This window comes from Gemmatimonadota bacterium (assembly GCA_040882465.1).
Classification (GTDB): Bacteria; Gemmatimonadota; Gemmatimonadetes; order Longimicrobiales; family Gaopeijiaceae; genus JBBEBG01.
Genome location: JBBEBG010000040.1, coordinates 97,061 through 152,947, shown reverse-complemented (window position 1 = coordinate 152,947; position 55,887 = coordinate 97,061). Strand labels below are relative to the sequence as shown.

The following is a 55,887-nucleotide window of genomic DNA, read 5'->3' as shown; positions in this document are numbered from 1 at the left end:
CAGCACGGAAAGCGGCACCAGGGCGTAGCCGAGGAAGAGTCCCCACGCGAGGACCGCGGCGATCGGTCGCCGCACCCTCTCGATGCGGGGGTTTTCGATTCCCGCCGTCGCGAAAGCGCTCCAAATCCCGTGGTAGAGGTGGACGCAGAGCGCACCCACCGCGATCAGGTAAAAAGCGGCCACAGGATAGGACTGGAAGCCGATGACGAGGTTGTTGTACGCCGATCCCGCGACAAAATCCGGATGGACCGTCCCCGTCGTCATGTGAAGCAGGTGATAACCGACGAAGGCGAGAACGATCACCCCTCCGAAGCGCATCGTGCGAGACGCGTACGAGAAGGTCTGCGGCTGGAGCTTCGTGTACCCATGCGTGCGCGCGCCCTTGCTCTGGCGCCAGAGCTGGGTCGCGGCCACCACATGAACGGTTACGGCGGCGAGGAGCGCCAGGCGGAGCGTCCAGAGGAGCCCGTAATGCGGGAGGAGGGGGTACCCCACCTCACGGATGAACTCGGCGTATGCGTCGAAAGCCTCTCTCCCGTGAAAGGCCTTCAGATTCCCGAGCATGTGCAGGAGGGTGAAGCCAAACAGGAAGACTCCGGTCACGGCCATCCAGAGCTTCTTTCCGACCGATGAACCGTAGAGGGCGATCACCCGGTGCATCGCTTCCTCTTTCCCGAACTCTAGGCGCCGGATCCAGGTTTGCGACTCGTTCCCCGCGCAGAATCCCTCATCCCAGGGCGGCCATCGTGGACCGGACGGACTCCGCGCTCTTCTCCAGCTCGAAGCGCTCCTGGTCCGTCAACTCCACCTCGATCACTCCCTGGAGGCCGCCCTCGCCCAGCTTGCAGGGCACCCCGAGAAAAATCCCCTTCTGGCCGTATTCCCCCTCGAGGTAGGCGGCGCAGGGAAGAATCCGGCGCTTGTCCTTCGCGATCGCTTCCGCCATCTGCACAGCGGCCGAGGAGGGAGCGTAATATGCGCTCCCGGTCTTCAGAAAGCTCACGATTTCAGCGCCCCCATTCCGGGTCCGCTCGATGAGAGCTTCGATCCGGTCCTTCGGGAGGAGTTGGGCCAAGGGAATTCCGCTGACCGATGTGTAGCTCACGAGCGGGACCATCGTGTCGCCGTGGCCGCCGAGCACCAGCGCCTGGATATCTTCGACACTCACGTCCAACTCCATCGCGATGAAGGAGCGAAACCGTGCGGTGTCCAGGACGCCGGCCATGCCGAGAACGCGCTTCCGGGGGAAGCCGGTAGTCTCCATGGCCACGTAAGACATGACGTCGAGAGGATTCGACACCATGATGATGATCGAGTCCGGGGCAACGCGTGCAATTTCGGTCGAGACCGCTCGAACGATTCCCGCGTTTGTCTTGAGGAGGTCGTCCCGGCTCATCCCTGGCTTGCGGGCGACACCCGCCGTGACGATGACGATTTCCGATCCTGCAGCGGCCCCGTAATCCGTTGCGCCCGTGACCCGGGTGTCGAATCCCTCCACTGGGGCGCTCTCCCACTGATCGAGGGCCTTTCCCTGCGGGATCCCTTCCACCACGTCGATCAGAACGACCTCTCGCGCGAGCTCCATCTCCGCCAACCGCTGCGCGCTCGTGGCGCCGACGTGCCCGGCGCCCACGACGGTGATCTTCCGCATTCCTGCCTCTTTCGGATTCGTCGGGGAAAAAGTCCGCCGGAAGCTACCCGGGGGCCCCAAGGGTGTCAACGGCGAGGCGCGGTCCGGATCACCCCCCAGAAACCGTGTTGCACGAACGACTCAATGGGGCGAACCAGCGGGCCGGAAATCCTTCAGGGGCGCGGGATTTCCGGAGCTTCGGGGAGCCCGCGCCCGCCACGGGAGAATCGTGCGACGGCGTCGCGGTTCCCGACCGACTGGATGAGGTCTCCGAACTGATCTCGAACGATTTGCAGGAGGAGAACCTGGGATGGCTCGAGGATGTCGAGGAGACGCTCCTCCTCCCGAACGAGAAGTTGCTCCTCCAGGTTACGGAGAGCCCGTCCCTCCTCGATCAAGGCCAATGACTGGACGGGATCATCGGTGTCCGCCTCGAGGATGGCGGCAACCCGGTCCATGAAGGCACCACGCATGTCGCCGAGCTCCCGGCGCGCCGCTCCGAACTCGGAGAGAATCCCGGGAAGCTCGGCCCTCTGCTCGTCGGAAAGGACCAGTTCACGCGCGATCTGCTCCTCGAACTCGCGCTGAATCCTCTGGAGGAGCTCCTGGCGGGTCATCTGATCCGGGCCGGGTTGGGCCGCGACCGGAGAAGCGCCCGCTGCAAGAAGGGCCAGGAGGAGCGATGCTGTGCCGAGTGCGTGTTTCATGGATCGAGCTCCTCGAGCACTTCCCGCAAGACCTCGTCCGAGAGGGCGTGGAGCATGGGCGCCCCGGCTACCATCCAGTTTTCGCCGAGCCACTCGGCAGGAGCTTCGGGTTGAAGTGCGAGGGACCAGATCTCTTCGTTTGATGGGCGTTGATTGAGGACGGTGCCCAGACCGAGAGCGAGCGCGATGACGGCAGCCACAGCGGGGACACCCCACCCCCAGATCTTCCCGAAACTCCGACGGCCTTTCGCGAGCGAGCCCACGATTTGGCGATGGAGCCCCGGCGGGGGTTCGCTCCGCGCACTCTGGAGCCGTGTGAGGAAAATCCCCTCGTCCCTGCACTCCTTACAGGACTGGAGGTGGGCCTCCACGAGGCGCGCCTCTTCCGAGGGAAGAACGCGGAGAAGGCTCAGCGGAAGAAGATCCCGGACCGAGCCGCAATCCATGTCTTCGCTCGAACGGAACCGGTCGTTCATAAGGTCCCCCTCATCGCGGTTCGTCATGTAGCCACTCCCGCAATCGTCCGATGCCATAGTGGTAGTTCACCCGAGCTGCACCCTCGGTGGATCCGATGATCTCGGCCACCTCTCGAAAGCTCAGCCCGTCGAACAGCCTCAGGGCGACGCTCAGGCGCTGCTTCTCGGGGAGTCGGTCCAGGGCGCCCCGAATCCGCCGCAGCTCCTCCTCCCGGACGGCCCTCTGGTCCGGAGCCAACTCTCCGTCCGCGAGACCCTCCGCGTCGGTGAGCGCTTCCTCTTTCCGCCGCGAGTGGCTCCGAATCGTGCCCAAGGCCTCGTTTCGCGCGATCGCCAGGAGCCACGTCCGGAAGCTCGATTCGCCCCGAAACCCCCCGAGGCGGTCAAGTGCCTTGAGAAAGGTGTCCTGAGTCGCGTCCGCGGCTCTGTCTTCGTCCTTCAAAAAGCCGAGGAGGAACCGATACACCACCCCTTGATGGCGGTCCACCAGCCTTTCCAAGGCCTTCTGGTCGCCCTCCCGAGCCTGGCGCACAAGCTCCGTGTCATCCGGATCCTGCGGGCTCCTCGGAAGGGTCACCGATCGTTGGACGCTGAGGGTGGGAGCGGCGTTAAGGGGGGAAGGGGTCGATGGCCCCAAAGAAGCCTCCTCCCCGCGCTGAAAAACGGCCTCACGGCGTCCCTCTGGGACCCCGCCGCCGGCACCCCAAGATCTCTTGGACGGATCGCCGCGGGCCGCTTAACCCCGGCGCGATACGGCCTTGGCGGAGACTCGGCTCCTCAGTTGCTTCGACGGCTTGAAGACCGGCACATGTCGCGAGGGGACCTTCACCGAGTCTCCGGTCCGCGGGTTCCGCGCCTTCCGCGCCCTCCGCTCCCGCACCTTGAAGGTGCCGAATCCCCGGATTTCGATGTTCTCGCCCTGCGCGAGCGCCAGCTTTACCGCGTTCAGAAAGCCGTCCACGACGAGGGCACAATCTTTCTTCGTGACGCCGGGCCCGATTGCCTCGGCCACCTGCTCCACCAGGTCCGCTTTCGTCATTCTTTCCTCCCAACCAGGATCAGGCCTGGTGAGCCGGTTTTCTACATGCGGTGCAATGAGTTCCGACGTCGTGGGGCCCGCCGCCCGAGAGGCGCTAGGGTAACGTGCGCGGGAGGAAGGCGTCAACCCCGAGCGCGACCCTTCCCGGAGCCCGCCGCGCGGCACTCCTCCATGAGACGAGTGAAGCGATCGAACAGGTAGCGCGAGTCGTGCGGCCCGGGAGCCGCCTCGGGGTGGTACTGGACGGAAAAGACGGGGAGCGACGTGTGTTCCATGCCCTCGAGGGTCCCGTCGTAGAGATTCAGGTGCGTGGGGCGTAGGTCGGGGGCCCCCGGGATCGTCCCGTCCTCCGCGACTTCGACCGCGAAGCCATGATTCTGCGACGTGATCTCGACGCGGTCCCGGTCCACTGCGCGCACCGGATGATTGGCGCCATGATGTCCGAACGGAAGCTTGTAGGTCTCGGCGCCGAACGCGCGCGCGATGAGCTGGTGGCCGAGGCAGATTCCGAACACGGGGATCCCCGCCCCCGCAAGCTGAAGGATGGATTCCGCAGCCGTTTTCACCGCGGACGGATCGCCGGGCCCATTTGAAACGAAGAGGCCGTCCGGGTTCTCGGCCATCACCTCTTCCACGGGGGTGTCGGACGGAATGATGGTGACGCGGCAACCCCGTTCCGCGAGAAGCTTGGGCGAATGCGCCTTCACCCCGAAATCGTAGGCGAGGACGTGGAACCGCTCCTCCCCGACGGCGGGAACCTCGTATCGCTCGGTCGTGGAGACCCCGCACGCGAGGTCCAGTCCTTCCATCATGGGATGCGCCTGGATTTTCCGTTGGAGCTCTTCTTCGGGGAGATCTACGGGGGCGATTCCACCCCGCATCGCTCCTCGATCACGGAGGTGCCTGGTCAGGGCCCGCGTGTCCAGGTCGGTGATCCCCACGATTCCGTGCTGGGAGAGGTAGTCCGTCAGGCCGCCGGTGGCGCGCCAGGACGAAAACATCCGGGACGCCTCGCGGACGATGAAGCCGGCCACCGTCGGCGCCTCCGACTCGCGATCCTCGTCGTTCACCCCGTAGTTCCCGATGAGCGGGTAGGTCATCGTCACCAGCTGTCCGGTATAAGAGGGGTCGGTCAGGACTTCCTGGTAGCCGGTCATCGCAGTGTTGAAAACGACCTCGCCGAGCGCAACTCCCGGGGCGCCGAGGGAGGCACCCTCGAAGCGGCGTCCATCCTCCAGGAGGAGGTACGTCGGTGAGCGCTCGCCGGCTCTGGACACGGGAATCACCATCGATTGTGCGGGGAAAGGCTCCGTCGGCCGTTGAATGTAGATTCGAGGGAAGACGCGTCAAGGTGAAGCACGCCTTCCACGAATGATGGGGGTCGGGTACCTTCATCCCCTCGCGTTTGCCTTCGAACTCCACTCCGAGTCCCGCGATGAGCCCGACGGCCCCGCCTTCGAATTCCGGCGCGCAGGCGCCCCTCGAAACCGACGTGATCGTACACGCGGACGAATCGTGCCTGGGAAACCAGTTCGTGGGGCGCGACAATCCAGGCGGCGCGGCGGGACTCGTCGAGGTGCGCTCCGGCGAGCGTTGGATCCCGAAGGATTTCTGGATCTCCGAACGCGCCACGACCAACAACCGGATGGCCCTCCGCAGCGCGATCGCCAGCCTTCGCGAGCTCGACCGTCCATCTCGCGTTCGCTTCGTCTCCGATTCGGAATACCTCGTGAAGGGAATGCGTGAGTGGCTTCCCGGATGGAAGGCGCGGGGGTGGCGCCGGAAAGGCGGCAGAATCGAGAACCTCGAACTCTGGCAGGAACTCGACGCGGTCGCGCAGCGTCATTCGGTTTCATGGGAGTGGGTCCGTGGACACGCGGGTCATCCCAGGAACGAATACGCAAACGAACTCGCGACCCGCGCCGCTGCCGATCAGACGACCTCCGACGGATTCGTGGAGAGCGGGTTCTCCGCCTGGCTCGAAAAAACGTCACGCGCCAATCGCTGAGGGCGTCCGCTAGGCTTCGTCCTCGGTGTCGTGGAGGTCGCGTTCGAAGACCTCGGCGAATCGCTCCGCCGTTCGACTCGCCGCCTCGTCCGCGGAGAGGGGGCGCCCCAGGATCGCTTCCAGCGATGTGACCGGCTCGCCTGGAATCCCGCACGGCACGATCGTCCCGAAGTAGGCGAGGTCCGTGGAGACGTTCAACGCGAACCCGTGCGAGGTGATCCACCCGGACGAGACCCGCACTCCGATCGCGGCAATTTTTCCGCCGGACGTCCAGACTCCGGTTTTTCCCCTCACCCGCCCCGACTCGATGCCGTACCCGGCCAGGAGTCGAATGAGGACTTCTTCGAGATCGCGAAGGTACCGGTGGACGTCCCTGCGGTCCGGATTCAGATCGAGGATCGGATAACCGACGAGCTGGCCGGGTCCGTGGTAGGTGACATCCCCGCCGCGCCCCGTGTGCGCGAGGGTGATGCCGAGCTCTTCCCTACGGACGGAATCCGCGAGAACGTGTTCGGCGAGCGCGCCCGAACCCAGGGTGATGACGTGCGGGTGCTCGAGAAGGAGGAGCTGGTCCGGAATCTCGTCCGCGCGCCGGCGCCGAACGAACTCGTCCTGAAGCGCGAGTGCCCGGTCGTAAGGAACGACGCCCAGCTTTCGGACCTCGAGGGGCCGTCCGCTCATCGCCCCGGCCCCGTCAGGCGTCTTCCGGAAAGTCCTCCATCAGCCCCTTCAGGCCGGCGAGGAAGCGTGCCGCGTCCGCGCCGTCCACGATCCGGTGATCGTATCCGAGGGCAAATAGCGACCGCTTCCGGATCGCAATGGAGTCCTCGCCGGTGACCGGGTCCCGCACCACGACCACCCGCTTTTCGATCGCTCCCGTCCCGAGGATGCCTGAAGTCCCCTTCGGGATGATGGGCATCCCGACAAGAGTGCCGAGGACTCCGGGATTGGTAATGGAGAAGGTAGCTCCCTGAATCTCGTCCGGCCCGAGCTTTCGGCTGCGCGCGCGTTCGGCCAGATCCACGATCTTGTTCCCGATCCCCACGAGCGAAAGGTGGTCCGCGTCGCGGATGACGGGAACGATGAGCCCCGGATCGAGATCCACCGCGATCCCGATGTTCACGCTCCCTCGGTGGATGACGTTGTTCCCTGACGCGGTCGCGTTCAGCATGGGGAAGTCGCGCAGGACACGCGAAACCGCCCATGCGACGAAGGCCGTGAAACTCACCTTCGCGCCCTGCTCCTTCCACTTCGGGCCACGATCCTTCCGGACGCGGTCCACCTGCGTGAAGTCGATCTCGATGAAGGAGTGGACGTGCGGCGCGACCCGTTTCGCGAGCACCATGTGTTCCGCGGTGAGACGTCGAACTTTGTCCATCGTCTCGACTTCGTCCCCTTCGCGGACGGGGAATTCCGGGTGCTGCACCTGCCCGTAGAAGGTCTTCCAGAACTCTGAGGGTGCCGCCGAAACACCCGCCGAAGGAGGGGCGGATGGTGCCGCGGATGGTGCCCGTGCCGCGGCAGGCTGCGAGGCCGTCGGTGCGGCCGCCGGACGGAAGGGGGCCGTGGGCATCGCCGGCTCCGCTTCGCGCGGCTTTTCCTGCCCGTCCTCGGTCCCGAGGAACTCGAGGAGGTCCTGCTTGGTCACACGCCCGCCGACGCCGGTGCCCCTTCCCTCGAGCTGGGCGAGGTCCACCCCATGCTCCTCGGCAATGCGACGGACCAGTGGTGTGGAGCGCTGGCGGAGACGGTCTTCGGCGGTCTCGGTCGCGGTCACGCGGGCCGGCTCCGCCGCCGCCGGAGGGACCTCCATCTCGGGCTCCCGGGCAATCGCCCGTTCCGGGACCCGGGGTTTATCTCCTTCGACCGGCGCCGCAACCGTTTCCCGCGCGGGAGGAGGGGCGCTCACCCCCGCAGAAGGCCGAGTGGCAGCGGGATCGGTGTCAATGAAGGCGACGACGGTTCCGACCTCCACCGTTTCGCCCTCCTGCACCATCACTTCGACGAGCGTCCCCGACTGCGGCGCTGGGATCTCCGCGTCTACCTTGTCCGTGGAGATTTCGAGGAGCGGTTCATCCCGCTCGATCGTGTCACCGACCTTCTTCAGCCACTTGGAAACAGTTCCCTCTGCGATGGACTCACCCATCTGGGGCATGGGAACTTCGATTCGCGCCACCGTTGGTCTCTCCGGACTTCGATGCGGGCATGTCGCCGGCCATCCCGGCGACTCTTCGCGCTGGGGACCCTGAGTTTAACCGGACGGGAGACCTTGGCAAGGTGAAGCGCGACCGCCAATGGCGGCCCCGGTGAGGCTCGAGCCGAGTTTCGCGTGAGACGCCGAATTCCGGCCTCCCCGCGGAGGATCAGGGAAGTGTGGTCGGTGCTTCCCCACCCGTTTCCGGAGCGGATTCGGCGGGCGCGGGCTGGATGCCGGGGACCACGGGAGAAGGCACGGTCGTGGGCTCGAGTCCGCCTTCGAGGATCGAGGTCGGCTGCTGCCCGCGCGACGAAACGATCGCGAGCACGAGCGAGAGGACCATGAAGGCCGAACCCGCGACCCAGCTCGCCCGGGTGAGGAAGGTCGCCGCCTGGCGGCCTCCAAGTACCCCTTCCGCCGCCGTCACTCCGCCCCCCATGGCCGCGAGCCCCCCGCCCTTACCGGATTGCAGGAGGATCACCAGGATCAGGAAGATCCCGTCGAGAACGAGGAAGGTGAGGAGAAAACCGTACATGACTCTAGGCGAGTTTGGGTCTTGGGCCAGCGGAAAAAGGTCGCCGGGGAGGCTTGGGGTGTCAACTCTCCGCGCCGGCCCGGACGATGCTCAGAAAGGAATCCGGCTCGAGGGACGCCCCTCCGACGAGTACGCCGTCCACGTCCTGCGCCGACAACAGCTCCAGCGCATTTCCCGGATTGACCGAGCCGCCGTAGAGGATGGGCACCCGGCGGCCTCGTTCGGCGCCCACGAGCTCTCCGAGTCGCTCTCGGAGGAAGCCCTGCGCCTCCGAGGCGTCTCCGGGAGAGGCCGTCTCCCCCGTTCCGATCGCCCAGACCGGCTCGTAGGCGAGAATCAGGGCATCCCCGGCCGTGATCCGCTCGAGCTCCGCGGGATTCCCGATTCCTCCTTTCAGCTGCCTCGCGAGAACCTTCTCCAGTTTTCCGGCACGGCGCTCTTCCACTGTTTCTCCGACACAGAGCACCGGAGTCATCCCCACACGTCGCGTGGCCTCCACTTGTATCGCGGTCTCGGCTTCGGTCTCATGGAAGAGATGCCGCCTCTCGGAGTGCCCGATGAGGGCGTATCTCGCCCCAGCTTCCGCGGCCATTTCGGCGGACAGCTCTCCCGTGAATGCCCCCGAAGAGGCGCCGTGGATGTGCTGAATCCCGAAGCGGACCCGCGTGTTGTTCCCGAGGGCCGCACGAGCCGTCGTGAGCGAAATCGCAGGCGGGAAGAGGATCACGGTGACCCCGGAGACCTCCTCCGCCCCCTGAAAGGATTCGAGGTACGCGCGGGTCGCGGCCAGCCCGTGATTCATCTTCCAATTGCCGGCCACGACCTTGCTCATCGAGTCGCTCCTCCCTCACCGACAGCCGCCGCTTCGCTCTCCACTCTGTCGAGGACCGCCACTCCCGGGAGCTCCCGTCCGGCGAGGAGGTCCAGCGACGCGCCCCCTCCAGTCGAGATGTGCGTCATCCGGTCGGCCACTCCCGCCGCCGCCGCCGCCGCGGCCGAATCTCCTCCGCCGACGACGATCGTCGCACCCCGGTCCGCCGCCTCCGCCAGAACGCGGGCGAGCTCGAAGGTCCCACCGTCGAAGGGGGGCGTTTCGAAGACCCCCATCGGACCATTCCAGAGGACGGTCGCGGCGCCACGGGCCTCGGCCGCGAAGATCTCGCGGGAGTCGAGCCCGATGTCGCCGATCCGATCCGCCGGACCGACCGCCGTCCGGTCCACGTTTCGGGCCGGCGCGCCCGCCTCGATCTGGTTCGCGACCGTGCAGTCCACGGGGAGGAGCAGTTTGTCGCCGGCCTCGTCGAGGAGCTCCGCGGCCATCGCGACCCGGTCATCTTCCACGAGCGAAGCCCCAGTGTCCAGCCCGAGCGCGCGAAAAAAGGTGTTCGCCATCGCGCCGCCCACGAGGAGTCGGTCAACGCGGGGAAGGATCGCTCGGATGAGGTCGATCTTCCCGGAGATCTTCGCGCCGCCGAGGATGGCGATGAAGGGCCTGGCGGGCTCTCGCAGGGCCTCCTGGAGGTAATGCAGCTCGCGCGCCATGAGGAGGCCGGCCACAGCCGGCCCCGCGCGTTCCCGGATGATCCGGGCCGCCCCCACGTTCGAGGCATGGGCACGGTGCGCCGCCCCGAACGCGTCCCCTACGAATCCTTCGGCAAGCCCCGCAAAGGCCCGGGCGAGCGCGGGATCGTTCTTGGTTTCACCAGGGTGGAAGCGGACGTTCTCGAGGAGAAGACATTCGCCCGAGACGAGCCGATCCACGGCGCTCCGGACCGCCTCGCTTCCGGGTTCGCCATCCACGAGGCGCACCTCGGTGCCGAGACGCTCGGAGAGGAGGCGGGCCACGGGTGCGAGCGAGGCGGAGGGATCGCGGGTGCCGTCGGGGCGTCCCAGATGCGAGGCCAGGATCGTACGCGCCCCCCTGGTTCGAAGGAGGGCGAGCGTCGGGAGTGTGGCGTCCACGCGGCTCGGATCCGCGATTTCTCCCGAATCCTTCAGAGGAACATTGTAGTCGGCACGGACCAGGACGCGCCTTCCCCGAAGCTCTCCCTCCGCGAGATCGGCGAGTGTCCGGGTGCGCGACACGGGGCGCTTACCCCTTGGCGACCGACGGAAGTCGTTTTCCCACATAGCGCACCACGTCGCGCACGCGGCAGGAGTACCCCCACTCGTTGTCGTACCACGAGAGAACCTTCACGAGCCGGTTTTCGATGACCGCGGTGGAGAGAAGATCCACCACGGACGAGGCCGAGCTCCCCGTGAAGTCCACCGAGACGAGCGGCCCTTCCACCACCTCGAGGATTCCCTTGAGCGGACCGGCGGATGCCTCCCGGAACACATCATTCACCTCGTCCACCGAAGTGTCGCGGGAGACGACCGCGGTCAGGTCCACGAGGGAGACATCGGGGGTCGGAACGCGGATCGCCATCCCGTCCAACTTCCCTTTCACTTCGGGAAGGACCAGCGAAGTCGCACGCGCCGCCCCCGTGGTCGTCGGAATCATGGACATCGCGGCCGCGCGCGCGCGGCGAAGGTCCTTGTGGGGCGTGTCGAGGATGGCCTGGTCGTTCGTGTAAGAGTGGATGGTCGTCATAAGGCCGCGCTCGAAGCCGAGGCCGTCCACGAGGACTTTCACCACCGGCGCGAGGCAGTTCGTCGTGCACGACGCGTTCGAGATGATGTCGTGCCGCTCGGGATCGTATTTCCCTTCATTCACTCCGAGGACGATCGTGATGTCCTCTTCTTTCGCCGGAGCGGAGATGAGGACTTTTCGCGCACCCGCTTCGAGGTGCTTCGCCGCGTCGTTCCGCTTCGTAAAGCGCCCCGTCGCCTCGACGACGACATCCACACCGAGGTCGCCCCAAGGAAGCTTCGCGGGGTCTTTTTCCGCGAAGACCAGGATTTCCTTTCCGTCCACCCGAATCCCCTTCCCGGTCGGCTCGACCGATCCGGGATAGGTCCGGTGGACCGAGTCGTACTTGAAGAGGTGGGCCAGCGTGGCGTTGTCCGTGAGGTCGTTCACCGCGACGAAGTCGAGATCGTCGCTCCCTTCGCCGAGGGACGACCTGAGGACGAGCCGGCCGATTCGTCCGAACCCGTTGATGGCCACGCGAATGGACATCCGATTGTCTCCTTCCGCCGCGCCCCGCGCGTCCGAAGCCGGGTCGGGCGGGCGCGTGATTTCGAAGTTCAGCCCGGAAGCGCCCGGGCAAAGGTGAGAAGAGTGACGCTTCGCGCGCCCCCGGCGCCCAGCGTCTCCGCCGCGGCTACGGCAGTCGCGCCCGTCGTGAGGACGTCGTCCACGAGGAGGATGTCCCGGCCCCGGATTTCCGCGGCCGACGAGTCCCGCAGGAGAAACGCTCCCTTGACGTTAGCCCGGCGTTCGTCGGGGTGCAAGGCGACCTGGCTCTCTCCACCTTCCATGCGGGAGAGGGCTTCCAGGAGGATTCCCCCGGTCGCCCGAGCGACTGTCGCGGCCAGGACGCCGGCCTGATTGTACCCGCGATCACGGAGCCGCCGGAGCGTGGTCGGCACGGGAACGATGGGGACCCCAGCGAGGTCGGGCAGACCAGGGAGCGGCACGTGCGCCATGCGTCTCGCGAGCTCCTCTCCCAACTCGGGCCACCCCCCGTACTTGAGGGCGTGGACCAGGGCGTCCGCCGGATCGACGAGCAGGGCGACCGAACGCGCCGACCTGAGAATGGGGGGCCAATCCCGACACTCGGTGCAGGGGCGATCCTCCGGCAGTCCGGTGCCCCGCGGCGCGGCGCACCGGGGGCATTGCGGGTGGGGAGGTGCCCGCAGACGGGTCAGGCACCGCGGACAGATCCGGGGCCTTTCGCGGCCCCCGCCGCTGGAATCCCGCGGCCCCGGCGCGGCCGCCAGCGTGTTTCGACACCCCGCGCAGGCCGGCGGGAGGAGGAAGTCGAGGAGAGGTTCTCCCCACTCGGCGAGGACTCCCAAGGTCAACCGCCCGCAGCCCCGGCGCCGGCGGTCCTGGACCCCGCCATCGCCTCCTGCATGACCTGGAGGGGAGCAGGGTGGCCCCACCAGAGCCGGAATGCTTCCGCCCCTTGCCTCACAAGCATCTCTCCACCGTCCGCGGCGGGGATTCCGAGCGTGCGGGCGAATCGAACGAGCGGCGTCTCCGCCGGACGATACACGAGATCGAGGAGGGCGCCCGGCTCCGCGACCTCCGAAAGGTCGATCGGAAGCGAATCCGAATCCCGGAGCCCGAGCGATGTCGCGTTCACGATGAGGTCGAGGGGCTCCCCCGCCATCGCACCGAGAGAGTCGAGCGCCGAAACACGGGGGTCATTCGCGACTGCGACGAGAGCCCGCGCACGATCGGGGGTGCGATTCCAGACCCACGCCTCCCCCACGCCGTCGGCGAGAAGTCCCTCGAGGGCCCCGCGCGCGGACCCGCCCGCGCCGAGAAGCAGGACCCGAAGTCCCTTCGCCGAACGCCCGATCAGCGCCTCGACCGCTCCGCGAAATCCGGCCACGTCGGTGTTCTCCCCGTGCACGAGACCGTTCTCGAGCCAGAAGGTGTTGCACGCCCCGGTACGCCGCACGAGCTCGCTCGGGTGGTCCACCGTGCGAGCCGCGATCTCCTTGTGCGGGAGGGTGATGTTTCCGGCGCCCCCGGCCCGCGCGATTCCGCGCACGAGCCCGGGGACGTCGGATTCTTCACAGCGGAGTGCGACGTACACCCCATCAACCGAGAGCGCACGGAAGGCCGCATTCTGGATTCGAGGCGACAGGGAATGGGACACGGGATTCCCGAGGAGCGCCACCAGGCGTGTGGACGCGCCAATCATGGGGCCACGAGCGGAGCGAGTTTCGTTAGCGCGTGGTCCACAAGCCCCTCGATCTCGATGAGCGTCTCTTCGTATAGGGCATCGTCTCCGCCGTGCGGATCGACGACGCCGATCCCCCGCCCCTCCGCGTCGCCGCCGACGAAGTCTGTGATGACGGAGGCGCGCTCCTCTCCTCCGTACGCACTGACGGCGAGGAGGTGCGAAGCGGACATCGTGAGGATGAGGTCTGCCCAGGCCACGAGCTCCTCGGTCACCTGCACGCTTCGGTGCGTTGAAAGGTCGAGCCCGTGCCGCGCCCCCGCCCGAAGTGACCCCTCACTCGCCGGAGCGCCCACGGTGGCTAAGACTCCGGCGGAGCGCACTTCGACTTGCCTCCACCCGAGCCGGACCAGCGCGCGTTGGGTCAGCGCCTCCGCGAGAGGACTCCGGCACGTGTTTCCCGTGCAGACGAAGAGGAGTCGAAAAGCCTCACCCGCCTCCCCTTGGTGTGAAGGTGGCCTCTTCGGGTCCGGGTGGGGCCGATCCGCGTCTTTCATCGGTCGAGTTCGGGAACGCGTCGGAAGAGCTCCGCGAAGGTCAGGGCGCCCTCCCGAAGGACGCGGGGGCGTGGAAGGGTGAAGTCCACGACGGTCGATGGGAGGGATGCCGTCAACATTCCCGCGTCCACGATCCAGAGCTCCTCCGACATTGGAAGACCCTCGAAGGCCGCCACGATCTCCCTGGCGGAGCGGGTTGGCTGGGAACCCGACCGATTCGCGCTCGTCGAGATGAGGGGACGGTCCCAGAGCGCCATGAGTGCCTCGACGAAGGGGTGCGAGCTCACCCGCACGGCGACCCCTGCTGACGCGCTGCGGATCCCCGGGGGAAAACGTGCCTCCCGGTCGAAAAGTACCATCGTGAGCGGTCCTGGCCAAAGGCCCGCGGCGGCATTTCGGGCGGCGTCGGGAAGGGCGAGACCCCACCGTTTGGGAGCATCCACGGGATCGCCCCCGCTGGGGAGAAGGACGAGAAAGGGTGCGTCTGCCGCCCGCCCCTTCAGTCGTCGAACTGCTTCGACCCCGCCCTCGGTCGCGGCCGCTCCGAGCCCGTAAGAGGTCTCCGTCGGGTACGCGAGGAGGCCGCCGCCGGCGAGGTGGTCCCCGATCCGCTCGACCTCGCTCGATTCCGCGCCTCTTCCCGCGACCGGCCAGGACCGAAGCAGAGGCTTGTTCACCTTGCCGCCGGGCCGCCCGGAGGTCATGGACCTTCCCGCCCGGGATCGCGCCGCGCGAGAAGAACTCTTGCGATCTCGAGGTCCTCCGGCACGGTAACCTTCAAGTTCCATCTCGATCCCTCCACCATCCGCACGCGGCCGCCGGCCCGCGCGAAAAGGGCAGCGTCATCGGTCGCCTCCGCACCCTCCCGTCGAGCACCCCTGTAGGCGTCGAGGAGGGGCCTCTTCGGGAATCCCTGCGGGGTTTGCGCGTGCCAAAATCCACTTCGGTCCGGAGTCCCCGTAATCCAATCGCCTTCCTCCACTTCCTCCACTTCCTTCAACGTGTCGCTCACCCGAACTCCGACGACCGCACCCACCCCTTCTCCGACCCCGCGAATGCACCGATCCACGAGGTCCCGCGTGACGAGCGGGCGAGCCGCATCATGCACCAGCACGATCTCGACCTCTTCCGGGAGCGCCTCGAGCGCAGCGAATACGGACTCGGTGCGCGTCGCCCCTCCCGCGACCACGCGGACTCGCGGCTCGAGTTCTCGAAGCCAGAGCGGGGGGGCGTCGGCGTCCTCGCGCGCGAGCGCGACGACCAAGCATGCAACGTCAGGATGCGCGAGGAAGGGGCGAAGCGCATGCAGGAGGAGCGGGGCACCGTCCAATTCGAGGAAGGGTTTCCGGGCGCCGCCCATCCGCTCCCCCGACCCCGCGGCGGGAAGGCAGACTCCGACCATGGGACGCCCTCCCCCCACGCCCGCCGTGCCCCCTCGCCCCCCCTCCCCGCTCAGAAGGGCACGTCCTCGGGCCCGCCCCGGCTTCCGCCCCCGACCGCGGCGCCCGCCTCGGGGGAATCCTCCGTCAGCTCGTCGAAGCGCGTGTAGGTGTGGTGGAAATAAAGGTCCACGGTGCCAGTGGGTCCGTTCCTCTGCTTCCCGACGATGAGCTCGGCCTTCCCGAGGATCGACTTCCCCTCATCATCGGTCGCGGACGAACTGTAGTACTCGGGGCGGTACAGGAACATGACGATATCGGCATCCTGCTCGATGGACCCGGAGTCGCGCAGGTCCGAAAGCTGGGGGCGATGCTCGGTCCTCTGCTCCGGGCCGCGCGAAAGTTGGGAGAGAGCGAGGACCGGCACCTCCAACTCCCGCGCGAGCGACTTGAGCCCGCGCGAGATCTGACTGACCTCCTGCTGGCGGCTTTCGACCCTCCCCGATCCCGCCATGAGCTGGAGGTAGTCCACGACGAGCATCCCGAGCCCGGCGTCGGCCTTGAGCCTCCGTGCCTTCGCGCGCATGTCTAGGACCGTCCCTCCGGGCGAATCGTCGATCCAGATCGGTGCGGTGTTGAGCTTCGCACCCGCCGTTCCGATTCGCTGGTAATCCGACGGGGAGAGTCGCCCGGTGCGGAGCTTCTGCGCGTCCACGCGCGCCTCCGAACAGAGGAGGCGTTGGACGAGTTGTTCCTTCGACATCTCGAGCGAAAAAATCGCGACGGGGACCTGGTGATCGATCGCCGCGTTCTGGGCGACGTTCAACACCCAGGAGGTCTTTCCCATCGAGGGGCGCCCCGCCACGATGACGAGGTCGCCCCTCTGGAACCCCGTCGTCATGTAGTCGAGCCGCGGGAATCCGGAGGGGACGCCGGTCAGGCCACCCTTGTTCGCCTGGAGCCGCTCGATGTTTTCGAAAGCATCCCAGAGCAGATCCTTGATCCAGACGAATCCACCCCGGTCGTGGCTCTCCGCGACCTGGAAGATGCGGCGCTCCGACTCGTCCACGACCTCGTCCACAGAGCGGTCTCCCGGCTCGTAGACGTCCTGGATGATCCGAGTCGAGGCGTCCACGAGGCGCCGCAGAAGCGCCTTGTCGCGGACGATTCGCGCGTGGTACTGGATGTTCGCCGCCGTGGGGACGGCGTCCAGGAGCTCGGCCAGAAACTCCATCCCGCCGGCGCGGTCGAGCTCACCCGAGCTCCGGAGGAGGTCTCCCACCGTGACGACGTCGATCGCGGTCCGACGCTCCTGGAGCTGGCGCATCACCCGGAAAAGGATGCGGTGCTGCTCGCGAAAGAACATCGAGTCGTCGAGTAGGTCCTGGACCTTCGCGATGGATTCGGCGTCGATGAGCAGCCCTCCCAGCACCGACACCTCCGCTTCCATCGAATAGGGCGGATCCCGGTCGTACCGGGGCGGTGCGCGGGGCTCGGAGGCCGGAGGAGAGGTAGTCGGGTTCACGTCGGCCGGGACGTCGGCGTCGAGTCGAGGAGTTTACAAAGGAGCTGAAAGTCGTCCCAAGTCGGGCGGATCCACCCGGAGTTCCGGAGGAGCGCCGCGGGGTGGTAAGTCACCACGACCGGGATTCCCTCGTAACTGTACACCTCCCCGCGGAGCTTTCCCAGAGGACGATCGGATCCGGAAAGGAGCTGCCCCGCGAAGGTGCCCACCGCAAGGATCGCCTCCGGCTTCACCAACTCGATCTGGCGGCGGAGGTAGGGTGCGCAGGCGTCAATCTCGTCGGGCCTCGGATTCCGGTTCTCCGGCGGCCGGCACTTGATCACGTTGCAGATATAGACCGAGGCTTCCCGCGAAAGGCCGATCGTCGCGAGGAGAAGGTCGAGGAGCTTTCCCGCCGGACCGACGAAGGGAAGCCCCGTCCGATCCTCCTGGGCCCCCGGCGCTTCGCCGACGACCATGAGGCGTCCCTCGGGATTTCCGTCGGAAAAGACGACCTGCGTCCTTCCAGGTGCGAGTCGGCACCGGGTGCAAGCGAGAGCCGCCGCCTTCAGCTCGTCATAGCCCTCCGGCACGTCGGTGCCGGTGACCGGAAGGGGCGCCCGCACACTCCCCCGGTCGCTCGGACGCGGCGTGGCGGCCGCCGACCTCCTTCGCGTCGAGGCAAGAGCCTCCTCCCGCGTCATTCCCTGGAGGACGAGCGGTCCGGCTCCGAGCTCCTCTCGTTGCCGGATGAGCCTTGCGACTTCCGCGGGATCCGGGGCACCCCGGCTCACGTCCGCGATCCTGCGCCGCGGTGCCCTTCCCTTCTGGCGATGCGCTCTCGCACTCGGTCGAGGACGCGCAGGGCCACCTCGTCCTTGGACAGAAGTGGAAGGGCCTCTTCTCCGCCCTCGCGATCGAGAATGGTCGCACGGTTGGTCGCCACCTCGAATCCGGCGCCCTCCTCCTCGGGGTCGTTTGCGACGATGAGGTCGAAGTCCTTCGCCTGGAGCTTCGCCTGTGCACGCTCGACCAGTTTGCCCGTTTCGAGGGCGAATCCGACAGCGATCGCTCCTTTTCGCCGCAGGGGGAGCGTTTCGAGCGCCACGTCCGGGTTTTCGGCGAGGGAGATCGTGGGAGTCGGTCCCGCCTCGGACCGTTTCCACTTCTCGGCCGAGCGAGTGCTCGGCCGGAAGTCGGCGACCGCTGCGGCGAAGATCAGGACGTCCGCCGTCGGGACCGCCGCCCGCGCCTCTTCGAGCATCTCCGCGGCGCTCTCGACGCGGAGGGTCCGGACACCGGCCGGGTCGGGGAGTTGGCTCGGCCCGGACACGAGCGTGACCTGGGCCCCACGGAGCCAGGCCTCGCGCGCGAGTGCGAACCCCATCCGCCCCGAGGAACGATTCCCGACGTACCGCACCGGATCGATCGCTTCCCGCGTGGGCCCCGCCGTGACCATCACGTGACGAGCGGCGAAAAGCGGATCGTTCCCGAGGACCCGGCCGGCGAAGTCCACGATCTCCTCGGGTTCCAGCATTCTGCCCGGTCCTTCCCCTTCTCCCACGGCGAGAGCGCCCACCGCTGGACCGGCGATCCCATAACCAAGGACGTCCCGGCAGTGTGCGACGTTTCGCTGGGTCTGCGGATGGGAGTACATCCGGTCGTTCATCGCGGGAGCGAGCAGAACCGGGGCCCTTGTGGCGAGAAGGACCGAAGCGAGGAGGTCGTTCGCGCGCCCTTGTGCGGCCCGGGCGATGAGGTCCGCGGTCGCGGGGGCGACGAGAACCAGGTCGGCCTCTGCGGCAATCCGGAGATGGAGGGCGGCCCCGCTTCCGGAAAGGAGGTCGGTGTGAACCTCGCGGCCCGTCACCCCGGAGAAGCTGAGTGGCCCGACGAAGGAGCGGGCCGAGTGAGAGAGGACGGTGTCCACGGCCGCGCCCAAGCGCGTCAGGTCCCGGGCCACCTGCACTGCCTTGTACGCCGCGATCCCTCCGGTCACTCCGAGAACGACCTTCCGTCCCGCCCAGGGAGGGCGGGGACTCAGGGACCGGCTTGCCACACGACTACTCCTCGACGCGGCGCCGTCCCACGAGGCGGAACTCGATCTGCCCGGAAGTGAGGGCTCCGAGCGACCGGGTCGAAAGCTTCTCCTCTTCGCCGAGGGGCTTGAGATCGCGCGGAAGCGAGTTGAGCTCCCGGGCATATTTCGCGGCCACGAGCACGCCGAGGTATTTACTTCCGGTGTGTTCGGCCATCTGGTCGGGCGTGAAGACGATCATCGTTCGTGCGCTCCTCTTCTCGTAATTTCCACAACATTGGTTCGTGTACCCGCAACGGAGCGCCGCGCTCCGCGGTGTCGTTCAGGCGTCCGCCAGGATCCGCTCGATGTCGTCACGGATCCGTGCCACTTCTCCCTCGAGACCCAACATCCTCGAAACCCTGTGCCCTTCCGAGGTGACGATCTCCCGCACCCGCGCCACCGCGCTCTCGAGCGTCTCGTTCACCACGATATAATCGAAGCGAACGACCTCCTCCATCTCGCGATGGGCCGTCTGTAGCCGACGCCGCACTTCGGCCGGATCCTCCGTGCCCCTCCTCGTCAGCCGGCTCCGCAACACTTCTCCCGAAGGAGGAAAGACGAAGACGAGGACGGCCTCCGGAATCCGCTCCTTGATCTGCCGAGCTCCCTGGACATCGATGTCGAGGACCGGATGTTTTCCTCGGTCCCTCGCCTCTTCCACGACGCGCCGCCGCGTCCCGTAGAGGTTTCCGTGGACTTCCGCCCACTCGACGAGCTCCCCGCCTTCGGCCAGACGCAGAAATGTTTCCCGGCCCACGAACTCGTAGTCTACCCCGTCCCTCTCCCCTTTCCGCGCCGGACGTGTCGTGACCGAGATCGAGAAGACGAAATCCACCGAGCCCTCGACGAGGGCGTGCGCGATCGTGGTCTTCCCGGTTCCACTCGGGGCCGCCAGCACCAGCGGCGCCGGCCGTGCCGGGAGACCCGTCGTCACTCCACGTTCTCCAGTTGCTCTCTGAGCCGCTCGATCTCCTCCTTCAGCACGACCACCCGCTCCGCGATCTCCGCGTCGTTCGCCTTGGAGCCCATCGTGTTCGCCTCGCGGAGAATCTCCTGCGCGATGAACCCGAGCCTCTTCCCGATCCCGGCGGGGTCTCCCGTCCGGATCGTATCGCGAAACATCGCGAGGTGAGCCCGAAAGCGGACGATCTCCTCGTGGATGTCCCAGCGCTCGGCGAGATGCGCGACCTCACGAGCGATTCTCTCTTCGTCCACCTGTAGGTCGGCCCCGAGAAGCTCCTGAATCGCCCCGCGCAGGCGATCGCGCTCCGTGACGAGGCGCGTCGGTGCCCGCTCCGCAATGCGCACGACCACACCCTCCATCGCGTCGAGGCGCGCCTCGAGATCCTCCGCGAGACGAGCACCCTCCGCTTCCCGCATTTCCGCGGCCCGCGCCGCTGCCTCGGAAAGTGCCGCCACGAGCTCCGCCTCGGCGACTTCTTCGACGGCGTCTATTCCCTCCGCCTCCCGAAAGACGTCCCGGAACCAGGGAAGGAGTCCGACTTCGATCCGACCCTCCAGCCCAAGTTCCTCCTGCAGGCCGCGAAGCGCCTGCACATAACCGCGCGCCCGCTCCACGTCCACCGCGACCGCCACCCCGCTCGACCCCGGCCGCTCCAGCCCGATGCTCACGTTCACGTGTCCGCGCACGAAACGGTCCCGAAGAGCCCGCTCGAGCGCGGCCTGGTGGCGCTCCATCCCTGGAGGCGTTCGGAACTGAACGTTCAGGAACCGGTGGTTCACGGAGCGGACCTGGACCGAGAGCCTGGTGCCCGAAAGGTCCCGTTCCGACTCCCCAAAGCCGGTCATGCTGCGAAGAGGCGCCCGGCGCATAGAAAAGGAAAGCTAACCGGGCCGACCCTTCAGTTCCACAAGGTCCATCGGACTCCGTAAAGCGCCCGGGTGGGGGGGAGGAGCCGGCCCGGGAAGTCCTGGTTGCTCTCCCGCAGGGTGAAGTTGTCCCAGAGGACGAAGATGCGGGCGGAGGCGATCCGGATCTGCAGCCGGCCGAACCAGCTCTGGGCGAAGGGGACTTCGGCGAGGATCCCGGGAGGCCCGGCCTCCTCGAAGGGAACGAACATCGGGTCTCGCCCCCGCACCCCCACGTCCAGCCAGACCTCGAGGTTTTCCGACTCGAGGAAGACGTCGTGGAAGCGAAGCCGACCTTCGTAGATTCGCCGCGGGAGGTACCGCCAGCTTTCCGTGTCGTCCCAGATCTGTACGCTCCCGGCAAGCGCGAGCCCGTCGAGGAGGGGGGTGAGGGGGAGCTCTCCCGCGACCTCGAATCCGGTCCGCTCTCCGCCGGCAAGGACGAGTCCCTCCCGGTCCGCTTCCGTCCCCATCGGGTGGAGCGAGTCCGCCTCGATCCGCATGGCCGCCCCTCCGAGGAAGATCCCGTTCCATCGGAACTCGGCGCCCCCGCGGACCCCTCGCCATTCGGTAAAGGAGAGCGGCGACGGTGCCACCGGCGGTTCTTCTCCGACCGGGTTGTCCTCCATCGGATCTTCCTCCCCGGGCATCTCCTCGAGCTCCGGGGGCATCCAGCGGGGAATCCCCCGACGCCCGTCCTCCACTTCGCCGAAAAATGAAAACCCCAGGAGGGGCTCCGTCCAGCCACGGGCGTGCGTTGTCGTCGCCGCCTCGTCGTCCCGCCAACTCTCCCGATCGAACGAAACCTCCGCGCCCACCCAGCCCGGGATCCGCCCGCCGAGCCGTCCGGAGAGGCCGTTCGCGATCCACCCGTGTCCCCACCCGGCGAAGCCTCCCGCCTCTCCCCACCACCACTCGCGCTCCACCGCGACACGAAGTCCGGCCTGCGTCCGCGGGTCCTCGTTCACCTCCGGAACCTCGGGAGGTGTCGCGCCCCGACCGTAGTCCGCACCCAGAGAGGAGCGTTGTGCGAATGCAGCCAGGACCAGTCCTGGAGAGGGCTCGAAGCGCCCATGCAGGGCCAGGTCTGTCCGGTTGACACCCCGCGGAGACCAGAGCGCCTCGGGACGGCGGGAAGTCATCCGTCTGAGCTCCCAGGCGAGTCCTCCCCTTTCCCCGACGTGGATCGTGTGGCGGAGGTGGGCCCCGAAGGAGGCGCCCGGCTCCAGCGCCTGTGGTCCCTCCGTATCCACACGGTCGAGACTGATCATCACGCTCCCCCCGAGGGCGTCCGGGTGCGCGAAGGTCCCTCGGAAGAGGTTCGTGTTCAGGTCTCCCGTCCCGACCTCGAGCAAGGAGTACGGACGCGGATCCGAAAGGTGAAGGGGATAGAGCTCGATCCTGAGCTCTCCCGGTCTCCGTTCCACCCGCACCCGGTCGATCCCTCCGAGCCCCATCCTCGAGAGGTCCACGATGCCGCCCTGGAGAGGAGGGAGCTCGATTCCGTCGAGGAAGACGCGGAGGCGTCCCCCGCCCACGCCGAACGCCGTCGCGGACGAAGGCTGGCCGAAGTCTCCCCCGCGGAGCGCGATCACACCGGTGATCTCTTCGAGGAGCTCGAGGAGGGTGAGAGCCCGCGTGGATTGGAGCCCTTCCCGGTCCCACTCCCAGATCCCGGTGCTCCACCCGGCGGGGGCGAGGCTCCCGGCGAAAGGAAGATTTCTGACCTCGAGGACCTCGTCGGCGGCGAGGGAGTCCGGTGGAGCGGCGGCCGGAGGGACGGGTTCCTGCGCAGCCGCACCTCGCGCCGCCATGGTAGCCAGGAGAAGGGCCGCCGGGAGGAACGCGCCTAGGACTCGGTGGATTCGGGAGAGCACCTGCCTCACCCCGCCCGCGCGTGTAACCACTCTAGGAGGAGCCGGGTGGGACGCCCGAACCCGCCCTTCCGGTGGTAAGGAGCGTGAACGTCCCCGTACGCGGTGCCGGCGATGTCGAGGTGCGCCCACGGTGTCTCCCCCACGAACTCGGCGAGAAACCAGGCAGCCGTAATCGTGCCAGCAGCCCGCCCGCCGACGTTTTTCAGGTCCGCGACGGTGCTCTCGAGCTGCTTTCGATACTCCTTCCAGAGGGGAAGGGGCCAGCACCGCTCTCCGGCCCGCGCTCCAGCCTCCCTGAGCTCCGCGATGACGCCCTCGTCGTTGCCGAGAACCGCGGAAGCGTGGTTTCCGAGGGCGATGAGGCAGGCTCCCGTCAATGTCGCGCAGTCCACGACGACTTTCGGCGCGTAGTGCTCGATCACGTACGAAAGAGCGTCGGCGAGGACGAGCCGTCCTTCCGCGTCCGTATTGATGATTTCGATCGTCTTTCCGCTGCGGGCGCGCACGATGTCGCCCGGTTTGGTGGCCCTTCCCGAGAGGAGGTTCTCCGCCGACGGCACGACCGCGACGACGTTCAGCGGAAGCCGGAGCGCGCCGATCGCCTGCATCGCGCCGAGAACGGCCGCGGCGCCGGACATGTCGAACTTCATTTCCTCCATCCCGAGTCCGGGCTTGATGGAGATTCCGCCGGAATCGAAGGTGATCCCCTTCCCCACCAGCGCGAGCGGCGGGTCCCCCTTTTCCCCGCCGTGGTGCTCCAGAACGATCAGCCTCGGCTCTTCTTCCGAGCCGGCGGAGACCGCGAGGAGCGCCCTCATCCCTTCGTCTTCCAGCTCTTTTTTTCCCAGCACATGCGAGGTGAACCCGTATTCGCGCGCGACGCCGAGGGCCACTTCCGCGAGGTGCGACGGCGTGGCGACGTTTCCCGGACGGTTCTGGAGGAGGCGCGCCAGATTTTCTCCCTCCGCGAACGCCACTCCGATGCTCAGGGCCCGCTCCGACCCCTTGCGCTCGGCAGATGTGGAGAGGACAAGCGCGTCCACGAGGGGGTGGCGGGGGTCCTCCGAGACCGGATCCTCCTCCCCGAGACCGGAGCGGAGTTCTCGGTAGTCCCACGCCGCGAGAATCCCACCCTCGGCGGCCACCTGCACGGCGAGCACGGGTCTCGCCGGCAGCTCCGAGGGAAGGTGGAGGACGAGGCTCGTCAGCGACCTGGACTCCGCCCCCCGAACGGCCCGCCCCGCGAGCTGGCGCACCCCTTCGGCATCCAACTCGTCCCGCTCACCGACGCCCACGAAGAGAAAGCGCCCGGGCCCGCCCTGCGCGGATTCCGCGCCGTAAAAAAGAAGGGAGTCGCCCGGGTCGCCACGGAAGTCGCCCGCGCCGCGCGCACGGGAGAACGCCCCCCCGAGTCGCCGATCCGCCGCGGCAGCCGCGCCCGTGAGCGCGTGTTCGCCCTTAAAAACGGGGAGGACGAGGAGCGGGGTCTCGAGACCGAGAGGTTCGTCGAAGTTGAGTGTCACCCGCATGAAATCCGCCCCATCCCAGTTTGGCTCGCCTCTTCGTAACGCCGCATCGCCGCACGCGGGCGCACGCGGGAGAATCCCCGCGGCGCGAGGGCAAGCACCTTACATGTGCCGGACTGTCGCCTCGCCGAATCCGAAGGTCCCGACCTTCGTCGCGCCCTTCATCTGGCGCTCGAGGTCGTAGGTGACGGTCTTCGCCTTCACCGCGCCCTCGAGTCCCTTGTTGATGAGCCGTGCCGCTTCATCCCACGCCATGTGCTCGAGCATCATGACCGCCGAGAGGATGACGGATCCTGGATTGACCATATCCTTCCCCGCGTATTTCGGTGCGGTTCCGTGTGTGGCTTCGAAAACCGCGACCTCGTCCCCGACGTTCGCCCCCGGCGCCATCCCAAGCCCACCGACCTGAGCCGCGCACGCATCGGAGAGATAGTCGCCATTCAGGTTTGGAGTCACGAGCACGTCGTACTCGTCGGGGCGGAGCAAAACCTGCTGGAACATCGCGTCCGCGATCCGGTCGCCGATGACGACGCGGCCCGCCGGATCCTCTCCGCTCCACACCGCGGACTCTGGAACGGTCCGGTCCGAAAATTCCTCGCGGGCAACTTCGTATCCCCAGTCCGAGAAGGCCCCCTCGGTGAACTTCATGATGTTCCCCTTGTGGACGAGGGTCAGCCGTGGGCGCTTGCGATCGAGTGCGTACCGGATCGCGGCGGCAACGTGACGCTTCGTCCCGAAGGGGGAGATCGGCTTGATCCCGATCCCGCTCCCTTCGCGGATCTGGGCACCCATCTCGTGGACGAGGAAGCGCCGCACTTTTTCGGCCTCGGCACTCCCCGATTCCCACTCGATCCCGGCGTACACGTCTTCCGTATTTTCCCGAAAGATCACGACATCGAGCTTGCCCGGTTCCTTCATCGGAGAGGGAACGCCCTCGATCCATCGCACCGGGCGGATGCAGGAGTAGAGGTCGAGGACTTTTCGCAGGGTGACGTTGAGGGAGCGAATCCCCCCACCCACCGGGGTCGTCAGGGGTCCCTTGATCCCGACCTTGAAGTCGCGGAGCGCCTGGAAGGTCTCCTCGGGAAGCCATTCCCCCGTCTTCCCCAACGCCTTCTCGCCCGCATAGATCTCCATCCATGCGATCTGTCGCTCTCCGCCATACGCCTTTTCCACGGCCGCGTCCACGACGTGGCGGGTCGCCCGCCAGATGTCCGCACCGATCCCGTCTCCTTCGATGAAGGGGAGGATGGGCCGGTCCGGAACGCGGATCTTCCCGCCCTCGATGGTGATGGGATCGCCCGAGTCGGGGACGCGGGCGTGTTCGTAGTCGCTCATCTTCCTGTGTTCCGTGAGAGTGCGGAGAGCGCGGGGGCGGGGGAGGCGCCCGCACGGAGAAAGCCACCGAACTTAGTCGGGCGCGGACCGGAGGGGCAAGGCGGATCCCGAGCCCTCCGGCACCCCCGTGCGGGGCCAGGGTATCGCACGACGCGAGGGCGCGAAAAGCGGCGCTCCCCACCGACCTGGCACGCACCGCGATCCGACGGAAGAGAGCCCGCGAGATGCATTCGAACCGACCCCGGCGCACCGTCCTCGTCACCGGAGGGGCGGGACACCTCGGCCGCTACGTCGTGCGGCGCTTTCTCGCGGAGGGGACCAGTGTCCATGTCCCCCTCTTCGAAGGCGAGGACGAAACCGCCTTAGCGCAATTTCTCGGCGATCGACTTGACGCCGTGCGCCTCCACCGGGAGGTGAACCTCGCGGATCCGGAGGGAGCGGACCGGGTTGTCGCCGCGCTTCGGGAGGACGAAGGGTCCGGCCCCGACGTCCTCCTGAATCTCGCGGGAGGCTTCGCGTCGAGTCCGATCGAGGACACCGAGCCCGCAGGCTGGCAGAGGATGTGGGAGATCAACGCGAGCTCGGCATTCCTCACCTCCCGCGCCGTCTTCCCAGGGATGAAAAATGCCGGCTGGGGCCGAATCGTGAACGTCTCCGCATTCCCGGCGATCGACCGCGGAAAGTCCGGGCTCTCCGCTTACGGAGCCGCCAAAGCCGCTGTTTTGAACCTCACCCAGACCCTTGCAAGAGAAGGGCTCGGGCACGGGATCACGGTGAACGCGGTCCTCCCTTCGATCATCGACACTCCCCCGAACCGATCCTCGATGCCGGATGCGGACCGCTCGACCTGGCTTCCGCCCGAGGAGATCGCATCCGTCCTTGCATTCCTGGCCTCGGACGAGGCGCGCATCGTGAACGGCGCGGCGATCACACTCACGTTGGGTTGAGGCGAGCGAGACTCTTTCGCTGGACTTCGGCCATGGGATGGTTGAGATTAGTTCTCAACTAACGGACCAGGGCTGACATGATCTCGTTCCGCGGCCAAACCTTCGATGCCCCCTCGAGCGCCTTGCTCGGATTCGTCTTGGCGCTCACTCTCGCCGTCTCCGGCTGCGCGGGCGACGGATCCGAGGTCGTGAACGTCTATACGCATCGCCACTACGATACGGATCAGACCCTCTTCGACCGCTTCACGGAAGTCACGGGGATTCGGGTCCAGGTCGTCACGGCGTCCGCCGACGAGCTCATCGCCCGGCTCGAGAGGGAGGGAGAGGCATCGCCCGCGGACGTCCTGATCACCGTGGACGCCGGACGGCTCTACCGCGCGAAGGAGCTCGGCCTCCTCCAGCCCGTTTCCTCTGAAGTCCTCGAGGCCGAGATTCCGGCCCACCTGCGGGACGCCGAAGGGTACTGGTTCGGTCTCACGCAACGGGCCCGCATCCTCGCGTACGCACGAGACCGCGTGGATCCGTCCGAGCTCTCCACCTATGAGACGCTCGCCGAGCCGCAGTGGGCGGGACGCGTCCTCACCCGCAGCTCGGAGAACATTTACAACGTCTCTCTCCTCGCCTCGATCATCGCCGCGAGCGGAGTGGATGCCGCGGAGGCCTGGGCGCGCGGCATCGTCGCGAATCTGGCCCGACCCCCGCAGGGGAACGACACCGATCAGATCCTCGACGTGGCGGCCGGAGTCGGCGACGTCGCGCTCGTGAACACCTATTACGTCGGTCGCCTCCTCCACGACGAGGATCCCGCCTCCCGGGAGCTGGCGGAGCAGGTGGGCGTCTTTTTCCCGAATCAGTTCGGACGAGGCACACATATCAACGTCAGCGGCGCGGGAGTCACCGCCCACGCGCCGAATCCGGCGAACGCAATTCTCCTTCTCGAGTTTTTCGTGGGCGAGGAGGCGCAGAGGGCCTTCGCGGAGGCGAACTTCGAGTATCCTGTCCGCCCGGGAATCCCCTGGGCCGAGACACTCGCCGACTGGGGGCCGTACCGCGCGGACACCCTTTCCCTCGATCGCCTGGGTGAGCTGAACGCGGAGGCCGTCCAGATCTTCGATCGGGCGGGATGGCGGTAGAGTCCCTCGAAGAACGACGCGCGCGCGGGCCCGACCTTCCCAGGCGGAGTCGCAACCGACCTGCCCTTCGGGTCTCGTTGACTCCCTGGACGATCGCGACGCTTCTCACGGTCGCTCTCGTCCTCCTCCCGCTCGTTTCGATCTTCCTCGGAGTCCTGGGCGAGTCGAGCGATACTTGGCGCCACCTCGCCTCGACCGTCCTCGCGGATTATGTCCGGAACTCCGCCCTCCTCGTCGTCGGCGTCGCACTGATGACCGTGGTCATCGGCGTCGGCACCGCCTGGCTCGTCACGACGTGCGCATTTCCGGGTCGGCGCCTCTTCGAGTGGGCGTTGATCCTCCCTCTCGCCATCCCGACGTACATCATGGCTTACACGTACGCGGGAATTCTCTCGCATACGGGGCCGATCCAGGGCACCCTCCAACTGGTCCTCGACCCCTCCTCTACCGCGGGAATCCGGACGAGGCTCATGACCCTCCCCGGGGTCGGCCTGATCCTGGCGCTCGCGCTTTACCCCTATGTGTACCTCATCACGCGGACCTCCTTCCTGAAGCAGTCGGGGGGAATCCTCGAGACTTCACGAATTCTCGGGCGGTCCTCCTGGGCCACCTTTTCACGGGTGGCGCTCCCGATGGCGCGCCCGGCGATTGTGGCCGGAGTCACGCTCGTCCTCATGGAGGTGCTCAACGAGTACGGAGCGGTGCGCTACTTCGGGGTGACGACGTTCACGACGGGGATCTTCCGCGCATGGTTCGCCCTCGGGGATCCGCCGGCGGCTCTCCGGCTCGCCGCCCTCCTCCTGATTTTCGTCTTTGCGCTGATCCTCGTGGAGCGCTGGCAGCGTGGACGAGCTCGCTTCGACGACGTCACCGGGCGGGCGCGGCCGGTCGCGCGCTTCGGCCTCCGGGGATGGAGAGGGTGGGGGGCGACCGCGGCGTGCGCGATTCCCGTCGCCTTCGGGTTCGCTTTTCCAGTACTCCAGCTCACGGCGTGGGCGGCACGGTCCGCGCCCGGCTACGTGGACGATCGGTTCCTTCGCCTGACGCTGAACTCCTTCGTGCTCGCGATCGGCGCATCGGGAATCACCATCGTCGCCGCGCTCCTCATCGTCTATTCCGTCCGGCTCGCGCCGACGCGGCTCCTCCGGCTCGCGGCCCGGACATCCTCCTTGGGTTATTCGATTCCCGGCGCCGTGATTGCCGTCGGCGTCCTCATCCCTTTCATCTGGCTGGACCGGCGCATCGCGGCGGTCGTGGCTGGGCTGGGCGGCGGCCCAACGGGGCTCCTGATCACGGGGACGGTCGGGGCGCTCCTCTTCGCTTACCTCGTGCGATTCCTCGCGGTGGCGCTGAATCCGATCGAATCGGGGTTCGAACGGAGCTGCGCGCACCTGGACGAGAGCTCCCGCTCGCTGGGCGCTTCTCCCTTTCGGACGCTGACGAGGGTGGACGTGCCCCTCCTGCGGGGCACCCTCCTGGCGGCGGCACTTCTCGTTTTCGTGGACGTCCTGAAGGAGCTTCCCCTGACTCTCATCCTTCGCCCCTTCAACTTCGACACGCTTGCGACCCGTGCGTTTCAACTCGCAATGGATGAACAGCTTGCGCGCGCTGCCCTCCCATCGCTTCTCATTATCGCGACGGGGCTTGCGCCGGTCATTCTCCTGTCGAAGCTGATCGGCCGGGGGAGAAGCTGAGCCGGCCTTAGTGTAGTGGAGCAGAAGTCCTGTGGCATTCGAGCGCCGCTGCATCCGCTCTGGGTGCGTTGCACCTCGCTCGCAATAGCTCTGCTATTCCTCGTCGGTGCGCCTTGCCAGAGCGGCGCATCAGCGCTCTCGGTGCTGAACAGGACTTCTGCTCCACCACACTAGTGCGCGAGCATTCGCCCGGTCTGGCCAGGCGATTCGGGAAGTGTGGAGGGAGGGGTCGTGGGCTCTTCGGGACTCGTGTCCTCCGTGGAGGCATCGTCGGCCCGACCCGCCAACTCCTCCCTGACCCGCTTGAGGACGTCCGAAGGATCGAAGGGACGCTGGAGCATGGGGAATCCTTCGATGGACTGGGGCTCCCCTTCCGCGTCGGGAGTCGCGCGGCGATCGAGCACGACCGCGCGCAGCTCGGGGGACTCCCTCCGCCACCTCCGGACCAGGTCGAGCCCGGAGCGTCCCCCGGCGAGCTCGCGCTCCACGATGACGAGATCGAGCCCGCCTTCGAGCCGGTGCCAGCGGCGTTCCGCCTCGGCGGCCCCGCCCGCCAATTCGGTGCGGTACCCGTTCCGGGCAAGAATCTGCTCGATGAGGCGTGCGAGCAGTGGCTCGTCTTCGAGGATGAGGACGGTCGCGGGCCCCACGGGAGTGGCCACGGCCTTCGGTGCTTCGGGGGCGGCTACGGGCGCTGTCACCACTGCCGCAGGGGCCCCGGAAATGGGGAGGAAGAGATCCACCACGGTTCCCTCGCCCGGTCGTGACCCGATCTCTAGCCATCCGCCGTGACCCTCTATGATCGCCCGCACCACCGCGAGTCCGAGTCCACGGCGCTCTCCCTCCTCGCCCGTCAGGGAGTGGTAGGGCTCGAGGACCCACGGAAGCTGTTCCGGTGGCATCCCCTCGCCACGGTCCTCCACCCGGATCCGGACGAGCCCCGTTTCGGCCGGGGCCCCGCTCCCGCTTGCGTAAACGCGCCCCCAGGAGAGGCGCACGTCGGTTCCATCGGGCGCCGCCTCACGAGAGTTGCGCACGAGGTGTAGGAGCGCGTGCTCGAGGAGTGAGGGGTCCGCGTTCACGGGAATCGGATCGGCGCCAGGGGCGACCCGCAGGCGCACCTTGTCACCCGCTTCCTCCGCGAGAGATGCGATCATGGTGGACAGCACCACATTGAGCTCGACCCGATCGGCGCTTCCGACCCCTCTCCGAAGGTGGACCAGGAAGTCTTTCAGGGCGGACTCGACCCGATGCGCCGCTTCTTTCGCCTGCATCAAGATGTCGAGCTCGCCTTCGCGTCCGGCAAGAGAGTCCTCGAGAAGGCGAAAGCTTCCCCGCTGGACCTCCAGAATCCGGAGGAGCTCAGGAACGGATTCACTGGCGAGGAGCGCGGCGCTCTCGAGCCGCGAAAGTCGTCGAGGCTCGGACCGCCGGTCGGGCCCCACATTACCGCGCGGGGCCGCCTCGCCTGTCTCGGCCGGAGCGGGATCGCGGGTCGTCCCCGCTCGCGCGAGCTCCGGGGCTTGCACGATTTTTTCCGCTTCGTGGGTCGGGACTTCGTGCCACGCGGGTTCGGGCCCCTCGGGTTCGGCCCGAACGTTTCGGGGGAGCTGGGGCCCTTCGGGTTCGATCGCGTGGAGACGTAAGCTGTCGGTGGCGTGAGAAGCGAGCCCGGTGGTCGAGACCGAGGACGACACGCCCTCGGGCATCGGAGCCTCCGTCCGCATGCGCTGCGGCGGCGCAGGCGCTCCGGAGGCGATCTCTGTCGCGGAAGGCTCACCAAGGTCGGCCGGCCGGCTTGGCCCGGCGGACCGCTCGACGCGGACGGGCCTTTCCGGTTCCCTCATCGCGGCTCCGATCTGACCGGCGAGAGATACGGCGAGCTCCCGCGCATGAGGCGTCCACCGTCGGGGACCTCGGTCCTCCTCGAAGGTCACGAATCCGACGAGCTCCTCCTGGACGCGTAGGGGCTCGGCGATGAAGGCGCGAATGCCTTCTTCGGCGATCCAACCGCGAAGGGCTTCCGGTCCATTGCGGGGGGAGTCTTCGGAGGTGAGTGTGCCCTCTTCCCGAAGGGACTCGCCAAAGGCCCGCGCCACCTCGTCGGGCTGAACGCCCGGCCTGGAGATCGTCCCCTCACGGCGATGGTGCCGCAGAAGACAGCGGAGCGCTCCCTCGGCTCCACTTTGGGTCCAGACCGCCACCCGGTCCACGCGAAGGATGCGCGCCGCTTCCTTTGCGATCTCTTCGATGTGGTCCACTCCGTCCCCGTTTCCTCGTTCGGCAGGAGGAGGAGGGGCCATCGCCTCTTCGGATGCCGGGGCGACGGACGGTACGCCTAAACGACGCGGTGTAGGCTCCGTCCTCCTGGGCGCCCCCACCCCGCTCAACCCCTCCACGAAGACCGGGGCCATCGGCCCGGCCATCGCACCCGCGCTCCACCCTCGGTTCATCACCGGAATCGGTCGCCTGAAATTCTTGGGATTCAACCGCCTCGTGCGCTCTCCACATCGAATAGGGAGCAAGTTCCGTACCCGCCTCGGACGGTTTCGAATCCCCGAAGCTATGCACGTTCGGGGAAGGTGAACAAGGATCACCCTTGACCCGGGAACTGACCGGGGTCAATCTAATCTCATGGCGACTCGCTCTTCCCCACACCGCGCGCGCGACAAGCCCCGGGAGATTCGGGAGCGCCTCCTCCAGATTTCCCTCCGCCACTTCCGGCAGCGGGGCTTCGACGCGGTTCCGGTGGCCGAGATCACGCGTGAAGCGGGGATCGCCAAGGGGAGTTTTTTCAATCACTTCCCGACGAAGGACCATGTGCTGACGGAAGTTATCAGCAGAATGGTGGATCGAAGCATCGAGGAGGTGGGAGAACGGCGGCTCGCGGGCGGGGAAGCCGTTCTCGCCTTCGCTCTCGGCCTTTCGGGCCAGGTGACACGGGACCGAAACCTGGCCCTCGCCCTCGTTCCGCGCCTCTTCATGCTCCCTCCCACCGATCCCGAGGAGCTCACCCAGGAGGAGAGGATCCGGCAATGGATCCAGGAGCGGCTCGGGGAGGCGCTCCCGCTGCGGGTCCCCCTGCACCAGATCGACTATGGGGCGCTCGCCTCGGTCGTGACCTGGACCCTTCGAGGAACGCTCGAGGACTGGGTGCGCGGGGAAGCCCGCGGGAAGGGGCTCCGGAGTACGCTCGAGGCCCAGCTCGCCTTCCTCCTCGAATCCGCCGGCTTCCCGGTCGTTTCTTCTTCGGATTGAGTGATCCTGAGGGGCTGAGCCACCTCTGATGCGCCGGGGCACTCCCCGGCTCGACGCTCCTTCCCGATTTTCCTTGTCGCCCCTCCATCTTCGGTTTATATTCGGTTTTCGGCCTATCTTCGGTTTCCCCTGGCTCCACCCCGCGCTCCCGGTCCATGCTCCCCCCTCCATCTTCCCGCGCCTCCTCCCTCACCTCCGTCTGCCTCTGGCTTCCGACCTTCGAGCTTCGCCTGGAATTGGTCCGCACCCCGGAGCTGGATGCGACTTCGGTGGCGCTCCTCGCCCCCGGGAGCTCCGGGGGACGGGGAGAGATCCGGCAGCTCTCGGAGCGGGCGGCCGAGGCGGGAGCCCGCGCCGGGATGCGGGTCTCGCAGGCCATCTCCCTCTGTCCTTCCCTCACCCTCCTCGAACCCGATCCGGCCCACTACCAGGCCGCCACACAGGGGATCCTGGAGATTCTCGAAGGGGTGAGCCCGGTGGTCGAGTCCACCGAGCCGGGCGTCTTCCATGTGGGAGTGGACGGGCTCGAACGCCTCTACGGCCCTCCCCGCGTCCAGATGGACCGGATCCTCTACGCCCTCCTGGAGGTCCTTCCCCGCCCCCTCGTGGCCGCGATCCGGATGGGGCGAGCCCCGGGGTGTTTCGGGGCTCGGGTCGCCGCCGCCGCCGCCCGCACGGGGGCCCCGGTCCTTGTGGAAGAGGGGTCTCTCGCTTCCTTCCTCGCTCCCTCTCCGATTTCCGTTCTCCCCGTCCCCGAAGAGATGCTGGAGCGACTGAAGCGGCTGGACGTCCGGACTCTCGGAGAGTTGGGAGAGCTCCCCCTTTCGGCGCTTCTGCGCCACTTCGGACCCCCCGGGAGAGAGGCCCGGGAGCTGGCCCGGGGAGAACGGCTCGACCCGGTGCGTCCGGTTCACCGCCCCCGGCCGATCCGGGTCTCCCTCGACTTCCCCGCCCCGGTGGGAGATCGAGAGGCGCTCCACCGGGGCGTGGATCGGCTCCTGGAGAGGGGGCTCGCCCGGCCGGAGCGGAAGGACCGGAGCGTCCGGGGAATCCGGGCGGGAGGAATTCTCGAAGGAGGTGGCTCCTGGGAGGTGTCGGCGACGCTCCGCGAGCCCGCGGCGAAGCGGGAGGCGCTCGCCTTCCCTCTTCGTCAGCGCATCCTCCTCTCCCCTCCCCCCCGCGCGGTGGAGACCCTTTTCGTGGAGTTCTTCGACTTCGGGACTCCGGTCCTCCAGCGCGACCTCTTCCGGCGCCAGGAAGAGGGTGGGAGGGCCACGCGGGACTCCCCCCTCACGGCGGGCGGAATTTCCCAAACGCTGAGGGAAGCGGTACGGGAGCTCACCTTGAAGCTCGGGCACTCGCCCCTCTATCGGGTGGTCGAGGTGGACCCCTGGTCCCGGATCCCGGAGCGGCGTCACGCCCTCCTGGAGATCGAGCCGTAGTGTCTCCTCGCGCGAAGCCTCTTCCATGGAGTCCGACGCACGCCTGAAGCCGCTCGACGCCCCCTTCCCCGTTCGGGTGCGGACGGACCGTGAAGGACGGCCCGTCGAAATTTTGCGAGGCACGCGGGAGGGCCGAGGGGTCCGGGGCTCGGTGCGAGCCGGAAGGGTCGTGGCGATCCGCGAGATCTGGCGGATCGACGACGAATGGTGGAGACGCCCGATCGCGCGCCTCTACCACGAAGTGGTCCTCGAAAACGGGAGGATCCTGACCCTCTATCTCGATCTCATCGAGGGAGGATGGTGGGTGCAGTGAGGAAACGTCCCTTGCAGCACCGAGGGCGCGGATGGAAGCTGGATTGCTAGGCGCGACGAGGAGTCGTAGCAACGCTACAGCGACGATGAGCAACGACGCAGGACGGCTTCCAGTCGCGGCCGAGCCGAGCGACCGGTCCGGTTCTCGAAGACCCGCACGGTCCCCGCGAGACAACGGCGCATCGCGCCGGTAATGCCAAGGGACTTCGGAGGCGAACCACTAGAGACGCCCGCCGGGGCCGTGACCCTCCTCAGCTCAGGTGGATCTCCTCGGCGGCACGGAGCCCTGAGGACAGGGCCCCCTGCATCCAACCCCGGTCGTCGGACGTGTGCTCCCCGGAAAAGTGCATCCTCCCCTCGGGCTGGCGAATTGCGGTCCCGTAGGCGGCGAGCTGAGCACCTGTGGGGGCCGCCCAGGCACGGCCGGACCATGGGTCCTCCTGCCAGGAGTGGACGGTCGAGGCTTCAGCATCTGCGTTCACTCCCGGAAAGATCCCCTCCCAATGGTCGAGGACGGCTTGCACCTTTTCCGGCCCGACCAGTGCATCGATCTCCAGCGCGCGCGCCCCCCGAACGTACGAAAGGAGCACGCCGCGCCCCCCGGCCAGATCCCAGGTGGGATGCCAGAGCTCCTCCGGCCAGTCCGTGGTGGCCCACCCGTTTAATCCTTCGCCTTCCCAGAAGCGAGAGGAGAACTGCACGAACACGCGCGTCGACGGCATATACTGGAATCCACCATCGGCGGCGGCACCCTTCGCCGACGAGAGCTCGGGAAGGAATTGAATGCGGTGCAGGACCGGAAGGGGCACCGTGCATAACACCCGGTCGGCCTCAAGCTCCTCACCACCGTCGCCGCTCACAACCACTTCCGAGCCGCGCTGTTCGATCCGGATCACCGGAAAGGAAAGCCGGATCCGGGATCCGAGCGACCCGGAGAATGCCAGCGGAAGTCGCTCCGTCCCGCCGCGGATTTTGACGTACGACGGCCGTGAAGAGAGGAAGTCGTCCGGCGACACGATCGAACGCATCCCCTGCGCATAGTCCACGAAGCTCCCGGTTCCCGGGTAAAACGGATCCACCGTGAGACCGAAGTGCTCCGCATACCCCAACGTGAGGTCATGGCTCGGGGGAATCCGAGCCGCCCCCGCTTCCGCGAAGAGCCCATCCGAGAATGGGGCCCGAATCGTCAGCGCGCGCCCGCCGACCCGGTCCCGCGCCTCGAGGATCGTGACGTCGTGCCCCAACTGGTCAAGCTCGAATCCGGCCACCAGTCCCGAGAGGCCGGCCCCGATGATTACCACGCGTTTCGGAGCTTGGCCACCGGTCTCGCCGGGTCCAAAGAGGTCCCAACACCCACCCAGCCCCACTCCCCCCAGGGCAAGACCCGCTGCCCGAAGGAAGTCGCGCCGGGAATGCGACCAACGCCCTTCTCCCATCCGCGCCCCCATTTGGTCCCCGCCCCTCTTTCATGCCGGACAGCCAACGTAGAGCCCGCCCTCCTTCACGGACACCTGAACCCGCCCGGTCCCCGATGCGCGATGAGGCAGTCTCCTATGCGCGGTGAGGAAGGGTGGCGACATCTTGCTTGGGCCCCGGCCCAAGGCGAGCTTGAGGTCGAATTTACCGAGCGTGACGCCCCGGAAGGAAAAGGGCGAGCGAAATGATCTTCCTTAAGAACACGCATAACTCGGGAGGTGAGCTGTGAAGCGTTCATTCGCAGCGGTCATCGGTCTGCTCACGGGCGCGCTCCTGGCGACTGCGCCGTCGGCCGATGCCCAGGAGGTAACCCGTTACGTCCGCTACGAGGTCGGCGGAGCGGCTTCGTGGGGTGAGCTGGAGGGAGAGACGATTCATCAGCTCACCTCCGCTCCTTACTTGGAGGGGAGCCGACGCACCGGACAGACGGCGGCCATGGCATCGGTCGCGCTGCTCGCTCCCGCGGAGCCGACGCTCGTCGTCATGACGGCGCTCAACTTCCTGAGCCACCTCGGGGGCCAGCAACCTTCCGACTATCCGGGCCTCTTCCTGGTTCCGCCGCAGTCCGTGGCCGCACCCGGCTCACCGATGTTCATTTACAACGATTCGAACGCCCTCAACTACGAGGCCGAGGCCGTGATCATGATCGGTCGCCGCGCGAAAAACGTCCCTCTCGAAGATGCGCACGAATACATCTTCGGCGTCACCGCGGGGAACGACGGGAGCGAGCGGGGATGGCAACTTCGCGAAGACGAGGGCCAGTGGTCGCGCGGAAAGGGCGCGGACACCTTCAACCCGATCGGGCCGGTCCTCGTCCGCGGCGTGGACCCGAACAACGTGACGATCATCGGCCGAATGAACGGGGAGGAGCGGCAGAGGGAGAACACCTCCGACATGATCTTCAACTTCGACTATATGGTCAGCTACGTCTCGCACTTCTTCACCCTCGAGCCGGGCGACCTGATCTGGTCGGGCACCCCGGGATCCACCCAGGCGATGAGCCCCGGCGACGTTTACGAAGTCGAGATCGAAGGCGTGACCGTCCTGCGCACCCCCATCGCCGCGGCTCCGGCGCCCTGACCCAGCGGAGGAAATCCAAAGTGAATCGCAGAACGATGCTGCGGGGTGCGCTCCTCGTCGCCGCGCTGCTCGCGGCCGGCGCCCCCTCTCTCGACGCCCAAGTCACGCGGTACGTCCGCTTCCAGGACGGGATGGCCGACGCGTGGGGCGTGCTCGAAGGCGAGACGATTCAGCGGCTCAGCGCCGCACCGTACGCAGGCGGGACGCGGACAGGTCAGTCCGTCGCGCTTTCGTCCGTCGCCTTGCTCGCTCCCGCGACGCCGAAGACGACGATCGTCCTGAACGTGAATTATCCGAGTGGCGTGACCGGGCAGCCGCGCGAGCGGCCCACGCTTGTCACGATTCCGCCCCGGGCGCTCACGGGACACGGCTCTCCAATCCTTCGGCCGGTGGAGGCGGAGAATGTTCGGGCCGAGGCGACACTCGCGATCGTGATCGGGAGCATCGCTCGAAATGTCTCACCAGAACAAGCGGGGCAACATATCCTCGGCGTGGCCCCGGCGGTGGACGTCACCGCGATGGATTGGCGGACGGGCCAGTGGGCCCGCGCCAAGGGGACGGATACCTTCAAGCCGATGGGGCCCGCGGTAGTGAGCGGCGTGGACTACGACAACCTCACGATCACCGGACGGCACAACGGCACGGCCCTTCAGCCGGTCCGCACGTCGGAGATGATCTGGAGTCCGAACGAGGTGGTCAGCTACATCTCGCGGTACATGACGCTGAATCCCGGCGACGTCGTATTCGCCGGCACCGCCGGAGCGGAATTCACCGTGGCGCTCCAGCCGGGGGACAACTTCGAGGTCGAGGTATCGGGAGTCGGAACGCTCAGGAATTCTGTCGCCGCGGCTCCGCCGGTGGCCTTGACGCTTCCGCCACCCCACACGCCCTGAGGGCGGGCGCGGGATCCCTCACCGCTGGTCCGCGGTCCAGACGACGATCGCGCCGCACCGTGCCAGGTATCCCGTCGTTGAGGCCGGCCAGAGAGCCCACTTGCGCGGACCGAACATGATCTCGTCCGGGACGTCCCGCGGCGAGAGGTAGACCTCGAGCCCACGGATCGTCCCTGCAGCGACTTCGCTCCCGAGCCGGTTGAGCAGGCCAGTCCGAGGAAGCGGCGTGTTCGCCCTCCTCGTCGGGGAGGCGAGCGCCGAGCCGGCCGCGTACTGGGCCCCGATCCGAGAGGCCGGGCCCCCGGGATTGAACGAGATGATCGGCTCGATGTCGTGGTTGAGAAAGATCAGCAGGCACCCGGCGCCGGCGAGGCGCCGAAATCCACCGGTGGCCGGATCCAGCACCACCGTCGGTATGCCTCGGAGGAGGTCGGTGGCCACAACCGGCTCCCGGAGCGCGATGGCCACGAGGTCGAGGCAGATTCCACTTCCCTCCTTGCACCCTCGGGCGAACTGTTCCCGCCCTGCATCCATCCGGCGTCGCGCGACGATGGTCAGAGGAGCGAGGAGGAGCGGGGCACTACTTTTTGTTTCTCGCCCCACGCCACGCTCCCCGCAACGGGTCATTTCGTTCACCTGCGTGCCAGGACCCGAGCTCTCCCTCCCGGGTAGCCGACCCCATGGACCTTCTCTCACGCCACTGCACGTCCCTGCCCAAGGGGACGCCGCCCCTCGAGGGCGACGCACTCGACCCATACCTCGCGGCGATCTCTGATCGGTGGTCGGTCGTGGACGACCACCACATCGAGGGAAAGTTCGAGTTCGACGACTTCATGGGTGCCCTGGCTTTCGCGAACCGGGCGGGAGGTGCGGCCGAAGCCGAGGGTCACCACCCGGACATCGCGATCACCTGGGGGGCCGCCAGGGTGACGATCTGGACGCATTCGATCGGCGGACTCAGCGAGAACGACTTCATCCTCGCCGCGCGGCTCGATACCCTGGCCTGACGCCCGCGTGGATCCGCTCCGGATCGTTTTCCTCGACTCCTGGCATCCTTCCGCGCACGAGGGGTCGGGAACGGCCGTCGGGATCTCGACGCTCGGGCGGGGGCTCCGCGACCTCGGGCACCATGTGGAGGTGCTTCGGCCCCAGGCCGGCCCTCCGACCCTTCGCTCCCGGGCCGCCTTCAATCTTCGGCTCCCCTCCCTCCTGCGGGGTCGGCCGTCGGACGATCTCGTCGTCGGCTTCGACCTGGACGGTTGGCGATGGTCCGCCTCCCGTCCCGCGGCTTCCCGCTACCTGGTCTCGCTCAAAGGAGTCGCGGCGGACGAGGCCCGGTTTTCCCGGTCGGGAGCCGAGCGGCTGCTCCTCTCCACGCTTGCCGCCTTCGAGCGGCGGAACGCGGAGTCGGCGGACCGCGTCCTCGTGCCCAGCGATTATTCGGCGCGATTCATCGAAGGGAGGTACGGAATCCCGAGGGAACGGATCCGCATCGTGCCCGAGCCGATCGAAATGACGGCGTGGGACGAGTTGCGCGGATCGGCGCCCCTCCCCCCCCGCCGCCCGACCATCCTGTCGGTGGCCCGGCAGTATCCCAGAAAAGACACGGCCACCCTCCTGCGTGCCTTCCCCATGGTGCGCAGAGCCGTCCCGGCGGTCCACCTCCGGGTCATCGGCGGCGGGCCCGAGCTTCCCCGCCTCAGGGCGGTCGCGCGTGAGCTTCGGATTGAAGATGCCGTGACTTTTCAGGGTGCGATTCCAGAGGATGAGGCTGTCCACCGGAGCTACTTCGAAGCCCACGTCTTCTGCCTTCCTTCGAAGCAGGAGGGCTTCGGCATCGCCTTCTTGGAAGCGATGGCCGCAGGACTTCCGATCGTCGCCTCCCGGGCGGGCGCGGTCCCGGAAGTCGTCCCCGATGGCGGGGCCGGGCTCCTCGTTCCGGAAGGTGAACCGGGCCCGCTCGCCGAGGCGCTGATTTTCCTCCTGAGAGACGGCGCCGCCCGCGAGCGGATGGGAGCCGCCGGCATCCGGCGAGCCCGAGAGTTCGACCTCCCGAAAGTTGCGACCAATTTTCTCGAAGCCACACTCCCGGCGACAGTGGGACACGCCCGATGAAGTTGGCGATCCTCTCCGACTCGCATGGACTGCTTCGGCCGGAGCTTTTTCCCCTCCTCGAGGGCATGGATCAGATCGTCCACGCGGGCGACATCGGTCCCGCCTCCCTCCTCGTCCAGCTCGAAGCGGTCGCCCCGCTCACCGCGGTATGGGGGAACACGGACGGCTTCGACGTCCGGGGCCGCCTCCCCGAAATCGCGCGTCGCAACTGGGAAGGGCGCTCTATCGTGGTCGTGCATGGGCACCAGTTCGGCGTGCCGGCTCCGGAGGCGCTCGCCGAGGCCTACGCCGACGCATCCCTCGTCGTCTTCGGACACACGCATGTCCCGACGATCAAGCGGGTGGGAACCGTCCTCGCGGTGAATCCGGGGTGTTGCGGGGACAGGCTGAAGGGATTTCCGCCCTCGATCGTGTACGCGACGCTCACGGCGCGGGGGATCGCGACAGAGGTGGTGGAGCTCGGAAAGGAGTGAAGACGGGGCGCCAAAACGCATGAACCCCCGGAGCCAGTGTCCTGGTCCCGGGGGCCCGGAACTCGAACCGGCATCAGGGGGAATGCCGGACGAGGTCCTGATTCTTCCTACAGCGGGATCTCCACGATGTTCCCCGCGGCGGACCGATCCTACCGGACCCAGACGGTCTTCACGTTCACGAACTCGCGAATCCCGAAGGTCCCGAGCTCCCGCCCATAGCCGGAATCCTTGATCCCGCCGAAAGGGAGCCGAGGATCGGATCGCACGAAGTCGTTCACGGCCACGAATCCCGCCTCGAGCTCGGCGCCCGCGATTCGCTCTCCTCGAGCCACGTCCGAGGTGAAGACCCCTCCCCCGAGTCCGAAGTCCGAATCGTTCGCGACCCGAATGGCTTCCGCCTCGTCTCGGACCGGTACGATCGCCACGACCGGGCCGAAGAGCTCCTCCTCGTACGCGGGCATCCCGGGCCCCACCTCCGTCAGGAGTGTCGGTGGATAGAACCATCCCGGGCCCTCCGGAATCTCGCCTCCCAGGAGAAGCCGCGCTCCGGATTCCACGCTCTCCGCGACCTGTCGATGGAGCGCCCGCCGAAGGTCTTCGCGCGCCAGGGGACCCACCTGGGTCCCGGGCGTGCGCGGGTCACCGACCTTCACGCTCCGGAGCGCCTCCAGCACGCGCGCCTCGAGCTCCTCCTTCCGCGCGTCCACGACGATGAGGCGCTTCGCCGCGATGCAGCTCTGGCCGGCGTTGTTCATCCGGCTCACGACGCAGGCGCTCGCGGTTAGGTCAAGATCGGCGTCCGCGAGGATGAGATATGGATCGCTCCCGCCCAGCTCGAGGACCGTCTTCTTCAGTGCCGCTCCCGCCCTGGAGGCCACCGCCCGCCCCGCGCGTGTGCTTCCGGTGAGGGTGACGGCGCGAATCTCCCGGCGGTCGATGAGCGCTTCGGCCGCGTCGTCGTCGAGAAAGACGCCCTGAAGAAGCCCTTCCGGCGCGCCCGCCTCCTCAAAGAGACGGACGACCGCCTCCGCGCACCCCGGGACGTTCCGCGCATGTTTGAGGACGACCGCGTTTCCGGCCATCAGCGCGGGCGCCGCGAACCGGAAGACCTGCCAGAAGGGGAAGTTCCAGGGCATGATCGCGAGGACGACACCCAGCGGCTCGAAACGGATGGTGCTACTGGTCGCGTCCGTCTCGACGAGCTCGGGCGCGAGCGCCTTCGGGCCCTCCTCGGCGTAATGTTCGCAGACCCAGGCGCACTTCTCGGCTTCGGACCGTCCCTGCGGGAGCGGCTTCCCCATCTCCTCCGCCATGAGGCCGGCCCAGGCGTCAACGCGTCTCCGGACGAGTGCGGCCGCTCTCTCCAGGAGCGCGGTACGTTCGGAAAATTCCGACCTTCGCCATCTGCGAAACGCCGTATCCGCGGAAGAGAGGATGCGGGACACCGCCTCCGGCGACGTCTCGGGAATTTCCCGGAGGGTCGCTCCGGTGCTCGGGTCTATGACGGGAAACGGCATGGGAGAGGGAGAAAAAAAAACGGGCCTCCCGGGGAGCTCCCCGGGAGGCCCGTTTTCGAAGTCAGTCGTCGTCGATCACGCTCGCGAGCCTTCGCTGGGCTTCCCGCTCGGCGAGAAGCTGCTCGTAAGACGCGTCGTCGAGATACGTCATCCCGACCCAGGCGTGGGACATTTCATCCACACCGCGCTGTCCGAAAGTGACCCACTGATCGGGATCCGGATTGATAGGATTGTTGGTCGTGTTGTCGAAGACCGTCGTGAAGAGGAGGACAGTCCCCCGAGGGAGAATCGGCCGGGATTGCTCCGCGTACTGGTAGGCGAGCTGCCAAAAGTGATCGTACCGGTCTACCTTGCTCAGCATCTCCCGGCGTCCGTCCGGATAAATCGCCTCCATGGACATTTCCTTCCCCCGCATGTGCGCGTGCGGGCGGAACGAATGGAGGACGGTCGGCTGCTGAAGGACGTGGACGCCCTGGAGCGTCTGGTACCCGTGGGGCGGGATGATGATGTCCACCCCGCGCGGCCGTTCCTCGGAGCGGTCCACGAGGATCATCACTTCGCCGCGCGTCTCGCGCGTCGGAGGCGCGTCCGTGGGATAGAACCAGAGCCCCGCCTCCACGACATCGTCTTCCACCCGTACCCCGGTGGGCCAGTAGTGGAGGTCCCAGCTGATCGTGCCGCCCCCCGGAGCGATCCGCATCCCGACGTCTTCGGGAAAGATCTCCCAGGTCTTTCCGACGCCGTACCGGGCGACGCCCCGAGTGCCCTGACCCTCCTGCACGAGGTTAGCGTGGCCGTGGTGGACGACTTTCTGCCCGAGCGGAAAGGCCGGCTTGAACTCGGCGGCCATGATCCACTTCTCTTCGTCGAATCCCTCGAACGCGACGCGCGGACGCCACCACTGGTCCATCCCGTTCGCCTCGAGCGTGAAGGGATCGGAGCGGATGATGAGGTCCGGCGGCCGCCCGAGGCGCGCCTGGAGCTGCCAGGCTCCCCCCGGCACGATCGCCGCGACCGGCGGCGGGAGGTCCGCGGGGTCGCCCTCTGGAGCCCCACCGTCCACCCAGCGCGCGACGAGATCGATCTGCTCATCGGTGAGCGACGGATCGTTCTCGTACTCCTGAACGCCGACCGTCCGGTCCAGGTGCCAGGGCGGCATCTCGCGGTTCACCACGCGCTCCTTGATGACCGGAGCCCACGGGCGAACCTCGTCGAAAGTGACGAGCGACATCGGGGCCATTCCAGTCTCCTGATGGCATTGCTGGCAGGAGGCCTGGAGGATGGGGGCGATGTCCTTCGAGAAAGTCGGAATGTCGGCGGGCGGGTCGTCCGCCGACGCGGGCACAGCCGCGAAGAAGAGGGCCATAACGGCGAAGGGGACACCCATCAGGAGTCCCCTGGAGCCCCGCCGTTGACCCATGGTCTTCCCTACGCTCATGGACGCGCTCCTCGCGAATGGATTCTTCCACACACCAGTAGGGCTACTGCTCCACAGTAACTTCCAGATATCCGTTCGTCCAGCAACAATAAAAGTCGAAAGAGCCCAGACTGTTCACGGCCTGAACACGAATTACGTAAGTTCCTGGGGCACTGAAGGTTGCCATCGTGGTGCCCTTTCCGTCTGCCTCGCCCACCCGAAACTCATGCGCGCTGAAGGCGACGTCGCCCGGGCCCGTGTGTTTCGCCCAGAGGAGCCAGCTCCCCGGGAGGGGATGCTCGACCTGGACGTCGATCTGGAGCGGTACGCCCACGCGGGCCGAGACGGGGCCGACCCAAACACCGGTCCTTCCCTCCGCCGAAGGTCCGTCGGACCCGAAGCGCAGGACCGGCGCGAAATCGCCCCTCCCGGGAGAGGCGAAGTTGTCGAGTTCGTACGCGGCGCCGACGTGCCCCGGCGCGGTCAGGGGGCTCCCCCGGCTCTGGAGCGTCCAGCGGATCCGGTCCTCGTCGCCGAAGCCCTCGGGCCAGGTGATTGTAAAGACACAATAGTCGCGGCGGTAGTTTCGCGGCGGGACGGGCCGGAAATGTGTCGGCTGCACCCCGTCGAATGAAGCGGGCTCGATGAAGTTCTGCGGACCCATCGGAATCTCGAGCGATTCCTCCGTGTTCGCGTTCAGGTAACCAAAACAGAGGCGCTTCGTCCCATCCTCTTCTTCGTACCATCCTTCGTAGACCGGAACGACCGGCTGTCCTTGCTCCCTCAGGACTTGTTCGTTGAAGGGACGGTCCTGAAGCTCGATCGCTTGGGGCGCGGCCGGGACCGCGACCCCGAGCACCGCGAGGGCCAGAGCGCATTCGCGCAACGGGAAGGTCCGCCTTGCCATCTCGTGATCTCACTCCGAGTGGATTCCAATGCGGGGTGCGCGCCCGCCTCATATCGCCCAGGAAAAGATACTTCGGAGCTCGACTCGCTCGCCACCCCGTCACTCGCACGTCCGAATCCCGAGCGCGGGACCTTCGGCATGGCGTCCGCGGTCGCCCTTCGGTAACCTTCAATTGAGCAGTTGCCGCCAGGGGTACCCCTCACCGCGGGGTTGAGAAAGTCCCTCGGAACCTGATCCGGCTCATACCGGCGGAGGAAGCGCGGCCCACGAGACCTTCGGTCTCAATCCTCCGCTTGTTTTGGTCTCGGGTCGGATTCCACGGAGAAACCGACCAGAGGCCAGCCATGATCCGTCCGACCACGAACGGACGCCCGTCCGACTCCGCTCCCGACTACGGCAGCGCCTTCCCCAACTCCAGCAAAGTCCATGTCGAGGGCTCGCGGGGGATTCGCGTCCCCATGCGCGAAATCGCGCTCTCGGGAGGTGAATCCCCCCTTCGGGTGCCGGATACGAGCGGCCCCCGCGGGTCCGATGTCCGAGAAGGGCTTCCCGCCGTTCGGGAGGAGTGGATCCGACAGAGGTCCGTGAGCGAAGCGGTGCGCTCGATCGCGCTCCCCTTCGACGGCGATCACGCAGCCGGCTCCGAGACGAGCACAGCGACGATCCCCCTGGGCCTTCGCCGCCCGACCTTCCGCGGCGCCGGGTGCGTCACGCAGATGCACTATGCGAAGCGCCGAGAGATCACCGAGGAGATGGAGTTCGTCGCGATCCGCGAAGGGATGGATCCCGAGTTCGTACGGAGCGAAGTGGCGCGCGGCCGCGCCATCATCCCCGCGAACATCAATCACCCGGAGCTCGAGCCCACGATCATCGGGCGCGCCTTCCGGGTGAAGATCAACGCGAATATTGGAAACTCTGCGGTCCGGAGCTCGATCGAGGACGAAGTCGAAAAGCTGCGCTGGGCCACCCTCTGGGGCGCGGACACGGTGATGGACCTTTCCACCGGGAAGGACATTCACGCGACGCGGGAGTGGATCCTCCGCAATTCCCCGGTCCCCATCGGGACCGTTCCGATTTACCAGGCGCTCGAAAAGGTGGGGGGGGCCCCCGAGGAGCTCACCTGGGAGATTTACCGGGACACTCTCGTCGAGCAGGCCGAGCAAGGGGTGGATTATTTCACCGTCCACGCCGGCGTCCTCCTCCGCTACATCCCTCTCACCGCGAACCGGATGACGGGGATCGTCTCGCGCGGGGGGAGCATCATGGCGAAGTGGTGCCTCGCGCACCACGAAGAGAGCTTCCTCTACACCCGTTTCGGCGAGATCTGCGAGATCATGCGGGCCTACGACGTCTCCTTCTCCCTCGGGGACGGGCTCCGCCCGGGCTCGATCGCCGACGCGAACGACGAGGCTCAGTTCGCCGAGCTCCGGACCCAGGGTGAGCTCACGAAGTTCGCCTGGGAAATGGAGGTGCAGACAATGAACGAGGGGCCCGGGCACGTCCCGATGCACCTCATCGCGGAGAACATGGAGAAGCAGCTCGACTGGTGCCGAGAGGCGCCCTTCTACACACTCGGGCCGCTGACGACCGACATCGCCCCCGGCTACGATCACATCACGAGCGCGATCGGCGCCGCGCAGATCGGATGGTACGGGACGGCGATGCTCTGTTACGTGACGCCGAAGGAGCACCTGGGACTCCCGAACCGCGAGGACGTGAAGCAGGGGGTGATCGCCTACCGGATCGCGGCGCACGCCGCCGACCTCGCCAAAGGGCACCCGCGCGCCCGCGAGTGGGACAACGCCCTCTCCAAGGCGCGCTTCGAGTTCCGCTGGCGCGATCAGTTCAATCTCTCCCTCGATCCCGAGACCGCCCTCGCCTACCACGACGAGACGCTTCCCGCGGAAGGCGCGAAAGTCGCCCACTTCTGCTCGATGTGCGGCCCGAAGTTCTGCAGCATGAAGATCACGCAGGACGTCCGGGATTACGCGGCGTCGCTGGGAATCGAAACGGGCGAGGCGGTCCAGGAGGGGATGCGGGAGAAGGCGGAGGAGTTCATGCGAAGGGGCGGCGCCGTTTACCTCCCCGGCCCGGGCCGCGGGTCCGCAACGCCCCAATAGTGCGCGAGCTGTAGGGCGAGAAGATACGACTGCACTCCGGCGGCTCTTCCCGTACGGATCCCCAGTTCGAGTTGGAGGCGGGAGGATAGGGCGCGGCTGACCGAAGCCCCGACCGCGAATCCCACCTTTCGCGATCGGTCGGTGGGAGACTGGAGTCCCTCGTAGTCGTAGAAGACCGGCCCCCCTCCCAACTGGAGCGACCCCGCTCCGAAGGGAAATTCCGCGAGGGCCAAGACGTACAGCGTGCGAAAGTCGCGGACGTTCTCCCGTTCACCGGACGCATGGAAGGCCTGGTAGTCCGCGATCAGCCAGAGCGGCACAGGGCCGACCTGGGCGCCGAAACGAGCCCCGAGCACCGGCCCGATCCGCCAGTCCTCCCCATGCCGCGGGAGATGGAAGTGGGTCGAAGCCGCACCGATACCCGCCCCGACTCCGAACGCCAGCCCGTCTCCCAACGCGAGCCCTCCTCCCCGACCCGAATCCTGAGCGGCGGTTTCGCCCGCGGCCGCGAGGAGGATGGACGTGAGCCAGGCTCCGGCGAAAAGAGCCACGCGCGCAGGCCGGCCCCGTCCCCTCGCTACGAGCCCCTTGGATCCCCCTTGACCCTTCCCTAACGTCATGGCTTACCCTGAGGGCGCGGAGGAATGGCGATGCGCGACTACACCGTCCGAACGTTGGCCCGCATGGCCGGGATCACCGTCCGAACGCTCCATCACTACGATAGAATCGGCCTTCTCGTTCCGTCCAGGCGGACGGCGGCGGGATATCGGAAGTACGGTGAGGAGGATCTTCTGCGGCTCCAGCAGATCCTATTCTTCAGGGAGCTCGATTTCACCCTGGCTCAGATCGGAGAGGTCCTGGACGACCCGACCTTCGATCGTGTCGAGGCGCTCCGGAATCATGGAAGGTTGATCGAGCAGAGGATCGAACGGCTTCGCCACCTCCGCACGACCGTGGATCGAACGATTCAAAGACTGGAGGAGGACGGGATGACATCGGAAGACAGAAGTCTCGTGGCCGACGAAGAACTTTACGCGGGATTCGCGTCGAAGGAGGAGGGGCGCGCGCTCGAACGGGAAGCGGCCGAGAAGTACGGAGAGGAGCTCGTCGCCGAGTCGAACCGGAAGGTACGGAAGATGACGAAGGGCGAGTGGACGCTGGTGCAGGCGGAGGGCGACCGGATCTATGCCGACTTTTCGGCGCTTGCCGGGCGGGACGCCACAGATCCCGAGGTGCAGGGGGTGGTGGCACGCCACTGGCGTCACATCGAACACTTCTTTCCGGTCACCGGAGAGGTTTACCGGGGGCTCGCGGCGTTGTATCTAGAGGACGCTCGATTCCGCGCCTTCTTCGAGCGCAATCGTCCCGGCCTCGCGGAATTCGTCTCTGCGGCCATGAAATTTTACGCGGGGGAAGAATGAAGTCGCTACTCAAGGTGCTGGGGCTTCTCGTGGGACTTGTGCTCGTCCTGGCCGTCGGCGCCTACCTGTGGGCGAGCTACGCAACGAACCAGGCGCTCACACGCACCTACGAGACACATCGGGTGGACTTCGCGGTCCCCTTCCCCCTCACCCAGGAGGAGCTTGCCCAGCTTGAGATCATGGAGGATCCGGGGGGTGCCATCGCGCTGGAGCGAGCCCGAGAGCGGGGTGAGCATCTGATTCATGCGAGGCATGCGTGCGCGGATTGCCATGGCGCCGACCTGTCCGGTGGCGTGATGATTGACGCCTTTCCGATGGGGACCCTGCTCGGCCCGAACCTGACGGCCGGGGCGGGCGGAAAAACGGCGGCGTACTCGCCCGCGGACTGGGACCGTGCCGTGCGGCACGGCGTCCTCCCGGACGGACGCCCCTCGATGATGCCGGCCGGGGACTTCCTCCTGATGACGGATCGGGAGCTTTCCGATATGGTGGCATTCATCGAGTCGGTCCCGCCGGTGGACAACGAGGTGGCGCCGCCATCGTTCGGGCCACTCGGCCGGATCCTCATCGCGACCGGCCAGCTCCCCGCGGCCGCCGCGATGATTGAAGACCACAACGCCCCGCATGAACTCGTCCCCCCCCCGGCGGAGGTCTCGGTCGAGTTCGGCCGGCACCTCGCCGGCACCTGCACGGGGTGCCACGGGACGAGTCTCGCGGGCGGGCCCATCGCGGGAGGCGATCCGAGCTGGCCGCCGGCCCGGAATCTGACGCCCCACACGGACGGCCTGGCGGGCTGGAGCTACGACGACTTCCTGGCGGCCATGCGGGAGGCGGTTCGCCCGGACGGAACGCCGCTCGTCGCGCCGATGACCTTCGTCACGCCGGCCGCCAATGTCATGACCGACATCGAGCTCCGGGCGCTCTGGACCTACCTCCAGTCGCTGCCGCCGACCCCGACGCCGACTCCCTGAGAGGAGGGGCCCGGCCGAGTCGAGCGGCCCGGCCCCCTGAAGCGCGACCGTCGCCCGCTCAGGGCACGAGGCGGGGGATGAATTTCGTGATTCCCTGGATCGGTCCGACCTCACCCACGTAGAGGTTGCCCTCCGCGTCCGCCGTGATTCCCTCGCCCATCGCCCCGAATCCGCCCATCCCGGATGGGCGATCGGAGACATGTTCGGGAATGAAATACCAGACTTCGCCGGTGGCGGCGCTTCCCACGCGAACACCCTTCCGCCACCCCGGGTTGTAGTTCGGATCGGACTCCGAGTCCACCGCGTAGAGCACGTCGTTCGCGTCGATGGAAAGGCCGCTGATCCGGCTGAACTGCATCCAGACGTCGAGCAGGTTGCCCTCCTGGTCGAAGATCTGGATCCGGTTATTCCCCCGGTCGGAGACGAAGAGCCTACCCTGAGAATCCATCGCGAGCGCGTGGGGTCCCCGGAACTGCCCCGGCTCGAAGCCGAAGGTCCCCCAGCTCCGAATGAAGGTCCCGTCCGCCGAGAACTTGGAGATCCGGCCGACCGCGCCCGCCTGGGCCGGGTCGCTGATGAACTGCGCGTTGTGGGCTTCCGAAACGAAGATGTCACCGTTCGGGGCCGTGATCACGTCGTTCGGCTCGAAAAAACCAGTGGGAGGTTCACCGGGGGACCCGCCCGTTCCCAGCGTGAGGAGGACTTCTCCGGTGGGACTGAACTTGACCACTCTGTGTCCGAGGCCGGCCGCGTCGGGGAAGCGCTCCAGCTCGCCGGCATTCGCGGCGCGGGCGTCCACGATCCAGACGTTCCCTTCGCGGTCCACGTGCATCCCGTGCGGCCAGATCAAGAGCCCCGCACCGAAGCTCGTCACCACGTTCCCCGCCCCGTCGAGCTTCACGATCGGGTCCACGGCGGAACCCGCGCAGGAGTTCGTGCCGCAGCGGTCGGCCGCCCAGATATGCACACCGTCGATATCCACATGGATGCCGCTCACGGACCCCCAGCTGCGGCCGCCGGGGAGGGTGCCCCAGTTCCGGACCGTTTCGTAGGGGTTCGGAAGGTTGTTGATGGGAGCGACCTCGCCGGCCCCCATCTGGGCTCCTTGGCCAAAGGCCTGCGGCGGAGCCGCCAAGAGGACCAGCGCGACGGCGGCTCCCGACATCGCCGCGGAGAACACCGAGAATCGCATCCGAAATCCTGACATCGCGTTCCTCCTTTCGCTCGAGTGCTCGCCATCCTTCAGGAAGTCACCTTAGCACGACGCATGCGGGTCGGGCCAGGAAACACGCAATGGCGCGTCTGCCGGCGCTGTGCTACCCTGCGGAAAAGCCGTCTTTCACGTTCCATCATCGGAGATGTCAGGATGCCGACTCCCTCGCCGACCGCCGTCCTGCGAACGCTCGTCGTCATCCTGCTTATCGCCTCCCCCCTCGGCGCCGCCGCGCAGGACGCGCGCCCCCGCATACTCGTGACGAACGACGACGGGATCGGCTCGACTGGGATCGCGGCGATCGTGAACGAGCTGAAGACCTTCGCCGACGTGGTCGTCGTCGCCCCCTCCGAGAACTACTCCGGCGGAAGTCACTCCAGCGTGATTCGTACGATTCGTGCGGAACTGAAGCCGTTCTACCGGGACGGAGAGCTCTTCGGGTACGGCGTCAATGCGACGCCCGCCGACGCGGCGAAATTCGGAATTCTCCATTTGGGAGTCGAACGCCCGTTCGACCTCGTGGTTTCCGGAATCAACGCCGGTGCGAACACGGGAGAGATCTCCCACTCGTCGGGGACGGTCGGCGCGGCCATGGAAGCCCTGCATCATGGGATTCCGGCGATCGCGACGTCTCAGGGCGCGCAACAGGACTACGCGCGCTCGGCGGCGATCACCGCGCGGATCGTGCGCATGGTGCTAGAAGAAGGGCTTCCTTCCCGCGTGATGCTCTCGATCAATATTCCCGGAGGCGAGCTCAGGGGAATCCGGGCGGCACGGATGGGTGGATCGTACTTCGGAGTCGGCTCTTTCGAGGAGATCGCCACCGGTCCCGATTCGACCTCCTACCGATCCGTCCTCCGCCCGGCCATTCGAGGCGGCGAGGATACGGATACGGCCGCGTATCTCGACGGCTTCGTCACCGTGACGCCCCTTCGGTACGACTGGACCGATCTCGAGATGTTGGAGCGCCTCTCCGGGTGGGACCTGCGGCTCGATCCCTGACGCCGTGGAAATCCCCGGCGGCCCCCGCCCGCCGTGCCATTCCGGCCGCATCCCATTCCGGCACATCCCATTCCGGCCGTCCCATTCCGGCCGTCCCATTCCGGCCGTATTGTAGAAATTTCCGCCGCCGCCTAGCTTGCTCGCGCGGCCCGGAGCATCCCGTGCGACGGATCGCGCGGCTGGATCCCCCTTCGGAGACACCCATGAAGCGACACCCGCTGTGCGGCGCGGCCATGCTCGCGCCGCTTTTTCTGGCGCTCGCGAGCGCCGGCCCCCTCTCCGGCCAGAGCCGCGCGTTGGCGGAAGATGTGCCGGAGATCGAGTTCGAGTCAGTCCCCGACTTCCTAAAGCTTCCGCCGGATATTCACCTCGGGGAGGCGATGGGCGTCGCGACGAACTCCCGCGGTCACATCTTCGTTTACACGCGGACCGGCGATACCCGCCTCTTCGAGTTCGATCCGAGCGGGAACTACGTCCGCGAGATCGGTGAGGGCCTTTACGGCTTCGAGTTCGCCCACAAGGTCCGCGTGGACTCGCTGGACAACATCTGGGCCGTGGACGAGGGGACCAACATGGTCATCAAATTCAACCCGGCGGGACGGGTCGAAATGGTCCTCGGGGCGCGGCCCGAAGCGGCCGACGGCGTGCTCCACGCCAACGCCATCGTCCGGCTGAACGAGCCCTACCTCTTCGCGCGCCCAACCGATGTCGGCTTCGATCCGCAGGGCAACATCTTCATTTCCGACGGATACCAGAACAGCCGTGTCGTGAAGTACTCGCTGGAGGGCCGTTTCCTCGGGCAGTTCGCGACGAACGAGAGGGGAGAGGCGGTGGATGAGCTGAACACTCCGCACACCCTCGCGGTGGACCGGCAGGGACGCGTATACGTGGGGGATCGCGGGAACCGACGTGTCCAGGTCCTCGACAACGACCTGAACCTCATCGCCACCTACGACACCGTCGGGAATCCCTGGGAGCTCTGCGTCTCGGGCGGCGAACACCAGTATCTCTTCGTATCGAACTCGAACCCGGACTCGAATCCCGCCGCATCGTGGGCGCAGACGGGCGAGATCTACATGATGGAGCTCGACGGGACGATCATCGGACGCTTTGGTGAGGCGGGGAAAAACATCGGCCAGTTCCAGACGGTGCATGGACTCGACTGCCGAAATCCCGCCGAGCTCATCGTCGCCGAGATCTCGGCCTGGCGCGTACAGAAGATCCTCGTGAAGCATCCGAGGCTCGCATCCGACTCGGACCGCTGAGGTGACTCCCATGAAGCGATTTCTCATTCTCGCGATCTTCGCGGCGATCGGCCTTCCGGGAGCTTCCCTGTCGGGCCAGAACATTCCCTTCACGGCCGAAACCTTTCTCGGCCTCCCGCCGAACATCCACCTCGGTGAGGTCGCGGGCGTCGCGACGAACTCACGGGGAGAGATCTTCGTTTACACACGCACCGGGAATCCCACGGTGACGATCGGGACGGCGCGAACCGTGTCGCACGGTGGTTCGCGGCTTTTCCAATTTTCGTCGAACGGGATCTACATGCGCGAGCTGGGCACGGGCGCCTATGGGCTCCTGTTCGCTCAGCAGGTTCGCGTGGATCCGCAGGACAACATCTGGATCGTGGACCGGCTCGCGAACCAGGTCGTCAGCTTCGATCCGAACGGACGGATCCGGATGGTCTTTGGCCGGAAACCGGAGGCGATGACGATTCCGACGGCGCCACCGCCCGAGCCGGGAACGCCCCCGGCCCCCGGACGAGGGAGTGGCGCGGGGACCGCGGGAGAAAGCTTCTCCCGACCGACCGACGTCGCCTGGGACTCCCAGGGCAACATCTACGTCTCCGACGGCTATGGAAACGCCCGCATCGCGAAGTATACGCCCGAGGGACGCTGGATCATGAACTGGGGAGAACGCGGAACCGAGCAGGGGCAGTTCACTACTCCTCACGGGATCGCGATCGACGCACAGGACAACGTTTACGTGGCCGATCGAGGGAACGAGCGAATTCAGGTCTTCGATACGCAGGGGAACTTCCAACGCCAGATCACCGGCGTGGGCGCGCCCTCGGCGATCTGCATCTCGCCGCCGCCGAATCAGCGGCTCTTCGTCTCGAATTCGAATCCGACGGACAACATTGACGTCGCGGGCGAGATCTACGTCCTCTCGCTCGACGGTCGGGTACTCGGCCAGTTCGGCCGGGCGGGAAAGCTGCCGGGTGAGTTCGGCACCGTGAACGCGATCGACTGCCGGAACGCTCCCCAGCTCCTCATCGGCGAAGTCGGAAACTGGAGGGTCCAGCGGGTGCGCCTCGACATGTGAAGTCCGCCCCGCCCGGTCAGGGGCTAGTTGGTGGAAAGAAGTTGGGAGGGGCGCCGGGCCGGCGGATCGGGATGGCCTGGCGCCCCTTCGGCTCGTATGGTGACGAGGAACCAATGCGGTGGAGGCGGTGAAAAAAGACTCGTTTGTTGAAGGTGCCCCGCGTCCAGACCTGGGAGGTGTGTTTTGATGCGTTCGATGAAGCCGGTGCTCTTCACTCTCGCGGCGCTCTCCACGCTCGCCGTGGCGGCCGAGGCGCAGATCACGCAGTACGTGCGTTACGATCAGGGCGGAACGATCTCCTGGGGGGAGCTCGAAGGCGAAATCGTTCATCAACTGAGCGACGCCCCGTATCTGGATGGCACGAGGACAGGGCAGACCGTGGCGATGTCGGCGGTCGCGCTGAAGGCGCCCGTGGATCCGACGCAGATCTTCATGACGGCGTTCAACTTCCTCAGCCACATCACCGGGGAGCCCGCTGAGTATCCCGGGCTCTTCCTGGTTCCTCCTTCGTCCATCATCGGTCACGAGGAGAACATCGTCCGTCCCCCGGACTCCCAGAATCTCCACTATGAGGCGGAGATGGTCGCCGTGGTGGGGCGGGAAGCGACGAATGTGTCCGTCGAAGATGCCCCGAATTACATCTTCGGGGTCTCGGCCGGGAACGATGTGAGCGAGCGGACCTGGCAGGGAGCGGACATCCAGTGGAGCCGTGCCAAGGGAAGCCGGACATTCAACGCCGTCGGTCCGGTGCTCGTCCGCGGGCTCGACTACCACGATCTCGACATCGAGGGGCGGCTGAACGGCGAGGTGCGACAGGGGGAAAACAGCTCAGACCTTCTCTACGACATGCACGAGATGTTGAGCTACATCTCGACGTACTTCACGCTGTATCCGGGCGACCTGATCTGGACCGGGACGATGGGCTCGACCCGCGCGATGGAGCCGGGAGACGTATACGAAGTCGAGATCGAGGGGATCGGAATCCTTCGAAACCCGGTCGTCCAGGGGATGTGATGAGGGTCCCGACCGCGTGAAGCGATCGGTCGTCGGGGTCTCGCGCGCCGAACCATGGTCCGGGACCCCCGATCGCTCGGAAGTGTCGTTTCTGAAAGAACCGTCCTTTGGCCCTCACACGATGCCGGAGAAACCGATGCGCGTTCGCACGATTTTTTCCACTGCCGCCCTCTTTCTGATCTTGGCCTTTCCCGCCTTCGCGCAGACACTCCCCGCTGGTGAGGCCGATGCGACTGCCCGCCTGAATGCATCCCCCCGGCACGGCGAATGGGTCACTGTCCCCGCGGGAGGCGGCGACGAGGTGCGCGCCTGGGTCGTTTATCCCGAACGCCCCGATCCGGCCCCGGTCGTCGTCGTGATCCACGAGATCTTCGGGCTCTCCGACTGGATTCGAGGGGTCGCCGATCAGCTCGCGGCCGAAGGATTCATCGCGATCGCGCCGGACCTCCTCAGCGGAAAGGGTCCGGGTGGGGGCGGGACGGAATCGGTGGATCAGCAGGGCGCCACGGCGCTCATCCGTGAGCTCGACCGGGCGGAGGTGAACCGCCGCCTCCAGGCGAGCGCGGAGTATGCCACCGCGCTTCCCGCCGCGACGGATCGAGTCGCATCGATCGGCTTTTGCTGGGGCGGGACCTCGAGCTTCACCTTCGCCACGGCGTGGGACGGCCTCGATGGCGCGGTCGTCTATTACGGAAGCTCGCCCGCCGAAACCGACCTCCAGCGCACCGCCGCGCCGATTCTCGGGCTCTACGCCGGGGACGACGCCCGCGTGAACGCGACGATCGAGCCGGCGCGCTTCGTCCTCGGTCCGATGAACGTGCCCTACGGCGTCGAGATCTTCGAGGGAGCCGGGCACGGCTTCCTCCGGCAGCAGGACGGCCGGGAGGGCGCGAACATGCGCGCCTCCCAGGGTGCCTGGCCACGCACGATCACCTTCCTCGAGGAGATCCTGGAAGGCTGATCGCAGGAGTCAGCGCACCACCCCCTGCACGTAGTCCCGGAGGAAGTGGTTTTCGTGCTCCGCGGTTCGGCGGAGCGCGTTCACCACGTCCCCGATCGAGATCAGGCCCTGGAGAACGCCCTCGTCTACCACGGGGAGGTGCCGGACTCTCCGATTGGTCATGACCTCCATGACATAGGAGAGGTCGTCGTCCGGCGCGCCGACGACGAGCTCGGCCGTCATAACCTCGCTTACCGGAAGAAGGGCCAGGACGGTCGGATCGCGGTCGGCCAGGCGAAGGACGTCCCGCTCGGTAAGGATCCCGAGAATCCGCTCGCCGCGCGTCACGACGACGGATCCGATCCCGTGGTGCACGAGAAGGCGCACGGCGAAGGCGACGGTCGCCTCCGGGGCGACGGTGACCACATTTCTCCCCTTCCGGTCGAGCACCTCGTGGATTTTCATGGCCGAACCTCCTTGGTGGGAGTCGCCGATGAGTCCCCGCCGGATGTCCCAAGTTAGGAAGGTCGTCCGGATCGCACCACAAAATGCGAAGGGCCCCGTCGCCCCGCGCGCCGCCCCTCCCCCGGAGACCACCATGGGCACGCTCCTGCACGACCTCCCCTACGGCGCCCGGCTCCTGCGGAGGAAGCCGGGGCTCACCCTCATCGCCGTGCTGACGCTCGGTGTGGGGAT

General features: G+C 67.0%; 56 protein-coding genes and 1 riboswitch (1 of these 57 running past the window's edge). Of the genes, 20 read left to right on the top strand and 36 right to left on the bottom strand.

Translation table 11 applies throughout. The features are described 5' to 3' along the window. The 7 genes from WEG36_15960 to carA all read right to left on the bottom strand — a co-directional run. Positions 1-660 carry the 5' portion of a succinate dehydrogenase cytochrome b subunit gene (locus tag WEG36_15960; GenBank protein ID MEX1259091.1) on the bottom strand. 27 nt of this gene lie to the left of the window's left edge, so 660 of the gene's 687 nt are visible here — the first part of the coding sequence; its start codon is at positions 658-660; its stop codon lies off the left edge, out of view. 67 nt (positions 661-727) lie between these two features. Further along, positions 728-1,651: a malate dehydrogenase gene (gene mdh, locus WEG36_15955; protein MEX1259090.1), complete on the bottom strand. Its 924-nt coding sequence runs from the start codon at positions 1,649-1,651 to the stop codon at positions 728-730. A 152-nt stretch (positions 1,652-1,803) separates the two neighbouring features. After that, positions 1,804-2,337, bottom strand: a complete 534-nt coding sequence (locus WEG36_15950) for a hypothetical protein (GenBank protein MEX1259089.1) — start codon at positions 2,335-2,337, stop codon at positions 1,804-1,806. Beyond that, a complete protein-coding gene (locus tag WEG36_15945; protein MEX1259088.1) occupies positions 2,334-2,840 on the bottom strand; it encodes a zf-HC2 domain-containing protein in 507 nt (168 codons plus the stop codon). Before WEG36_15945 ends, WEG36_15950 begins: the two co-directional genes overlap by 4 nt. Continuing rightward, positions 2,824-3,300, bottom strand: coding sequence for a sigma-70 family RNA polymerase sigma factor (locus WEG36_15940; protein ID MEX1259087.1), 477 nt, complete (start codon positions 3,298-3,300; stop codon positions 2,824-2,826). Before WEG36_15940 ends, WEG36_15945 begins: the two co-directional genes overlap by 17 nt. A 249-nt stretch (positions 3,301-3,549) precedes the next feature. Next, positions 3,550-3,852 (bottom strand): HU family DNA-binding protein, encoded by a 303-nt coding sequence (locus WEG36_15935; protein MEX1259086.1) that lies wholly within the window; start codon positions 3,850-3,852, stop codon positions 3,550-3,552. A 122-nt stretch (positions 3,853-3,974) separates the two neighbouring features. Continuing rightward, positions 3,975-5,129 (bottom strand): glutamine-hydrolyzing carbamoyl-phosphate synthase small subunit, encoded by a 1,155-nt coding sequence (gene carA, locus WEG36_15930; protein MEX1259085.1) that lies wholly within the window; start codon positions 5,127-5,129, stop codon positions 3,975-3,977. A 158-nt stretch (positions 5,130-5,287) separates the two neighbouring features. On the opposite strand from carA, the gene WEG36_15925 reads away from it, so the two are divergent. Then, on the top strand, positions 5,288-5,860 hold the full coding sequence (locus WEG36_15925) for a ribonuclease H (protein ID MEX1259084.1): 573 nt from the start codon (positions 5,288-5,290) through the stop codon (positions 5,858-5,860). Between the two features lie 9 nt (positions 5,861-5,869). On the opposite strand, the gene lipB is transcribed toward WEG36_15925, so the two are convergent. The 20 genes from lipB to icd all read right to left on the bottom strand — a co-directional run bounded on the left by lipB (position 5,870) and on the right by icd (position 25,521). Next, positions 5,870-6,541: a lipoyl(octanoyl) transferase LipB gene (gene lipB / locus WEG36_15920; protein ID MEX1259083.1), complete on the bottom strand. Its 672-nt coding sequence runs from the start codon at positions 6,539-6,541 to the stop codon at positions 5,870-5,872. Positions 6,542-6,554: 13 nt separating this feature from the next. Further along, entirely contained in the window at positions 6,555-8,036 is a 1,482-nt protein-coding gene (locus WEG36_15915) for a dihydrolipoamide acetyltransferase family protein (GenBank protein MEX1259082.1), read from the bottom strand. 187 nt (positions 8,037-8,223) lie between these two features. Beyond that, positions 8,224-8,592 carry a preprotein translocase subunit SecG gene (gene secG / locus WEG36_15910; GenBank protein MEX1259081.1) on the bottom strand — a complete coding sequence of 123 codons (369 nt, stop codon included), beginning with the start codon at positions 8,590-8,592 and terminating at the stop codon, positions 8,224-8,226. A 61-nt stretch (positions 8,593-8,653) separates the two neighbouring features. Then, on the bottom strand, positions 8,654-9,424 hold the full coding sequence (tpiA, locus tag WEG36_15905) for a triose-phosphate isomerase (protein ID MEX1259080.1): 771 nt from the start codon (positions 9,422-9,424) through the stop codon (positions 8,654-8,656). Beyond that, complete coding sequence (locus tag WEG36_15900) at positions 9,421-10,677, bottom strand: phosphoglycerate kinase (GenBank protein MEX1259079.1); 1,257 nt, start codon at positions 10,675-10,677, stop codon at positions 9,421-9,423. Before WEG36_15900 ends, tpiA begins: the two co-directional genes overlap by 4 nt. A 7-nt stretch (positions 10,678-10,684) precedes the next feature. Next, positions 10,685-11,713, bottom strand: a complete 1,029-nt coding sequence (gap, locus tag WEG36_15895) for a type I glyceraldehyde-3-phosphate dehydrogenase (protein ID MEX1259078.1) — start codon at positions 11,711-11,713, stop codon at positions 10,685-10,687. Positions 11,714-11,781: 68 nt separating this feature from the next. Continuing rightward, complete coding sequence (locus tag WEG36_15890) at positions 11,782-12,183, bottom strand: phosphoribosyltransferase family protein (GenBank protein MEX1259077.1); 402 nt, start codon at positions 12,181-12,183, stop codon at positions 11,782-11,784. 374 nt (positions 12,184-12,557) lie between these two features. Beyond that, positions 12,558-13,412, bottom strand: a complete 855-nt coding sequence (gene aroE / locus WEG36_15885) for a shikimate dehydrogenase (GenBank protein ID MEX1259076.1) — start codon at positions 13,410-13,412, stop codon at positions 12,558-12,560. After that, a complete protein-coding gene (locus WEG36_15880) occupies positions 13,409-13,948 on the bottom strand; it encodes a low molecular weight protein arginine phosphatase (GenBank protein ID MEX1259075.1) in 540 nt (179 codons plus the stop codon). Before WEG36_15880 ends, aroE begins: the two co-directional genes overlap by 4 nt. Next, on the bottom strand, positions 13,945-14,652 hold the full coding sequence (locus WEG36_15875; GenBank protein ID MEX1259074.1) for an L-threonylcarbamoyladenylate synthase: 708 nt from the start codon (positions 14,650-14,652) through the stop codon (positions 13,945-13,947). The genes WEG36_15880 and WEG36_15875 overlap by 4 nt, the downstream gene beginning before the upstream one ends. After that, positions 14,649-15,350, bottom strand: a complete 702-nt coding sequence (gene ispD / locus WEG36_15870) for a 2-C-methyl-D-erythritol 4-phosphate cytidylyltransferase (protein ID MEX1259073.1) — start codon at positions 15,348-15,350, stop codon at positions 14,649-14,651. The genes WEG36_15875 and ispD overlap by 4 nt, the downstream gene beginning before the upstream one ends. Positions 15,351-15,400: 50 nt before the next feature. Then, a complete protein-coding gene (gene dnaB / locus WEG36_15865; GenBank protein ID MEX1259072.1) occupies positions 15,401-16,852 on the bottom strand; it encodes a replicative DNA helicase in 1,452 nt (483 codons plus the stop codon). Continuing rightward, entirely contained in the window at positions 16,849-17,625 is a 777-nt protein-coding gene (locus WEG36_15860) for a uracil-DNA glycosylase (GenBank protein MEX1259071.1), read from the bottom strand. The genes dnaB and WEG36_15860 overlap by 4 nt, the downstream gene beginning before the upstream one ends. Then, on the bottom strand, positions 17,622-18,890 hold the full coding sequence (gene coaBC / locus WEG36_15855) for a bifunctional phosphopantothenoylcysteine decarboxylase/phosphopantothenate--cysteine ligase CoaBC (protein ID MEX1259070.1): 1,269 nt from the start codon (positions 18,888-18,890) through the stop codon (positions 17,622-17,624). Before coaBC ends, WEG36_15860 begins: the two co-directional genes overlap by 4 nt. Before the next feature lie 4 nt (positions 18,891-18,894). Then, entirely contained in the window at positions 18,895-19,110 is a 216-nt protein-coding gene (locus tag WEG36_15850) for a hypothetical protein (GenBank protein MEX1259069.1), read from the bottom strand. Between the two features lie 81 nt (positions 19,111-19,191). After that, positions 19,192-19,845 carry a guanylate kinase gene (gmk, locus tag WEG36_15845; GenBank protein ID MEX1259068.1) on the bottom strand — a complete coding sequence of 218 codons (654 nt, stop codon included), beginning with the start codon at positions 19,843-19,845 and terminating at the stop codon, positions 19,192-19,194. After that, a complete protein-coding gene (locus WEG36_15840; GenBank protein MEX1259067.1) occupies positions 19,842-20,720 on the bottom strand; it encodes a YicC/YloC family endoribonuclease in 879 nt (292 codons plus the stop codon). The genes gmk and WEG36_15840 overlap by 4 nt, the downstream gene beginning before the upstream one ends. Before the next feature lie 53 nt (positions 20,721-20,773). Continuing rightward, positions 20,774-22,657, bottom strand: a complete 1,884-nt coding sequence (locus WEG36_15835; protein ID MEX1259066.1) for a TonB-dependent receptor plug domain-containing protein — start codon at positions 22,655-22,657, stop codon at positions 20,774-20,776. Positions 22,658-22,662: 5 nt separating this feature from the next. Next, positions 22,663-24,186 (bottom strand): leucyl aminopeptidase, encoded by a 1,524-nt coding sequence (locus WEG36_15830; GenBank protein MEX1259065.1) that lies wholly within the window; start codon positions 24,184-24,186, stop codon positions 22,663-22,665. A gap of 99 nt (positions 24,187-24,285) precedes the next feature. Further along, on the bottom strand, positions 24,286-25,521 hold the full coding sequence (gene icd, locus WEG36_15825) for an isocitrate dehydrogenase (NADP(+)) (GenBank protein MEX1259064.1): 1,236 nt from the start codon (positions 25,519-25,521) through the stop codon (positions 24,286-24,288). 224 nt (positions 25,522-25,745) lie between these two features. Between icd and WEG36_15820 the strand changes: the two genes are divergently transcribed. The 3 genes from WEG36_15820 to WEG36_15810 all read left to right on the top strand — a co-directional run bounded on the left by WEG36_15820 (position 25,746) and on the right by WEG36_15810 (position 29,295). After that, on the top strand, positions 25,746-26,468 hold the full coding sequence (locus tag WEG36_15820) for an SDR family NAD(P)-dependent oxidoreductase (GenBank protein MEX1259063.1): 723 nt from the start codon (positions 25,746-25,748) through the stop codon (positions 26,466-26,468). A gap of 77 nt (positions 26,469-26,545) precedes the next feature. After that, complete coding sequence (locus tag WEG36_15815) at positions 26,546-27,601, top strand: Fe(3+) ABC transporter substrate-binding protein (GenBank protein MEX1259062.1); 1,056 nt, start codon at positions 26,546-26,548, stop codon at positions 27,599-27,601. Next, positions 27,592-29,295, top strand: a complete 1,704-nt coding sequence (locus WEG36_15810) for an iron ABC transporter permease (protein ID MEX1259061.1) — start codon at positions 27,592-27,594, stop codon at positions 29,293-29,295. Before WEG36_15815 ends, WEG36_15810 begins: the two co-directional genes overlap by 10 nt. Positions 29,296-29,465: 170 nt before the next feature. Here WEG36_15810 and WEG36_15805 read toward each other — a convergent pair whose 3' ends face one another. After that, positions 29,466-31,598 carry an ATP-binding protein gene (locus tag WEG36_15805; GenBank protein ID MEX1259060.1) on the bottom strand — a complete coding sequence of 711 codons (2,133 nt, stop codon included), beginning with the start codon at positions 31,596-31,598 and terminating at the stop codon, positions 29,466-29,468. A gap of 331 nt (positions 31,599-31,929) precedes the next feature. Here WEG36_15805 and WEG36_15800 point away from each other — a divergent pair, with 331 nt between their 5' ends. From WEG36_15800 to WEG36_15790, 3 genes are all read left to right on the top strand, one after another. Beyond that, positions 31,930-32,553, top strand: coding sequence for a TetR/AcrR family transcriptional regulator (locus tag WEG36_15800; GenBank protein ID MEX1259059.1), 624 nt, complete (start codon positions 31,930-31,932; stop codon positions 32,551-32,553). Between the two features lie 155 nt (positions 32,554-32,708). Continuing rightward, positions 32,709-33,995, top strand: a complete 1,287-nt coding sequence (locus WEG36_15795) for a DNA polymerase Y family protein (protein MEX1259058.1) — start codon at positions 32,709-32,711, stop codon at positions 33,993-33,995. A gap of 25 nt (positions 33,996-34,020) precedes the next feature. Further along, positions 34,021-34,308: a hypothetical protein gene (locus tag WEG36_15790; protein ID MEX1259057.1), complete on the top strand. Its 288-nt coding sequence runs from the start codon at positions 34,021-34,023 to the stop codon at positions 34,306-34,308. 250 nt (positions 34,309-34,558) lie between these two features. Here WEG36_15790 and WEG36_15785 read toward each other — a convergent pair whose 3' ends face one another. Next, complete coding sequence (locus WEG36_15785; GenBank protein ID MEX1259056.1) at positions 34,559-35,743, bottom strand: FAD-dependent oxidoreductase; 1,185 nt, start codon at positions 35,741-35,743, stop codon at positions 34,559-34,561. 265 nt (positions 35,744-36,008) lie between these two features. Here WEG36_15785 and WEG36_15780 point away from each other — a divergent pair, with 265 nt between their 5' ends. Both WEG36_15780 and WEG36_15775 read left to right on the top strand, forming a co-directional pair. Beyond that, positions 36,009-36,863, top strand: a complete 855-nt coding sequence (locus tag WEG36_15780) for a fumarylacetoacetate hydrolase family protein (GenBank protein MEX1259055.1) — start codon at positions 36,009-36,011, stop codon at positions 36,861-36,863. Between the two features lie 20 nt (positions 36,864-36,883). Continuing rightward, positions 36,884-37,756, top strand: coding sequence for a fumarylacetoacetate hydrolase family protein (locus tag WEG36_15775; protein ID MEX1259054.1), 873 nt, complete (start codon positions 36,884-36,886; stop codon positions 37,754-37,756). A gap of 18 nt (positions 37,757-37,774) precedes the next feature. Here WEG36_15775 and WEG36_15770 read toward each other — a convergent pair whose 3' ends face one another. After that, positions 37,775-38,359, bottom strand: a complete 585-nt coding sequence (locus WEG36_15770) for a hypothetical protein (GenBank protein MEX1259053.1) — start codon at positions 38,357-38,359, stop codon at positions 37,775-37,777. 77 nt (positions 38,360-38,436) lie between these two features. Here WEG36_15770 and WEG36_15765 point away from each other — a divergent pair, with 77 nt between their 5' ends. The 3 genes from WEG36_15765 to WEG36_15755 are packed head-to-tail and all read left to right on the top strand — an operon-like array spanning position 38,437 to position 40,344. After that, on the top strand, positions 38,437-38,763 hold the full coding sequence (locus tag WEG36_15765) for a 4a-hydroxytetrahydrobiopterin dehydratase (GenBank protein MEX1259052.1): 327 nt from the start codon (positions 38,437-38,439) through the stop codon (positions 38,761-38,763). 7 nt (positions 38,764-38,770) lie between these two features. Further along, a complete protein-coding gene (locus WEG36_15760; GenBank protein ID MEX1259051.1) occupies positions 38,771-39,871 on the top strand; it encodes a glycosyltransferase family 4 protein in 1,101 nt (366 codons plus the stop codon). Then, positions 39,868-40,344 (top strand): metallophosphoesterase, encoded by a 477-nt coding sequence (locus tag WEG36_15755; GenBank protein MEX1259050.1) that lies wholly within the window; start codon positions 39,868-39,870, stop codon positions 40,342-40,344. Before WEG36_15760 ends, WEG36_15755 begins: the two co-directional genes overlap by 4 nt. A 149-nt stretch (positions 40,345-40,493) precedes the next feature. Here the strand turns inward: WEG36_15755 and WEG36_15750 are convergent, their stop codons facing one another. The 3 genes from WEG36_15750 to WEG36_15740 all read right to left on the bottom strand — a co-directional run bounded on the left by WEG36_15750 (position 40,494) and on the right by WEG36_15740 (position 44,185). Then, a complete protein-coding gene (locus WEG36_15750; GenBank protein ID MEX1259049.1) occupies positions 40,494-41,861 on the bottom strand; it encodes an NAD-dependent succinate-semialdehyde dehydrogenase in 1,368 nt (455 codons plus the stop codon). 61 nt (positions 41,862-41,922) lie between these two features. Further along, positions 41,923-43,299 (bottom strand): cytochrome c, encoded by a 1,377-nt coding sequence (locus WEG36_15745; protein MEX1259048.1) that lies wholly within the window; start codon positions 43,297-43,299, stop codon positions 41,923-41,925. Between the two features lie 43 nt (positions 43,300-43,342). Next, entirely contained in the window at positions 43,343-44,185 is an 843-nt protein-coding gene (locus WEG36_15740; protein ID MEX1259047.1) for a hypothetical protein, read from the bottom strand. 178 nt (positions 44,186-44,363) lie between these two features. Continuing rightward, positions 44,364-44,460, top strand: a riboswitch (TPP riboswitch). 69 nt (positions 44,461-44,529) lie between these two features. Here WEG36_15740 and thiC point away from each other — a divergent pair. Beyond that, on the top strand, positions 44,530-46,305 hold the full coding sequence (gene thiC / locus WEG36_15735) for a phosphomethylpyrimidine synthase ThiC (protein ID MEX1259046.1): 1,776 nt from the start codon (positions 44,530-44,532) through the stop codon (positions 46,303-46,305). Here thiC and WEG36_15730 read toward each other — a convergent pair. Next, on the bottom strand, positions 46,263-46,856 hold the full coding sequence (locus tag WEG36_15730; GenBank protein ID MEX1259045.1) for a hypothetical protein: 594 nt from the start codon (positions 46,854-46,856) through the stop codon (positions 46,263-46,265). The two genes, thiC and WEG36_15730, sit on opposite strands and share 43 nt — an antisense overlap. A 99-nt stretch (positions 46,857-46,955) precedes the next feature. Here WEG36_15730 and WEG36_15725 point away from each other — a divergent pair, with 99 nt between their 5' ends. Beyond that, a complete protein-coding gene (locus WEG36_15725; GenBank protein ID MEX1259044.1) occupies positions 46,956-47,726 on the top strand; it encodes a MerR family transcriptional regulator in 771 nt (256 codons plus the stop codon). Continuing rightward, entirely contained in the window at positions 47,723-48,697 is a 975-nt protein-coding gene (locus tag WEG36_15720) for a cytochrome c (GenBank protein ID MEX1259043.1), read from the top strand. The genes WEG36_15725 and WEG36_15720 overlap by 4 nt, the downstream gene beginning before the upstream one ends. Before the next feature lie 58 nt (positions 48,698-48,755). On the opposite strand, the gene WEG36_15715 is transcribed toward WEG36_15720, so the two are convergent. After that, positions 48,756-49,889 (bottom strand): peptidyl-alpha-hydroxyglycine alpha-amidating lyase family protein, encoded by a 1,134-nt coding sequence (locus tag WEG36_15715; protein MEX1259042.1) that lies wholly within the window; start codon positions 49,887-49,889, stop codon positions 48,756-48,758. A gap of 174 nt (positions 49,890-50,063) precedes the next feature. Here WEG36_15715 and surE point away from each other — a divergent pair, with 174 nt between their 5' ends. The 5 genes from surE (at position 50,064) to WEG36_15690 (ending at position 55,212) form a co-directional block, all read left to right on the top strand. Then, positions 50,064-50,912 carry a 5'/3'-nucleotidase SurE gene (surE, locus tag WEG36_15710; protein MEX1259041.1) on the top strand — a complete coding sequence of 283 codons (849 nt, stop codon included), beginning with the start codon at positions 50,064-50,066 and terminating at the stop codon, positions 50,910-50,912. A 203-nt stretch (positions 50,913-51,115) separates the two neighbouring features. Next, positions 51,116-52,177: a peptidyl-alpha-hydroxyglycine alpha-amidating lyase family protein gene (locus WEG36_15705; GenBank protein MEX1259040.1), complete on the top strand. Its 1,062-nt coding sequence runs from the start codon at positions 51,116-51,118 to the stop codon at positions 52,175-52,177. Between the two features lie 10 nt (positions 52,178-52,187). Further along, positions 52,188-53,237: a peptidyl-alpha-hydroxyglycine alpha-amidating lyase family protein gene (locus WEG36_15700; GenBank protein ID MEX1259039.1), complete on the top strand. Its 1,050-nt coding sequence runs from the start codon at positions 52,188-52,190 to the stop codon at positions 53,235-53,237. A 186-nt stretch (positions 53,238-53,423) separates the two neighbouring features. Beyond that, positions 53,424-54,251: a fumarylacetoacetate hydrolase family protein gene (locus tag WEG36_15695; protein ID MEX1259038.1), complete on the top strand. Its 828-nt coding sequence runs from the start codon at positions 53,424-53,426 to the stop codon at positions 54,249-54,251. 136 nt (positions 54,252-54,387) lie between these two features. Then, the gene (locus WEG36_15690) at positions 54,388-55,212 is read left to right on the top strand and encodes a dienelactone hydrolase family protein (protein ID MEX1259037.1); all 825 of its coding nucleotides are present in this window, start codon (positions 54,388-54,390) and stop codon (positions 55,210-55,212) included. Between the two features lie 9 nt (positions 55,213-55,221). On the opposite strand, the gene WEG36_15685 is transcribed toward WEG36_15690, so the two are convergent. Continuing rightward, entirely contained in the window at positions 55,222-55,656 is a 435-nt protein-coding gene (locus tag WEG36_15685; protein MEX1259036.1) for a CBS domain-containing protein, read from the bottom strand. Between the last annotated feature and the right edge of the window lie 231 nt (positions 55,657-55,887).

Excerpts from the sequence above, each read along its gene's own strand:
- mdh (MEX1259090.1), bottom strand. The coding sequence starts at position 1,651 with ATGCGGAAGATCACCGTCGTGGGCGCCGGGCACGTCGGCGCCACGAGC.
- WEG36_15950 (MEX1259089.1), bottom strand. The coding sequence starts at position 2,337 with ATGAAACACGCACTCGGCACAGCATCGCTCCTCCTGGCCCTTCTTGCA.
- WEG36_15945 (MEX1259088.1), bottom strand. The coding sequence starts at position 2,840 with ATGACGAACCGCGATGAGGGGGACCTTATGAACGACCGGTTCCGTTCG.
- WEG36_15935 (MEX1259086.1), bottom strand. The coding sequence starts at position 3,852 with ATGACGAAAGCGGACCTGGTGGAGCAGGTGGCCGAGGCAATCGGGCCC.
- WEG36_15925 (MEX1259084.1), top strand. The coding sequence starts at position 5,288 with ATGAGCCCGACGGCCCCGCCTTCGAATTCCGGCGCGCAGGCGCCCCTC.
- lipB (MEX1259083.1), bottom strand. The coding sequence starts at position 6,541 with ATGAGCGGACGGCCCCTCGAGGTCCGAAAGCTGGGCGTCGTTCCTTAC.
- secG (MEX1259081.1), bottom strand. The coding sequence starts at position 8,592 with ATGTACGGTTTTCTCCTCACCTTCCTCGTTCTCGACGGGATCTTCCTG.
- tpiA (MEX1259080.1), bottom strand. The coding sequence starts at position 9,424 with ATGAGCAAGGTCGTGGCCGGCAATTGGAAGATGAATCACGGGCTGGCC.
- gap (MEX1259078.1), bottom strand. The coding sequence starts at position 11,713 with ATGTCCATTCGCGTGGCCATCAACGGGTTCGGACGAATCGGCCGGCTC.
- WEG36_15890 (MEX1259077.1), bottom strand. The coding sequence starts at position 12,183 with ATGGCGCACGTGCCGCTCCCTGGTCTGCCCGACCTCGCTGGGGTCCCC.
- aroE (MEX1259076.1), bottom strand. The coding sequence starts at position 13,412 with ATGATTGGCGCGTCCACACGCCTGGTGGCGCTCCTCGGGAATCCCGTG.
- WEG36_15880 (MEX1259075.1), bottom strand. The coding sequence starts at position 13,948 with ATGAAAGACGCGGATCGGCCCCACCCGGACCCGAAGAGGCCACCTTCA.
- WEG36_15875 (MEX1259074.1), bottom strand. The coding sequence starts at position 14,652 with ATGACCTCCGGGCGGCCCGGCGGCAAGGTGAACAAGCCTCTGCTTCGG.
- ispD (MEX1259073.1), bottom strand. The coding sequence starts at position 15,350 with ATGGTCGGAGTCTGCCTTCCCGCCGCGGGGTCGGGGGAGCGGATGGGC.
- WEG36_15850 (MEX1259069.1), bottom strand. The coding sequence starts at position 19,110 with ATGATCGTCTTCACGCCCGACCAGATGGCCGAACACACCGGAAGTAAA.
- WEG36_15840 (MEX1259067.1), bottom strand. The coding sequence starts at position 20,720 with ATGACCGGCTTTGGGGAGTCGGAACGGGACCTTTCGGGCACCAGGCTC.
- WEG36_15830 (MEX1259065.1), bottom strand. The coding sequence starts at position 24,186 with ATGCGGGTGACACTCAACTTCGACGAACCTCTCGGTCTCGAGACCCCG.
- icd (MEX1259064.1), bottom strand. The coding sequence starts at position 25,521 with ATGAGCGACTACGAACACGCCCGCGTCCCCGACTCGGGCGATCCCATC.
- WEG36_15820 (MEX1259063.1), top strand. The coding sequence starts at position 25,746 with ATGCATTCGAACCGACCCCGGCGCACCGTCCTCGTCACCGGAGGGGCG.
- WEG36_15815 (MEX1259062.1), top strand. The coding sequence starts at position 26,546 with ATGATCTCGTTCCGCGGCCAAACCTTCGATGCCCCCTCGAGCGCCTTG.
- WEG36_15810 (MEX1259061.1), top strand. The coding sequence starts at position 27,592 with ATGGCGGTAGAGTCCCTCGAAGAACGACGCGCGCGCGGGCCCGACCTT.
- WEG36_15805 (MEX1259060.1), bottom strand. The coding sequence starts at position 31,598 with ATGGCCCCTCCTCCTCCTGCCGAACGAGGAAACGGGGACGGAGTGGAC.
- WEG36_15800 (MEX1259059.1), top strand. The coding sequence starts at position 31,930 with ATGGCGACTCGCTCTTCCCCACACCGCGCGCGCGACAAGCCCCGGGAG.
- WEG36_15795 (MEX1259058.1), top strand. The coding sequence starts at position 32,709 with ATGCTCCCCCCTCCATCTTCCCGCGCCTCCTCCCTCACCTCCGTCTGC.
- WEG36_15790 (MEX1259057.1), top strand. The coding sequence starts at position 34,021 with ATGGAGTCCGACGCACGCCTGAAGCCGCTCGACGCCCCCTTCCCCGTT.
- WEG36_15785 (MEX1259056.1), bottom strand. The coding sequence starts at position 35,743 with ATGGGAGAAGGGCGTTGGTCGCATTCCCGGCGCGACTTCCTTCGGGCA.
- WEG36_15765 (MEX1259052.1), top strand. The coding sequence starts at position 38,437 with ATGGACCTTCTCTCACGCCACTGCACGTCCCTGCCCAAGGGGACGCCG.
- WEG36_15755 (MEX1259050.1), top strand. The coding sequence starts at position 39,868 with ATGAAGTTGGCGATCCTCTCCGACTCGCATGGACTGCTTCGGCCGGAG.
- WEG36_15750 (MEX1259049.1), bottom strand. The coding sequence starts at position 41,861 with ATGCCGTTTCCCGTCATAGACCCGAGCACCGGAGCGACCCTCCGGGAA.
- WEG36_15745 (MEX1259048.1), bottom strand. The coding sequence starts at position 43,299 with ATGAGCGTAGGGAAGACCATGGGTCAACGGCGGGGCTCCAGGGGACTC.
- WEG36_15740 (MEX1259047.1), bottom strand. The coding sequence starts at position 44,185 with ATGGCAAGGCGGACCTTCCCGTTGCGCGAATGCGCTCTGGCCCTCGCG.
- thiC (MEX1259046.1), top strand. The coding sequence starts at position 44,530 with ATGATCCGTCCGACCACGAACGGACGCCCGTCCGACTCCGCTCCCGAC.
- WEG36_15725 (MEX1259044.1), top strand. The coding sequence starts at position 46,956 with ATGCGCGACTACACCGTCCGAACGTTGGCCCGCATGGCCGGGATCACC.
- WEG36_15720 (MEX1259043.1), top strand. The coding sequence starts at position 47,723 with ATGAAGTCGCTACTCAAGGTGCTGGGGCTTCTCGTGGGACTTGTGCTC.
- WEG36_15715 (MEX1259042.1), bottom strand. The coding sequence starts at position 49,889 with ATGCGATTCTCGGTGTTCTCCGCGGCGATGTCGGGAGCCGCCGTCGCG.
- surE (MEX1259041.1), top strand. The coding sequence starts at position 50,064 with ATGCCGACTCCCTCGCCGACCGCCGTCCTGCGAACGCTCGTCGTCATC.
- WEG36_15705 (MEX1259040.1), top strand. The coding sequence starts at position 51,116 with ATGAAGCGACACCCGCTGTGCGGCGCGGCCATGCTCGCGCCGCTTTTT.
- WEG36_15700 (MEX1259039.1), top strand. The coding sequence starts at position 52,188 with ATGAAGCGATTTCTCATTCTCGCGATCTTCGCGGCGATCGGCCTTCCG.
- WEG36_15695 (MEX1259038.1), top strand. The coding sequence starts at position 53,424 with ATGCGTTCGATGAAGCCGGTGCTCTTCACTCTCGCGGCGCTCTCCACG.
- WEG36_15690 (MEX1259037.1), top strand. The coding sequence starts at position 54,388 with ATGCGCGTTCGCACGATTTTTTCCACTGCCGCCCTCTTTCTGATCTTG.
- WEG36_15685 (MEX1259036.1), bottom strand. The coding sequence starts at position 55,656 with ATGAAAATCCACGAGGTGCTCGACCGGAAGGGGAGAAATGTGGTCACC.